General features: G+C 68.8%; 47 protein-coding genes and 2 pseudogenes (2 of these 49 only partly in view). 35 read left to right on the top strand and 14 right to left on the bottom strand.

From position 1 onward, the window contains the following. Together DL991_RS08935 and DL991_RS08940 are read left to right on the top strand one after the other, a co-directional pair. Positions 1-186, top strand: the 3' portion of a protein-coding gene (locus DL991_RS08935) for a beta-galactosidase family protein (protein WP_125782859.1). It extends 1,578 nt beyond the left edge of the window; only the last 186 of its 1,764 coding nucleotides appear in the window; the start codon falls outside the window, past its left edge; it ends in the stop codon at positions 184-186. Positions 187-221: 35 nt separating this feature from the next. Beyond that, positions 222-2,222, top strand: a complete 2,001-nt coding sequence (locus DL991_RS08940) for an RICIN domain-containing protein (RefSeq protein WP_125782861.1) — start codon at positions 222-224, stop codon at positions 2,220-2,222. A 741-nt stretch (positions 2,223-2,963) separates the two neighbouring features. Here DL991_RS08940 and DL991_RS08945 read toward each other — a convergent pair. Next, the gene (locus DL991_RS08945; protein ID WP_125782863.1) at positions 2,964-4,694 is read right to left on the bottom strand and encodes a glycoside hydrolase family 6 protein; all 1,731 of its coding nucleotides are present in this window, start codon (positions 4,692-4,694) and stop codon (positions 2,964-2,966) included. 236 nt (positions 4,695-4,930) lie between these two features. Between DL991_RS08945 and DL991_RS08950 the strand changes: the two genes are divergently transcribed. The 3 genes and pseudogenes from DL991_RS08950 to DL991_RS08960 form a co-directional block, all read left to right on the top strand. Next, the gene (locus DL991_RS08950) at positions 4,931-5,608 is read left to right on the top strand and encodes a response regulator transcription factor (protein ID WP_125782865.1); all 678 of its coding nucleotides are present in this window, start codon (positions 4,931-4,933) and stop codon (positions 5,606-5,608) included. Positions 5,609-5,651: 43 nt separating this feature from the next. Further along, positions 5,652-6,992: an ATP-binding protein gene (locus tag DL991_RS08955; protein WP_233598739.1), complete on the top strand. Its 1,341-nt coding sequence runs from the start codon at positions 5,652-5,654 to the stop codon at positions 6,990-6,992. Positions 6,993-7,049: 57 nt separating this feature from the next. After that, a pseudogene (locus tag DL991_RS08960) lies at positions 7,050-8,063 on the top strand (acyltransferase family protein); the annotation flags it as partial. 126 nt (positions 8,064-8,189) lie between these two features. On the opposite strand, the gene DL991_RS08965 reads toward DL991_RS08960, so the two are convergent. Further along, positions 8,190-9,638, bottom strand: coding sequence for a DHA2 family efflux MFS transporter permease subunit (locus DL991_RS08965; RefSeq protein ID WP_125782869.1), 1,449 nt, complete (start codon positions 9,636-9,638; stop codon positions 8,190-8,192). A gap of 209 nt (positions 9,639-9,847) precedes the next feature. On the opposite strand from DL991_RS08965, the gene DL991_RS08970 reads away from it, so the two are divergent. Next, on the top strand, positions 9,848-10,699 hold the full coding sequence (locus DL991_RS08970) for a maleylpyruvate isomerase N-terminal domain-containing protein (protein ID WP_370305914.1): 852 nt from the start codon (positions 9,848-9,850) through the stop codon (positions 10,697-10,699). Positions 10,700-10,718: 19 nt separating this feature from the next. Here DL991_RS08970 and DL991_RS08975 read toward each other — a convergent pair. Further along, positions 10,719-11,096 (bottom strand): annotated as a pseudogene (locus DL991_RS08975) (winged helix-turn-helix transcriptional regulator); the annotation flags it as partial. Positions 11,097-11,190: 94 nt separating this feature from the next. On the opposite strand from DL991_RS08975, the gene DL991_RS08980 reads away from it, so the two are divergent. After that, on the top strand, positions 11,191-11,598 hold the full coding sequence (locus DL991_RS08980; protein WP_125782871.1) for a RidA family protein: 408 nt from the start codon (positions 11,191-11,193) through the stop codon (positions 11,596-11,598). 3 nt (positions 11,599-11,601) lie between these two features. On the opposite strand, the gene DL991_RS08985 is transcribed toward DL991_RS08980, so the two are convergent. Both DL991_RS08985 and DL991_RS08990 read right to left on the bottom strand, forming a co-directional pair. Beyond that, on the bottom strand, positions 11,602-12,081 hold the full coding sequence (locus tag DL991_RS08985; RefSeq protein WP_125782873.1) for a cupin domain-containing protein: 480 nt from the start codon (positions 12,079-12,081) through the stop codon (positions 11,602-11,604). A 139-nt stretch (positions 12,082-12,220) separates the two neighbouring features. After that, positions 12,221-12,652, bottom strand: coding sequence for a VOC family protein (locus tag DL991_RS08990; protein WP_125782875.1), 432 nt, complete (start codon positions 12,650-12,652; stop codon positions 12,221-12,223). Between the two features lie 104 nt (positions 12,653-12,756). Here DL991_RS08990 and DL991_RS08995 point away from each other — a divergent pair, with 104 nt between their 5' ends. From DL991_RS08995 to DL991_RS09090, 20 genes are all read left to right on the top strand, one after another. Beyond that, the gene (locus DL991_RS08995; protein ID WP_125782877.1) at positions 12,757-13,413 is read left to right on the top strand and encodes a GntR family transcriptional regulator; all 657 of its coding nucleotides are present in this window, start codon (positions 12,757-12,759) and stop codon (positions 13,411-13,413) included. 2 nt (positions 13,414-13,415) lie between these two features. Then, positions 13,416-13,922 (top strand): hypothetical protein, encoded by a 507-nt coding sequence (locus DL991_RS09000; protein WP_233598740.1) that lies wholly within the window; start codon positions 13,416-13,418, stop codon positions 13,920-13,922. Positions 13,923-14,065: 143 nt separating this feature from the next. After that, positions 14,066-15,379, top strand: a complete 1,314-nt coding sequence (locus tag DL991_RS09005; protein ID WP_125782879.1) for a sugar ABC transporter substrate-binding protein — start codon at positions 14,066-14,068, stop codon at positions 15,377-15,379. Next, complete coding sequence (locus tag DL991_RS09010) at positions 15,379-16,335, top strand: carbohydrate ABC transporter permease (RefSeq protein ID WP_125782881.1); 957 nt, start codon at positions 15,379-15,381, stop codon at positions 16,333-16,335. The genes DL991_RS09005 and DL991_RS09010 overlap by 1 nt, the downstream gene beginning before the upstream one ends. Beyond that, on the top strand, positions 16,328-17,167 hold the full coding sequence (locus DL991_RS09015) for a carbohydrate ABC transporter permease (protein WP_125782883.1): 840 nt from the start codon (positions 16,328-16,330) through the stop codon (positions 17,165-17,167). The genes DL991_RS09010 and DL991_RS09015 overlap by 8 nt, the downstream gene beginning before the upstream one ends. A 32-nt stretch (positions 17,168-17,199) precedes the next feature. Beyond that, positions 17,200-18,537 carry a GH1 family beta-glucosidase gene (locus tag DL991_RS09020; protein ID WP_125782885.1) on the top strand — a complete coding sequence of 446 codons (1,338 nt, stop codon included), beginning with the start codon at positions 17,200-17,202 and terminating at the stop codon, positions 18,535-18,537. A gap of 319 nt (positions 18,538-18,856) precedes the next feature. Next, positions 18,857-20,332 (top strand): amidohydrolase family protein, encoded by a 1,476-nt coding sequence (locus DL991_RS09025; protein WP_125782887.1) that lies wholly within the window; start codon positions 18,857-18,859, stop codon positions 20,330-20,332. Next, entirely contained in the window at positions 20,329-21,471 is a 1,143-nt protein-coding gene (locus DL991_RS09030; RefSeq protein ID WP_125782889.1) for a M20 family metallopeptidase, read from the top strand. The genes DL991_RS09025 and DL991_RS09030 overlap by 4 nt, the downstream gene beginning before the upstream one ends. A gap of 31 nt (positions 21,472-21,502) precedes the next feature. After that, positions 21,503-22,387 carry a GNAT family N-acetyltransferase gene (locus tag DL991_RS09035; protein ID WP_125782891.1) on the top strand — a complete coding sequence of 295 codons (885 nt, stop codon included), beginning with the start codon at positions 21,503-21,505 and terminating at the stop codon, positions 22,385-22,387. Beyond that, complete coding sequence (menC, locus tag DL991_RS09040) at positions 22,384-23,490, top strand: o-succinylbenzoate synthase (protein ID WP_125782893.1); 1,107 nt, start codon at positions 22,384-22,386, stop codon at positions 23,488-23,490. Before DL991_RS09035 ends, menC begins: the two co-directional genes overlap by 4 nt. A gap of 76 nt (positions 23,491-23,566) precedes the next feature. Next, complete coding sequence (locus DL991_RS09045) at positions 23,567-25,237, top strand: CdaR family transcriptional regulator (protein WP_125782895.1); 1,671 nt, start codon at positions 23,567-23,569, stop codon at positions 25,235-25,237. Between the two features lie 141 nt (positions 25,238-25,378). Next, positions 25,379-26,647, top strand: a complete 1,269-nt coding sequence (locus tag DL991_RS09050) for an MFS transporter (protein ID WP_125782897.1) — start codon at positions 25,379-25,381, stop codon at positions 26,645-26,647. A 93-nt stretch (positions 26,648-26,740) separates the two neighbouring features. Continuing rightward, complete coding sequence (locus DL991_RS09055) at positions 26,741-27,652, top strand: serine hydrolase (RefSeq protein WP_125782899.1); 912 nt, start codon at positions 26,741-26,743, stop codon at positions 27,650-27,652. 121 nt (positions 27,653-27,773) lie between these two features. Next, positions 27,774-29,162, top strand: coding sequence for a serine hydrolase (locus tag DL991_RS09060; RefSeq protein WP_125782901.1), 1,389 nt, complete (start codon positions 27,774-27,776; stop codon positions 29,160-29,162). Then, positions 29,159-30,046 carry a serine hydrolase gene (locus tag DL991_RS09065; RefSeq protein ID WP_125782903.1) on the top strand — a complete coding sequence of 296 codons (888 nt, stop codon included), beginning with the start codon at positions 29,159-29,161 and terminating at the stop codon, positions 30,044-30,046. The genes DL991_RS09060 and DL991_RS09065 overlap by 4 nt, the downstream gene beginning before the upstream one ends. 24 nt (positions 30,047-30,070) lie before the next feature. Next, the gene (locus tag DL991_RS09070) at positions 30,071-31,669 is read left to right on the top strand and encodes an ABC transporter substrate-binding protein (RefSeq protein ID WP_125782905.1); all 1,599 of its coding nucleotides are present in this window, start codon (positions 30,071-30,073) and stop codon (positions 31,667-31,669) included. Continuing rightward, on the top strand, positions 31,669-32,649 hold the full coding sequence (locus DL991_RS09075) for an ABC transporter permease (RefSeq protein WP_125782907.1): 981 nt from the start codon (positions 31,669-31,671) through the stop codon (positions 32,647-32,649). The genes DL991_RS09070 and DL991_RS09075 overlap by 1 nt, the downstream gene beginning before the upstream one ends. 15 nt (positions 32,650-32,664) lie before the next feature. Continuing rightward, positions 32,665-34,563, top strand: a complete 1,899-nt coding sequence (locus DL991_RS09080) for a dipeptide/oligopeptide/nickel ABC transporter permease/ATP-binding protein (RefSeq protein WP_125783109.1) — start codon at positions 32,665-32,667, stop codon at positions 34,561-34,563. Then, on the top strand, positions 34,560-35,567 hold the full coding sequence (locus DL991_RS09085) for an ABC transporter ATP-binding protein (protein ID WP_125782909.1): 1,008 nt from the start codon (positions 34,560-34,562) through the stop codon (positions 35,565-35,567). The genes DL991_RS09080 and DL991_RS09085 overlap by 4 nt, the downstream gene beginning before the upstream one ends. Next, positions 35,564-38,875 carry a serine hydrolase gene (locus DL991_RS09090; protein ID WP_125782911.1) on the top strand — a complete coding sequence of 1,104 codons (3,312 nt, stop codon included), beginning with the start codon at positions 35,564-35,566 and terminating at the stop codon, positions 38,873-38,875. Before DL991_RS09085 ends, DL991_RS09090 begins: the two co-directional genes overlap by 4 nt. Here DL991_RS09090 and DL991_RS09095 read toward each other — a convergent pair. The 4 genes from DL991_RS09095 to DL991_RS09110 form a co-directional block, all read right to left on the bottom strand. Then, the gene (locus DL991_RS09095; RefSeq protein WP_125782913.1) at positions 38,872-39,066 is read right to left on the bottom strand and encodes a hypothetical protein; all 195 of its coding nucleotides are present in this window, start codon (positions 39,064-39,066) and stop codon (positions 38,872-38,874) included. The two genes, DL991_RS09090 and DL991_RS09095, sit on opposite strands and share 4 nt — an antisense overlap. Before the next feature lie 466 nt (positions 39,067-39,532). Then, on the bottom strand, positions 39,533-40,180 hold the full coding sequence (locus DL991_RS09100) for a response regulator (RefSeq protein WP_125782915.1): 648 nt from the start codon (positions 40,178-40,180) through the stop codon (positions 39,533-39,535). Beyond that, positions 40,168-41,367 carry a sensor histidine kinase gene (locus DL991_RS09105; RefSeq protein WP_125782917.1) on the bottom strand — a complete coding sequence of 400 codons (1,200 nt, stop codon included), beginning with the start codon at positions 41,365-41,367 and terminating at the stop codon, positions 40,168-40,170. The genes DL991_RS09100 and DL991_RS09105 overlap by 13 nt, the downstream gene beginning before the upstream one ends. Before the next feature lie 29 nt (positions 41,368-41,396). Then, positions 41,397-42,110 carry a sulfite exporter TauE/SafE family protein gene (locus DL991_RS09110; protein WP_233598741.1) on the bottom strand — a complete coding sequence of 238 codons (714 nt, stop codon included), beginning with the start codon at positions 42,108-42,110 and terminating at the stop codon, positions 41,397-41,399. 177 nt (positions 42,111-42,287) lie between these two features. On the opposite strand from DL991_RS09110, the gene ald reads away from it, so the two are divergent. The 5 genes from ald (at position 42,288) to DL991_RS09135 (ending at position 48,357) form a co-directional block, all read left to right on the top strand. Then, complete coding sequence (ald, locus tag DL991_RS09115) at positions 42,288-43,403, top strand: alanine dehydrogenase (protein ID WP_125782919.1); 1,116 nt, start codon at positions 42,288-42,290, stop codon at positions 43,401-43,403. Positions 43,404-43,468: 65 nt separating this feature from the next. Beyond that, on the top strand, positions 43,469-44,932 hold the full coding sequence (locus DL991_RS09120) for a PLP-dependent aminotransferase family protein (RefSeq protein WP_125782921.1): 1,464 nt from the start codon (positions 43,469-43,471) through the stop codon (positions 44,930-44,932). 112 nt (positions 44,933-45,044) lie between these two features. Continuing rightward, a complete protein-coding gene (locus DL991_RS09125) occupies positions 45,045-46,709 on the top strand; it encodes an amidohydrolase (RefSeq protein WP_125782923.1) in 1,665 nt (554 codons plus the stop codon). Further along, positions 46,706-46,918: a DUF3311 domain-containing protein gene (locus tag DL991_RS09130; protein ID WP_125782925.1), complete on the top strand. Its 213-nt coding sequence runs from the start codon at positions 46,706-46,708 to the stop codon at positions 46,916-46,918. Before DL991_RS09125 ends, DL991_RS09130 begins: the two co-directional genes overlap by 4 nt. Continuing rightward, positions 46,918-48,357, top strand: a complete 1,440-nt coding sequence (locus tag DL991_RS09135; RefSeq protein WP_125782927.1) for a sodium:solute symporter — start codon at positions 46,918-46,920, stop codon at positions 48,355-48,357. Before DL991_RS09130 ends, DL991_RS09135 begins: the two co-directional genes overlap by 1 nt. A 137-nt stretch (positions 48,358-48,494) precedes the next feature. On the opposite strand, the gene DL991_RS09140 is transcribed toward DL991_RS09135, so the two are convergent. Together DL991_RS09140 and DL991_RS09145 are read right to left on the bottom strand one after the other, a co-directional pair. After that, the gene (locus DL991_RS09140) at positions 48,495-49,718 is read right to left on the bottom strand and encodes a polysaccharide pyruvyl transferase family protein (RefSeq protein ID WP_125782929.1); all 1,224 of its coding nucleotides are present in this window, start codon (positions 49,716-49,718) and stop codon (positions 48,495-48,497) included. Next, positions 49,715-50,230, bottom strand: a complete 516-nt coding sequence (locus tag DL991_RS09145; RefSeq protein ID WP_125782931.1) for an OmpA family protein — start codon at positions 50,228-50,230, stop codon at positions 49,715-49,717. The genes DL991_RS09140 and DL991_RS09145 overlap by 4 nt, the downstream gene beginning before the upstream one ends. 416 nt (positions 50,231-50,646) lie before the next feature. On the opposite strand from DL991_RS09145, the gene DL991_RS43240 reads away from it, so the two are divergent. Beyond that, positions 50,647-50,979, top strand: coding sequence for an antitoxin (locus tag DL991_RS43240; RefSeq protein ID WP_233598742.1), 333 nt, complete (start codon positions 50,647-50,649; stop codon positions 50,977-50,979). Positions 50,980-50,992: 13 nt separating this feature from the next. On the opposite strand, the gene DL991_RS09155 is transcribed toward DL991_RS43240, so the two are convergent. From DL991_RS09155 to DL991_RS09165, 3 genes are read right to left on the bottom strand one after another with little or no spacing between them, the layout of a single operon-like run. Beyond that, a complete protein-coding gene (locus DL991_RS09155) occupies positions 50,993-52,705 on the bottom strand; it encodes a cobalt chelatase (RefSeq protein ID WP_125782933.1) in 1,713 nt (570 codons plus the stop codon). Then, positions 52,702-53,634, bottom strand: a complete 933-nt coding sequence (locus DL991_RS09160; RefSeq protein ID WP_125782935.1) for an AAA family ATPase — start codon at positions 53,632-53,634, stop codon at positions 52,702-52,704. Before DL991_RS09160 ends, DL991_RS09155 begins: the two co-directional genes overlap by 4 nt. A gap of 9 nt (positions 53,635-53,643) precedes the next feature. Beyond that, a complete protein-coding gene (locus DL991_RS09165; RefSeq protein WP_125782937.1) occupies positions 53,644-54,444 on the bottom strand; it encodes an IclR family transcriptional regulator in 801 nt (266 codons plus the stop codon). Positions 54,445-54,587: 143 nt separating this feature from the next. Here DL991_RS09165 and xsc point away from each other — a divergent pair, with 143 nt between their 5' ends. Together xsc and DL991_RS09180 are read left to right on the top strand one after the other, a co-directional pair. After that, entirely contained in the window at positions 54,588-56,396 is a 1,809-nt protein-coding gene (gene xsc / locus DL991_RS09170) for a sulfoacetaldehyde acetyltransferase (protein ID WP_125782939.1), read from the top strand. Positions 56,397-56,781: 385 nt separating this feature from the next. Continuing rightward, positions 56,782-57,671, top strand: partial view of an aspartate aminotransferase family protein gene (locus DL991_RS09180; protein ID WP_125782943.1) — the 5' portion only. It continues 475 nt past the right edge of the window; the window shows 890 of its 1,365 coding nt (coding positions 1-890); its start codon is at positions 56,782-56,784; the stop codon falls past the right edge of the window.

Below are 57,671 nucleotides of genomic sequence, written 5' to 3' on the forward strand. Positions count from 1 at the left end.
CTGGTCTGGATCAACGGGTTCCTGCTCGGCCGGTACTGGCGCCGTGGTCCACAAAGGACGTTGTACGTGCCGCGGCCGGTGGTCCGGTCCGGGACCAACGATCTCGTGGTGCTGGAGCTGGACACGATGCTCGAGACCGAGGCGCGGTTCGTGCCCCGGCCGCTCCTGGGGCACACCGAAGCCTGATCGGCAAACGGATCCGAACGAAGGGCAGTTCACCGATGAGCCGCAGAACCACGTTCCGCCGTCTGTTCACCGTCCTCTGTGTACCTTTGACCGCGGCCGCGCTGACCGTCGCGACGGCCTCGGCCGCCGACGCGGTCACCGTCCGGCCCGACCCCACCTACCGCCATCAGGCCTTCGAGGGCTGGGGCGCCAGCCTCGCGTGGATGGCCGAGGCCACCGGGCGCTATCCGGACCCGATCCGCACGAAACTGGCCGACATGGTGTTCGGCGAGGAGGGGCTGAACTTCACCATCGCCCGGTTCAACATCGGCGGCGGCAACGCGCCGGACGTCCCGCCGTATCTGCGTCCGGGTGGCGCGATCCCCGGCTGGTGGAAGGCGCCCGCGGGGACGACCCGCGTGGACAAGGACTGGTGGACTCCGAGCGATCCCGCGGAGTTCGATCCCGCCGCCGACCCGAGCCAGCGCTGGTGGGTGGACCGGATCAAGAACCGGGTCACGCGCTGGGAGGCGTTCAGCAACTCGCCGCCGTACTTCCACACGGTGTCGGGGTACGTCTCCGGTGGGTTCAACGCCACCGACGAGCAACTGCGGACCGAGAAGACGGGCGACTTCACCGCCTACCTGGCCAAGGTCGCCAAGACGCTCGAACGCGCGCACGGTATCAAGTTCGCGTCGGTCAATCCGCTGAACGAGCCCAACACGAACTACTGGAAGACCACGCTGGGGCCGGACGGGAACCCGACCGGCGGCAGGCAGGAAGGCGCGCACATCGGGCCGTCGGTCCAGTCCCGGCTGATCCCCGAGATGGCCAAGGCACTGGCCGCGACCGGTTCGCGGGCGATCGTCTCCGCTCCCGACGAGACCAATCCGGACATTTTCGCCGCGGACTGGAACGGCTGGTCGCCCGAAGCGCGCGCGGCCGCCGGACGGCTCAACGTGCACACCTACGGCACCGGGAACCGGCCGATCCCGCGGGATCTGGCCAAAGGCGCGGCGAAACCGCTGTGGATGAGCGAGGTCGGCGGGAGCTGGAAGGACGGGCAGGACTTCACGAGTATGGATCCCGGCCTCGGTCTCGCCCGGCAGATCACCGGCGACCTGCGTGAACTGGAGCCGAGCGCGTGGATCGGCTGGCAGCCGATCGAGGACTACAACGCGATGAAGCCGGGCGGCGAGCGGCCGGAGGGGATGAACTGGGGTGAGATCCAGATCCCGTTCGACTGTCCGGCGAACGCGACCCTGGCGAACTGTCCGATCAGGACGAACACGAAGTACCACACGATGCGGAACTTCACCCATTTCATCAAGCCGGGTGACCGCGTGATCGGGATGAACGACCCGTCGAGCACCGCCGCGCTGCGCGGCGAGAACCTGGCGACGGTGGTCCATGTCAACGCGGGGGACACCGAACGGGACGTCACCCTGGACCTGTCCGGCTTCGCCCGGATCCAGCCCGGTGCGAAGGTGACCCCGGTGGTGACCGACGTCGGTGGCGCGCTCCGGAAGGGCGAAGCGGTGAAGGTGTCGGGCCAGAAGGCGACCTTGCGGGTGCCGGCCCGGTCGGTGACCAGCTTCGTGGTCGACGGTGTCGGTTCGGTCGCCTCCGGGACCGGCCTCGGTTCCGGGAAGGCGTTCTCGTTCACCGGCGTGCAGAGCGGGAAGTCGTTGAGCGCCGAGAACGGTTCGCTCGTGCAGCGCACGACGGACGACTCGGCCGCCGCCCAGCGTTGGACGCTGGCCGATCGCACCGGCCGGTACGGCAACCGGGATCAGTTCACGATCTCGAACGCCGGGAGCGGGCAGGTGCTCAGTACGGCCGGTGGTGCGGTGAACCTGGTTCCGGCGGGCACGGACGGACCGGCTTCGCGCTGGACCTTGTCGAGCACCGGTGACGGGACCTGGGCGTTCGTCAACGTCGCAACGGGACGGCTGCTCGACGTGACCGGCGAATCCCGTGAGGACGGTGCGCGGATCGGGAGCTACCAGCCCACCAACGGCCCGAACCAGCGGTGGCAGGCTACGGCGCGTCATTGAGGGGTAAGGCGAAGGTGGCGTGTCCCGGCGCGGGTCCGGACTGGCGAGTGGACGCCGGGACGGTTACCCGGGTGTCCACAAGGGACACTTTACTGAAGTAGAATGTCCAACTTGGGCAGTATGCGCGGTTTTGAGTGAGGGTCGTGAGCGATTAGGACGGTTAGAATCCTCTTTATCGCTCACGACCCCCTTTGAAACCGTACATATAAACACTAATCTGTCACTGGGTCGTCGAGACGTGTCCCGTGTGGACAGTCGTGGTCGCGCCCGGCTCCAGCGGGCAGTCCCTTGCCTGCCGTCGGCCCGCGAGAGTCCGCCGTCCTGCCTTAAGGGTGAGCAAGGGCCTTTACGGCAGTGAGCCGATCACGCCATATTTGCCTTACCCCTCAATAGAAGCTCGTGAGTGGCGATTCGGGTTATTGAGGGGCATGGCATAGGTGGCTGGTTGCGAAAGCCACTTTCGCAACCTTCAACGTTGCGAAAGTGGCTTTCGCAACGTCGGGTGCAGGGGTGAACCCATGGTCGAGATGCGTCGCCCCACGGCCGCGAGCGGATCACGCCTTCTTGCGGTACCCGTAGTTGGTGCTCTGCCGATAAGCGTTTCGACCGTGCTGTTCGAGGTGGCCGTGGAGGATTCGGGACGTTCACTGTCCCGAATCCTCCACGCTTGAGCCCCGCGGCACCCAACCACGCGCCAGTCCAGGCGCGGGCCCGCCGCTCGCGCACCGGCGGTGCCACTACCTACAGCGCCGGATACGCGTTCTTCAGGAGTTCCTGGAACTGTGCAGAGAACCAGTGCCCGGAAAGCGGCGCGTCGGGAAGCGCGCCGGACAGGTTGTTCTGGTTCCGCGGGTTACCGGTGTACGTCGGATCGCACATCCGGTCGAACCCCTTGCCCTCGGTGTTCGGGATCTCCTTGCTGGCACCGTCGGACTCGCCCGGCGGCTTGATCCAGACGTAGGCGTCGATCCCGGCTTCCGGCGCGGCCTTCGGGCGCTCGCCCAGCCCGGCGCCGGACTGGTTGCACCAGTTGCCCAGGTGGATGCGGCGATCGGTCCGGCCGCCGTTCACATAGGCGTCGACGGTGGTGGACGGCCCGGCACCGGTCGGCCGCGCGGTGCCGCCCCAGCCGTTGCGGGAAGTGTCGATGAGCATGCCGACGTCCGCCGAGAACCCGGCTCGGACCGCTTCCTGCCGGAACGCCTGGGCGAAGGAAAGTTCGTCGACGTAGCGGTTCCAGTCGATCCACTTCGATGTCCGTACCGAAGTGCCGCCGACACTGTCGTTCACGGTGAAGTACGGCTCCTTGAGCGCACCGTAGTTCGCGGTGTTCGCGATGAAGCCGTGCACGTTGGCCGTCGTGCTCCCGGAGGTCCGTGCGGCCTCGGCCATGAGCGCGGCGGACGGGCCGAGGTTGTCGTCCCAGCCGAGCCAGCCGTGGTGCCCGGCGTCGATGTAGTTGTAGACGTTGGCGATCGGACCGAGTTTCGCCAGCGCGTAGCCGACGCCCTTGACGTAGTTCCCGTTGGCCTTCATGACGTCGCACTGGGGCGTGACCGTCGGGCGGGGCGTCACGTTGGTGACCAGGTTCGGCAGTGAGTCGATTTCGACCACGTTCACGATCCGCAACGTCGAGTACTTCGGATCGGCGACGATCGTGGCGATCGGGTCGATGTACTCGGTCTGGTAACGCGCGAGTTCGTCCGCCTTGAGTTCGCCGTTCGAAGCGAGCGCGGAACAGTCCCTGCCGGGCAGGTTGTAGATCACCAGCTGGACGACCAACGGTTGCCCGGCGGCCTGCAGAAGTGCTTCGTCGAGGTGAGCGCGCAGGCCGCGGCTGGTGCTCGTGCCCGCGATGGCGGCGATCCGGTCGAGCCAGACGCCGGTCGGCTGGTTCGCGATCCGGGCGCCGCCGGGTTCCGCGGCGGCCTTCGCCGACCAATCCGGGTTCACGTACACCCCGGCGCCGGCATAGGGGTTGTCCACCTTGGGGCCGCCGGGACCCGGAGTGGTGGTCGTGGTGGTGGGCGAGGTCGTGGTGGTGGGGACGGTGGAACCGGTGCAGGTGGTGCCGTTCAAGGTGAAGACCGCGGGTTTCCCGTTGGTGCCGGAGTGGCTTCCGTTGAACCCAGGGGAGGCGGTGGCGCCGGTACCGAGTGAGCCGTTCCACCCCGCGTCCTTGACCGTCACGCGCGTACCTTGCTGGCCGAAGGTCCCGTTCCAGCCCTGTTGCACCCGCTGGTCGCCGGGGAAGTCCCAGCTCAGCGTCCAGCCGCCGCTGATCGGGTCGCCGAGATTGGTCACGGTCACGGTCGCCCCGAAACCGGTGTCCCATTGGTTGGTGATCGTGTAGTCGACCTTGCAGCCCGGCGCCGCTTCGGCACTCGAGCTCAGCACCACCGGCACCGCCACCATCGCGAGTACCGCGCTGATGGCCAGTGGTGCCGAAACACCCTTTCTGCGGAATCTCATACGTCGCCTCCTTGCGACCGGAATCCGAATTATGGGAGCGCTCCCATCGAGGACCGTAAAGGGACGGATCGGTCATGGCAAGGTCGATGAGTCCGGGGTATGGGATCGCTCCCATAAAGCTACGAAAGAACTAAGCCACCTGGTGTAAGGCTCCGCCTGATGGCCGCGAAGCCTTCACTCGGACAGTGGGATCGGGCTTCGGGAGTTCGGGCCCGGCCGTATGGGATCGTGAGCCGATGAGGATCTTGCTCGTGGAAGACGAGCGGCGGCTGGCCGAATCGCTGCGCGCCGGGCTGAGCGCCGAAGGCTACGCCGTGGACGTCGCGCACAACGGCCGCGACGCGCTTTGGTACGCCGCCGAGCATCCCTACGCCGCGATGATCCTCGACATCATGCTGCCCGGACTCAACGGCTACCGCGTCTGCCGGAGGCTTCGCGAACGAGGTGACGACACCCCGATCCTCATGCTGACCGCGAAGGACGGGGAGGACGACGAGATCGAGGCGCTGGACACCGGCGCCGACGACTTCCTCCCGAAGCCGTTCTCGTACGGCGTCCTGCTCTCCCGGCTGCGAGCGCTGATCCGGCGCGGGGGAGCGACCCGGCCGGGCACGCTGCGGCTCGGCGACCTCGAACTCGACCAGGCCAGTCACAGCTGCCGTCGCGGCGCGGCCGAGATCCCGTTGACCACCAAGGAGTTCGCGCTGCTGGCGTATCTGATGAAACGGCAGGGCGAAGTGGTCACCAAGGCGGAACTGCTGGAGAACCTCTGGGATTTCGCGGCGTCGGCGACCGCGAACCTCGTGGAGGTCCACATGAGCGCGCTGCGGCGCAAGATCGATCTGCCGTTCGGGGTGGAGACGATCCGGACGGTGCGCGGCGCCGGCTACCACGTGGTCGGCTCCAGTGCCTAAGGCATGGAGGTCGACCCGCTTCCGGGTCGCGCTGACGTCCTTCGTGACGTCGCTTCTCGCGCTCGGCGTGGTGTCGGCCTGGCTGGTGATCGACGCTCAGAACCGATTGGGCAACGGCGCCGCGCAGGTGGCGAGAGAGCGTGTCGCGGCGATCGTCCAGCTGCTCAACACCGGTGCCGCGCCGTCCGATCTGCCTCTGCTCGTGCGGGATTCGGCCTACGAGGTGATCGACCGGACAGCGAAGCGGGTCATCACCTGCCCTGGCCTGCGGCACGGCGCGTTCGCCCCGGCGGACGGGTACAAGGGCGGCGGCGACTCGGTGTCGGTCCTCCGGCCCGGTGATGTCGATCTGGCGATGCCGGAGTCGATCGGCTGCCAGCGGACGCTGGGCCGCGACGTCGAGATCACCGAGACGCGGGTACACGTCGCGACTGACACGAGCGGTGACAGCAGGTACCGGATCTTCGGCGCCGCCGTCGTCGACGAGTCCGGGCAGGCGGCGCTCGATTCGGTGCGCGTGACGCTGCTGGCCGGTGTCCCGGTGATCGCGCTGCTGATCGGGGCGATCGCGTGGTTCGCGGTACGCCGGTCGCTGCGGCCGGTCGAGGCGATCCGCTCGGAGGTCGCGGAGATCGGCGCGCACGATCTCTCCCGCCGCGTCCCGGCCCCGGACAGTGCCGACGAGATCGCGAAGCTCGCCGAAACGATGAACACGATGCTCGCCCGCCTGGACACAGCGGTCACCCGGCAGAGCCGGTTCACCTCGGACGCGTCGCACGAACTTCGCACCCCGCTGGCGTCCCTGCGGACCCAGCTGGAAGTGCTGCTCGCGCATCCGGACCGGCTGGACTGGCGCGACGCCTGCCGGAACGCGCTCCTCGACGTCACCCGGTTGCAGGACCTCGTCGGCGATCTCGTGCTGCTCGGCAAGCTGGACAACGCGGCCCCGGAACGATTCACCCCGGTGCGACTGTCCGAAGTGGTCGAATCCTGTCTGTCCGGACGGCAGGGTGTCCGCGCCGAGATCGAGGCGGATCCGACGGTCCTCGGCGACCGCGGCAAGCTGGAACGGCTGCTGCGGAACCTCGTGGACAACGCGCAACGCCACACCCGCACCGGCGTCGAGGTGACGGTGTCCACAGTGGACGATGCCGGGGTGCTGGCGGTCACCGACGACGGGCCCGGCATTCCCGCCGCGGATCGCGAGCGGGTGTTCGACCGCTTCGTGCGCCTGGACGACGGACGTGCGCGCGACGACGGTGGCGCGGGCCTCGGGCTGGCGATCGTCGCCGAGATCGCCCGGGCGCACGGCGGCACCGTCGAGGTCGCCGACCACGACGGCGGAGCCCGCCTCGTCGTCCGCTTGCCGTTGGCGCGAAGCTGAAGACGTCTTCAGCTTCCTTAAGGTCCGGTTCAGCGTCCGAGCCCGAACCTTCGGGTCATGTTCGCTTCCTCGCGTCACCCCTGGTGGCGGCCGCTCGGCCACGCCGACTACCTGGCCTCGTCGTGGTTCCCCGGCCTCACCGGCGTGCGCGCGCTCGCCGCCGTGGCCGTCGTGTTCTTCCACTACGGCGGTCCCGTCGTGGACCGCCTCCAGGGCTGGATCGCGGTGCAGTTGTTCTTCGTGCTGTCCGGATTCCTCATCACGACGCTGGCCCTGCGCGAGGAAGACCGTGACGGGCGGATCTCGCTGCGCGGGTTCTTCGTTCGCCGGGTCTTCCGGATCATGCCGGTGTACTTCCTGCTCCTGGCGCTGACCACGCTCGCGGTGGTGCTCGGCGGCACGTATCAAAGCAGCAGGCTCGCCGACGCCATGCCGTACTACCTCCTCTTCGGCAACGAACTCGTCGACTACAACACGCCCTACCCGACGTCGTGGTCGCTGGGGGTGGAGGAGAAGTTCTACCTCGTGTGGCCCGCGCTGCTGGTGCTCACGTCGTTCGCGCGGAGCGTGAAGACGGCGCTGCGCCTGCTGCTGGGCGCGTCGGCAGTCCTCGGTGTGGTGCTGTTCGCGCTTCCGCTGGCGCCGTCACACACCTGGGCGAGCCTTTCGGTGCACTACTGCTCGCTGGTCATCGGCTGTCTGCTGGCGATGACACTCCACCATCCGCGCGGGTTCGCCCTGTTCCGGCCGCTGACCAGGCCGGCCGTCGCCACGGCGATCGGGTGCGGATTCGTCGTCCTGCAGTTCTCCGTCGGCCCGCTGGCGAACGCACTCGGCGGACACTGGCAGTTCGTGGTCCCGGTCTACGCGGCGGGCTCGGCCTTGCTGCTCGTGGCCGTCGTTTCCCCTGGTCCGGTCCGGAAACTGCTTTCGAGCAGGCCGATGACCTACGTCGGCGATCGTTCCTACGCGCTCTACCTCGCCCAGACGGGCGCGGCAGGGGTCACGGGCTGGCTGTTGCCCAGCGGGCTCGCCAAGGCCGCGGCGACCACCGGTGTCGCGTTGCTGTTCGCGTGCGCGCTGCGCCGCTGGGTCGAACAGCCCGCCATCGCCTACGGCCGGAAAGTGGCCGAACGCCGCGCGCCCGCCGTGCCTCCGGTGGAGGCCTCGGCGGGCGCGAAGGGAACGAGTCCGGCGTCAGTGGTGCGCGGCCACCGCGGTGGCCCCGGCGCTCTTCTTGACGAACAGCGAACCGACGAACGCGGCCAGTCCGACACAACCGGCGACCATGAACGTGATGCGGATGCCCCCGGCGTCGGGGCTGGCCGCCCCGGCCGTGGTCGTGCTCGCCGTGGCCACCGCGATGAACATGGCGGTGCCGAGCGCGCCGGCGAGCTGCTGAAGGGTGGCGAGGATCGCGCTGCCGTGTGAATAGAGGTGCTCGGGCAGCGAACCGAGGGATTCGGTCATCAGCGGCGTCATCATGAGGCCGAGCCCGCCCATCAGGAGGACATGGATGGCGATGACCGCGACCAGTGGCGACCCCGGGCCGAGCAGGGCGAACAGCCACAGCGAGACCGCCATCGCGGCGGCGCCAGGGATGACCAGGGGCCGGGGGCCGAAGCGGTCGTACAGCGCGCCGACCGGGCGGCCGAGCAGCCCGAGGGCCAGGCCGCCGGGAAGCACCGCGAGCCCGCTGACGAACGTGCTGGTGTGCAGGACGGTCTGCAGGTACAGCGGCAGCAGGATCGCCGCGGCGCCGAGCAGGCACATGAACAGCAGCGCCGTCAGTACCAGCGCGACGACGAAACTGCGGTGGGTGAACGGGCGCAGGTCCAGCAGCGCGCGATCTTCCTTCTGCAGGCGCAACTGGCGCCAGGTGAACACCACGAGTGCCACGGCGCCGACGGCGATCGGCACCCACGGCGGCACCGGCTGGTGCCCGCCCGCGGACTCACCGGACACCGACAGGCCGTACAGGACACCACCGAAACCGATGGCGGACAGGATCACCGACAGCACGTCCAGCGGCACCTTGCGGGTGTCGCTCTCCAACCTCAGCTGCAGCATGCCGACCACCAGGGCGGCGATCGAGAGCGGCAGCACGATCCAGAACATCCAGCGCCAGCCGAGCGAGGAGAGGACGGCACCGCCGATGGTCGGGCCGATGGCAGGGGCGACCGCGATGACGATCGTGATCGTGCCCATCGTGGCGCCACGTTTCTCCACCGGCACCAGGCGCATCACCGTGGTCATCAGCAGCGGCAGCATCACCGCGGTACCGCAGGCCTGGATGACCCGGCCGGTCAGCAGGAGCGCGAAGCCCGGGGCGAGCGCGCTGACCAGCGTGCCGGTGCTGAACAGGGTCAGCGACGCGAGGTACACCTGGCGCGGGGTGAACCGTTCGAGCAGGAACCCGGTGGTCGGGATGACGACCGCCATGGTGAGCAGGAAGCCGCTCGTCAGCCACTGGACGGTGGTGGTCGGGACCTTGAGGTCGACGGTCAGGTCACGCAGCGCGACGCTCAGGATGGTCTCGTTGAGGATCATCACGAACGCGGACAGGACCAGGACCCCGATCAGGAGCCCGGCTTTCGCCGGTGCCCTTTCCTGGTCGTGGGCGGTTTCGGGCAAGGTCTCGGTCATCAGTGAAGGGCTCCTGGGAGGGCGCAAGTCCGCGTTGGCCGCCTTCGGCGACGGCAACGGCAACAGCGAAGGCGAGGCTGATCTGCCGTCCAGTCTGCCTGGGCCGGTCGGTGCGTGTCACGTCGATTTCCGTAGTGAGTACGGTCACTGCGCCCGAAGACAGCACGAGAGCGGAAGAATTCGCCGTCCCACCAGGATAAAATCGGCTCGTGACCACAGCGATCACGGCGGATCGATGGCAGGCGGTGCGGCGCGCCTACCGGGTGACAGGGGCGCGTTTCGCGGAACTGGTGGCCCGCGTTCCGGATCCGGACGCGATGGTCACCGCGGACTGGACGGCGGCCGACACGGTGGCCCACGTCGCGATGATCGCGAAGATGTACACGTCACTGGCACGCCCGGACAGCACGCCGTTCTTGGACCCCCGCGGCCAGAGCCAGGTCGAAAAGACCACTGTGGACACCGTTTCCGTGCTGAACACTTTGGTGTTACGGGATTTTCCCGAACGCGACATCGGCGTGCTGGTGACGGGACTGCTCGCTGACATCGACGAGGTACTGCGGGTGACCGAGGACGCCGATCCGGCGACCCCGCTGGACTGGCTCGGCGATTCGAAGGTGCCGCTCGCGGGAGTCCTCGCGCACCTGGTCAACGAACTGCACATCCACGGCTGGGACATCGCCAAGGCACTGAAGCTGCCGTGGACGATGCCACCGGGTGACGCGGCGCTGTTCTTCGACCTCTTCATGGTGGGCGTGCTGACCCACGACACCGGTCACCTTCTCGACACCGACGAACCGCCGAGGGAAAGACGGATCGCCGTGGCGTTCCGGTCGGCGTACACGTCCCCGGTCGTACTGGTGCTGCATCGGGGGCGGGTCACGGTGGAGCGGCCCGGAGGGCCGGTCGACGTGCGGATCTCGTTCGACCCGCCGACGCTGAACCTGATGCTGTTCCACCGGGTCGGCAAGGCGCGTGCCGCGCTGACGCGCAAGATCGTCGTCAGCGGTCCGCGACCGTGGCTGTTGCCTGCGTTCCTGCGGGTGGTTCGGTTGCCGTAGGGCCTGTCGGGTCGACAGGCGCGTCGAACCGGCGTCGTGAGTCTTCGATGTGGCCGAGGAACCGGTGGGTCCAGTCGCACATCCCGTCGACCGTCGCGCGCAGGCCGCGCCCGGCCTCGGTGAGGGTGTAGTCGACGCGCGGCGGGACGGTCGGATGCACCACCCGCTCGATCAGGCCGTTGCGCTCCAGCATGCGCAGGTTCTGGGTGAGCATCTTGTGGCTGATGCCCTCGATGTCGTTCCGCAGTTCGGTGAACCGTCGGGTGCGTTCGCCGACCGTCTCGATGATCAGGAGCGCCCACTTGTTGGCGACGTCGGAGAAGATCTCCCGCGCCAGCGAGTCCGCCCGCATCAGGTCCGCGTCGTCCGCTGTGCCGCTGAGCTGCTTGGTCACCATGAGGTTCCCCAGTCACGAAAAAGTGCGTTCTTCCAGGTCGCTGCACACTCTCCTACAGTTCCTGGGTAACCACAAGTGACCAAGAGGAGTACTGATGAGCATCACCCTGGTGAATCCCGCGGGACTGCCGGAGATCCCCGCCTACCGGCAGGTGTCGATCGCGACCGGGTCGAAGCTGGTCTTCATCGCGGGGCAGGTTTCGTGGGACGCCGACGGTGCCGTTGTCGGCGAAGGTGACCTCGCCGCTCAAGTCGAACAGTGCTACCTGAACATCGGTACCGCTCTCGCCGCGGCCGGCGCCACCTTCGACGACGTCGCGAAAATGACCGTCTACGTCGTCGACTGGACGCCGGACAAACTCGCGCTGTTCCTCGAAGGTGTGGACAGGGCCGCCGCCAAACTGGGCGGCACCCCTGTCCCGCCGGGAACACTGATCGGCGTCGCCGCCCTCGACGTGCCCGAGCACCTCGTCGAGGTCGAGGCGACCGCGGTCATCGACTGACGCTCACCGGTCGCGCGCGGCACGCCAGATCGGGCTGTCGACGTAGTGGTTGTCGTACTGCTTCGAGGACGCGGCGATCTCCGAAGGGTCGGCCTCGCCACGCGCGACCCGGTCGAGGAGCCGGTAGTAGTCGAAGCGGGCCATGCCCGGCGTGAAGGTCACCAGAACGTCGGCGTCCGAGCCGTCGGCGGGCCCGAACGCGTGCGGCACCTTGGGCGGAACGGCGAGGAAGTCGCCCTTTTCCAGCGTGTGCAGGGTTTCCTCGACAAGGACCTGGAGTTTTCCTTCGAGCACGAAGAAGAACTCGGTCGCGCGAGTGTGGAAGTGGGCCGGGGTGCCGAAGACGCCGTCCTTCAAGGTCGCACGGTTCGCGGTGAAGCCTCCATCGGTGGTGGCCGAATCGGCCAGCAGCGTGATCTCGCTGCCCGGCGCGTCGCTGACGATCTCGGCGTCGGCGGCCCGGAGGAGAATGGGGTCGAACATGGTGGCGTCTCCTTGGTTTTCCCTGTTCAGCAGGCTCGCTGACAGGAACAGCTTCTCGCGGTGCCGGGCCTTGATCAACGCGGGAAGCCGACCCGATCGATAATATCGAGGTTATCGATCGGGTCGTGCTCGTGACCGCTCAGGCGGCGAAGACCTGCGAATCGTCGGCGAACGCCTTGAATTCCAGGGCGTTGCCCGCCGGGTCCAGCAGGAACATCGTCCACTGTTCCCCGGTCTGGCCCTCGAATCGCACGTAGGGCTCGATGACGAACGAGGTGTTCGCCGCGCGCAACCGGTCCGCCAGTTTCCGGAATTCCGGCACGGTGAGGATCAGGCCGAAGTGGGGGACGGGCACGTCGTGACCGTCGACGGGGTTGTGGATCTGCCGCGGTCGCTCCGGGGCGAGGTGCGTGACGAACTGGTGGCCGTGGAGGTTCCAGTCGATCCAGGTGTCGGAGCTGCGGCCCTGTTCGAGCCCGAGGACATCGCCGTAGAAGGTGCGCGCGGCGGCGAGGTCGTCGACAGGCATGGCGAGATGGAAGCGCGGGATGGGGGAGTCGAGGACGGTCATACCCAGGGGATCCTTTCCGGCGGACGAACACTTGTCGTAATGTTAACATTAGGACAAAGTGCGGCGAGCCGTTACGATCGGCCGTTCCGGTGGGAGGGATGAGGATGAGCGAACCCGGCAGGGTGGTGCCGGCGCGTCGCCGCGGGCTGGCGGACGAGGTGGCCGACAGGGTCCGGGACGCCATCTTCGGCGGCGCCTATCCGCCTGGGGCGCAATTGCGCGAGGTCGAACTTTCGGCGGCGCTCGGCGTCAGCCGCGGTCCGGTGCGCGAAGCGCTGCTCAAACTCGAGCGGGAGGGGCTGGTCCGCAGCGAATGGCATCGCGGCGCGATCGTCACCACGCTGTCCGACGTGGACGTCGCCGAACTCGACAGCCTGCGGTCGGCGCTGGAGCAGTTGGCGGTCCAGCTGGTCGTCGCGAAGGCGTCGGACGCGGACCTGGCCGCGATCGACGAGGTCGTCGAGCGGATGGACCGGGCGCGCGACGAGCACGAGATGGTCCGCTGCGACATCGACTTCCACGACACGGTCTACGCGGCGTCCGGACATCGGCGGCTCATCGAGGCGTGGCAGGCGATCCGGTCGCAGGTGTACCTGTTCCTGCTGACCCGGATCGGCGTGAGCTCCGACGGCTACCTCGCGAGCATCCCTGCCGAGCACCGTCGGCTGGCGTCGGCTCTTCGTGCTCGCGACGGTGAGAAGGCGCTCGAACTGTTCGCCGTCCATCGAGGCGAGGCCTTCGACGTGCTGACGGGGAAGTGACCGTGCTCAACGTTCGCCTGAACGACCTGGCAGTGGAGGCGCTCGGCCCCTTGCCCGTCGCGATAGGGCCCGACCGGTTGGCGCCGGGGCTGCGGGAGATGCTCGCCGGCGGCGTGGTTCTGACCGGTGGAGTGCTCGGTTTCGGGGCTGAACGGCCGCCGGGAACCCAGTCCGACCTGACCGGCTGGGAATGGTCCTTCAACGGTTTCCATCTCGAAGACCATCTGCCGGTCGAGGTGGGACGCCTGCCGGACGGCGAGCCGGTGATCTCCGAGGCGGATCAGGTCCTGATGTTGCGCCACGGCGTCGGGTTCGCGCTCGAAATCGCCAGGACGGCGCCGGTCCCGGTGCGGTGCGTCGTCAGTGCCGGCAGTACGAACGGGACGTTCAGGTTCCACCGGGCCCGGCCGGGAGAGAATGTGCTCAACGAGGATCTCGACGGCTATCGTTTCGAGAAGATGATCACCGTCGATCGCGGCCCCGCGACCCTGGGTGGAACCCCCTGGTGAACGATACGGTGCCGAGGCGGACGAAATGGCGTTCAAGGTCTTGACGGCAAGGTTGGCCAAGGCTTAACTCAAGCCCTGAAATAAGACGTGTCCCGGGTCACAGGCTCCGGACGCGGCTTGGCCACTCACCCCGAGGACCATCGATGCGAATCGGAAAGATCGCTCCCGCGCTCGTCCTGGCGCTGGCGGCCGCCGCCACGACGGCATGCGGCGGCGGCGACACGTCGTCCAGTGCTCCCAAGGAGCTCGTGTACTGGGCGTCCAACCAGGGCACCAGTCTCGACAACGACAAGGCAGTCCTGCGGCCCGAACTCGACAAGTTCGAGAAGGCCTCCGGGATCAAGGTCAAGCTCGAGGTCGTCCCGTGGACGGATCTGCTCAACCGGATCCTCGCCGCCACCACCTCCGGCAAGGGACCGGACGTGCTCAACATCGGCAACACCTGGTCGGCCTCGTTGCAGGCGACCGGGGCGTTCCTGCCGTTCGACGACGCCGCGCTGGAGAAGGTCGGCGGCAAGGCGCGGTTCCTCGGCCCGTCGCTGGCGGCCACCGGGGCGAGCGGTCAACCGCCGGTCGGCGTACCGCTCTACGGCCAGGCGTACGGCCTGTATTACAACAAGAAGCTCTTCGCCGAGGCCGGGATCACCAAGCCGCCCGCCACCTGGGAGGAACTCGTCGAGGACGGCAAGAAGCTCACCAAACCCGACAAGGGGCAGTGGGGGCTCTCGCTCCAGGCGGGTCAGGTCACCGAGAACAGCCACCATGCGGCGATCCTCGGCGCCCAGCAGGGCGCCCAGTTCTTCACCCCGGAGGGCAAACCTCAGTTGGCTTCGGATCCGTCGGTCGCGGCGGTGCGGCAGTTCGTCGACCTGATGCAGAAGGACAAGATCGTCAATCCGGCCAACGCCGAGTACGCCGACACCGCCAAATCCCTCAAGGATCTGTCGGACGGCAAAGCCGCGATGTTCATGAACCAGGCCTCCGCGGGTTCGTTCAAGAACATCGGGATGGACATGGCGAACCTCGGTGTAGCGCCGATCCCGCTGCCCGCCGCCGCGCCGCCGAACGGCCGGAAAGTGACCAGCTTCGTCGCGGGCATCAACATGGCGGTCTTCAAGAACACCAAGAATCCGGACGCCGCGCTGGACTTCGTGAAGTTCATGGTCTCGGCGGAGGAACAGGCGTTGCTCAACAAGACCTACGGTTCGCTGCCGACCGTCCAGGACGCTTACGGCGACGCGGCCTTCCAGACCGAGGACGTCAAGGTCTTCCAGAACGTGCTCGCGAATTCGGCCGAGCCGATGCCACAGGTTCCGCAGGAGTCCCAGTTCGAGACCCTGATCGGCACCGCGATGAAGGCGATGTTCGCCGACGTCGCCGCGGGAAAGCCGGTGGACGGAGCCAAGATCCGGGACCAGCTGAACCAGGCGGACCAGCAGATCGCGGCCGGTAGTTGATGCCGACCGCTCTCGACAACGCCCCGGCCGTGAAGGCGGCCGGGGCGCCCGGACCCCATCGCGTCCGGCGCAAACGGCGCCGGGTCGCGCTGCCGTATCTGCTCCTGCTGCCCGCGATCCTGCTCGAACTGCTCGTCCACGTGATCCCGATGATCGCCGGGCTCGTGATGAGCTTCTTCAAACTGACGCAGTTCTCCATCAGGGACTTCTCGTCCGCCCCGGCGGCGGGACTGGACAACTACAAGTTCGTCCTCGACTTCAACTCCGCGGCGGGGAAGTCGCTGCTCGGTTCGTTCTGGATCAGCGTCCTCTACACCGTCCTCTCGGTCGGGTTCTGCTGGCTCTTCGGCACCTCGGCCGCCGTGCTGATGCAGAAGAACTTCCGCGGACGTGGCTTGCTCCGGACGCTGTTCCTGGTGCCGTACGCGCTGCCGATGTACGCCGCCGTGATCACCTGGTCGTTCATGTTCCAGAAGGACACCGGCCTGGTGAACGACCTGCTGGGCACGGATTCGTTCTGGCTCATCGGGGACAACAGCTTCTGGTCGCTGGTGGTGGTGTCGGTCTGGCGGAACTGGCCGTTCGCCTTCCTGATCGTGATGGCCGGGCTGCAGAACATCCCCGGCGAACTGTACGAAGCGGCGGCCATCGACGGCGCGGGCTGGTGGCGCCAGTTCCAGTCGATCACCCAGCCGATGCTGCGGCCGGTCAACCAGGTGCTCCTGCTGGTGTTGTTCCTGTGGACCTTCAACGACTTCAACACGCCGTATGTCCTTTTCGGAGCGTCCGCACCGAAGGAGGCGTCGCTGATCTCGATCCACATCTACCAGAGTTCCTTCGTGACCTGGAACTTCGGCCTCGGCTCGGCGATGTCGGTGCTGTTGCTGCTGTTCCTGCTGATCGTCAGCACCGTCTACTTGGGACTGACCGCGCGGAGGAGGAACGCCGTTGTCTGAGCCTCGCTGGGTCCCTTGGGCCCGCCGATTCGTCCTCGGCTTCCTCGCCTTGTTCACCCTCGTTCCGTTGTACGCGATGGTTTCGTCGTCGCTGAAACCGCTCGGGGACGTGCAAGGCAAGTGGGAGTGGCTTCCGACGACGTTGACCATCCAGCCGTTCTTCGACATCTGGGAGACCATCCCGCTCGCCGAGTACTTCGTGAACAGCCTGATCATCTCCGGATCGGCGGCGATCCTCTCGGTGGTGATCGCGATCTTCGCGGCCTACGCGTTGAGCCGTTTCCGGTTCCGGGGCAAGAACTTCTTCAAGATGACCGTGCTCTCCACGCAGATGTTCCCCGGCATCCTGTTCTTGCTGCCGCTGTTCCTCATCTTCGTCAACATCGGCAACACCACCGGCATCGTCCTGTACGGCTCGCGCCTCGGACTGATCATCACCTACCTGACCTTCTCGCTGCCGTTCGCCATCTGGATGCTCGCCGGCTACATCGACTCGATCCCCAAAGAGCTCGACGAGGCCGCGATGGTCGACGGCACCGGGCCGCTCGGCGCGCTGATCCGGGTGGTCATCCCCGCGGCGATGCCAGGCATCGTGGCGGTGGGGATCTACTCGTTCATGACGGCTTGGGGCGAGGTCCTGTTCGCGTCGGTGATGACCGACTCGGGCACCCGGACCCTCGCCGTCGGACTCCAGGAGTACTCCACCCAGGTCCAGGTGTACTGGAACCAGGTCATGGCCGCGTCCCTGATCGTCTCCGTCCCGGTCGTCGCCGGATTCCTGCTGCTCCAGCGTTATCTCGTCGCCGGGCTCACCGCCGGTGCCGTGAAATGACCCGCCCGTCGCTCCGTACAGAGAGGTCCGCCTTGAATCTGCACCTGCCCGCCGATTTCCTGTGGGGTGCGGCCACCGCCGCGTACCAGGTCGAGGGCGCCGTCGACGCCGACGGCCGCCTCCCGTCCATCTGGGACGACTTCGTCCGGGTCCCGGGTGCCGTCCTGAACGGCGACACCGCCGACGTCGCGTGCGATCACTACCGGCGCTGGCCGGAGGATCTCGCGATCATGAAGGGACTGGGCCTGGACGCGTATCGCTTCTCGGTCGCTTGGCCTCGGGTGATCCCCACCGGCCGGGGCGAGGTCAACGCGCTCGGCCTCGACCATTACGACCGACTGGTCGACGCGTTGCTGGAAGCCGGGATCCGGCCGTTCGTCACGCTGTTCCACTGGGATCTGCCCTCGGCGTTGCAGTCGGACGGCGGCTGGCCCGAACGCGACACGGCGTACGCCTACGCGGATTACGCGGCGGTCGTGGCGGCTCGGCTGGGTGACCGGGTGAAGGACTGGAACACCGTCAACGAGCCGCTGTGCTCGGCCTGGCTCGGCTACCTCGAAGGCCGGTTCGCCCCCGGGATCAAGGATCTCGAACAGGCGATCCACGCGTCGCACCATCTTCTGCTCGCGCACGGTCTCGGGGTGCAGGCGATCACCGCGAACGCCGCCCTGCCCGCCAACGTAGGCCTGGTGGTCAACCTCAGCGGGATCGAGCCCGCGTCGGATTCCACCGCGGACGTCGAGGCGGCGGCGCGGATGGACGGGCACGTCAACCGCTGGTGGCTCGACCCCTCGAACGGGCGTGGCTACCCGGCGGACATGATCGAGGTCTACGGCGTCGAACCGCCCGTGCTCGGGGACGACCTCGAGGTGATCTCGGCCCCGGTCGGTTTCCACGGGCTGAACTACTACTTCCGCCAGATCGTCGAGGACGACCCGGACGGTCCGGCGCCCCGCGCGCGGCAGGTGCCGGTCGAGGGAGCCGCCACCACCGCGATGGGCTGGGAGATCCACGGGCAGGGCCTCGCGGATCTGATCCACCGGCTCGCCAACGAGTACGGCGCCCGCGCCATCTACGTCACCGAGAGCGGGGCCGCCTTCGACGACAAGGTCGCCGAGGACGGTTCGATCGACGACGCCGACCGCATCGCCTACCTGGAAGAACATCTCGGGGCCGTGGCGGGCGCGGGCGAAGCGGGCGCGCCGGTGAAGGGGTACTTCGCCTGGTCGTTGCTCGACAACTTCGAATGGGACAGCGGGCTGAGCAAACGGTTCGGGCTCGTCCGGGTCGACTACGACACCCAGGTCCGCACGGTCAAGGCGAGCGGCCACCGGTACGCGGAGATCATCGCCGAACACCGGAACCGCTAGCCGGGCCAGTCCTGGCGGACACGCAAAGGCGATCTCGCGTGACCGCTACCGAGCCGAAGGTTGCGTGTCGGTGGCTCGTAAGGTGCGCCCGATGCGGCATTGGAGGCGCTGAGTGTCCCCAATGCCACATTGGGCGCACCCTGGGCCACCGACCGCTCGGTGCCGCCTGGAATACCGTCCGCCTCACAGCGCAGGGATCACTCGTCGGGGTTCGTGCGGGCGGATGGACCGAGGGGGCCGGATTCGTCGCGCGGTACGAACGGACGTCCGCCGAAACCTCCTAGGGTCGCCATGAAGAGGCGATCCTAGGAGGCGAAGCATGCGGACAGTCTTGCGTGGCGGTCGTGTCATCGACCCGGCGACGGGCTTCGACGGCACGGCGGACGTGCTGGTGACGGACGGGGTGGTCACCGCCGTGGGGCAGGGCCTGCCTTCGGAAGCGGGCGACACGGAGATCGACGTCACCGGGCTCGTCGTCGGACCGGGTTTCATCGACCTGCACAGCCACGTGCACACCATCGCGGGCCAGCGGCTCCAGGCGATGGACGGCGTGACGACCGCGCTCGACCTCGAAGCCGGGCTGATGCCGATCGAGCGGGCCTACGCCGAGGCCGCCGCGGCGGGACGTCCGCTGCACTACGGGTTCTCCGCGTCCTGGGGTGCGGCGCGGGCGCAGGTACTGGCCGGGATCGAACCGGACGCGAATATCGACAGCGGGCTGGCGGTGCTCGGAAACCCGGCCTGGCAACGGACTTCGTCACCGAAGGAACTGGCGGCCTGGCTGTCCCTTGTGGACGGTGAGCTGGCCGCGGGCGCGCTCGGCGTCGGCGTGCTCCTCGGTTACGCGCCCGACACCGACCCCGCCGAGTTCCTCGCGCTGGCCCGCCTGGCCAAGGAGGCGGGCGCACCGACGTACACCCACGTCCGTGAACTGGTCGAGGTGAACCCGGCGACGCCCATCGACGGTTCGGCGGAGATCGCGATCGTCGCGGCCGAGACCGGGGCCGCGATGCACCACTGTCACGTGAACAGCACGTCCGGCCACCAGATCGAACGCGTGCTCGCGGCGCTCGAAGCGGGCCGTGCGGCCGGCTCGCGGGTGACCGTCGAGGCCTATCCGTACGGGGCGGGCAGCACCGGGATCGGTGCGGCGTTCCTCTCGCCCGAACGGTTGAAGATGAAGGGTCTGTCCCCGTCCAGCGTGATCATGCTGGAGTCGGGGGAGCGCATCGCCGACGAGGGCCGCCTGCTCCAGGTTCGCGCCGAAGACCCTGGCGCGCCGTGCATCCTCGAGTTCCTCGACGAGAGCAGCGTGCACGACCTCGACCTGCTGCGTCAGGCGCTCGCGTTCCCCGACGCCATCGTCGCCAGCGACGCGCTGCCCGTGTACTGGAAGAACGGAACCAGCGAGAGCACCGAATGGCCGTTGCCGCCCGGTGGCGCGACGCATCCGCGCACGTCCGGGACGTACGCGAAGACGCTGCGTTTGATGGTGCGGGAAAGCAAGGCCTGGACCTGGCTGGAGGCGTTCCGGCGCTGCTCCTATCTGCCGGCGCGCGTGCTCGACGAGGTCGCCCCCGGAGCACTGACCAAGGGCAGGCTCGACGTGGGCGCCGACGCGGACATCGTCGTGATCGACCCGAACACCGTCACCGACGCGGCGACCTACTTCGACTCGACCAGGCCGTCGGTCGGCGTCCGGCACCTGTTCGTCTCGGGGGTCCCGGTCGTCACCGACGGGAACCTGCGCACGGACGCCTTCCCCGGCAAGCCGCTGCGCGGTGAGCCGCGATGAGCGACCTGCTCGCCGACATCGAAACCCTGGTCCGCTGCGAGTCGCCGTCCTCGGATCACGAGGCGGTGGCCCGCAGCGCCGAGGTGGTGGCCGGACTGGGCCGACGGCTACTCGGCGCGGAACCGGAGTGGATCGTCGTGGACGGCGTCACCCATCTGCGCTGGCGTTTCGGCGACGGGCCGACCCGGGTCCTCTTGCTCGGTCATCACGACACGGTGTGGCCGCACGGTTCGCTGGAGACGCATCCGTTTTCCATCCGGGACGGTGTATTGCGCGGCCCCGGATGCTTCGACATGAAGGCGGGCGTGGTGATGGCGCTGCACGCCGCCGCGATCGTGCCCGACCGCGACGGACTGTCCATTCTGGTCACGGGCGACGAGGAGATCGGCTCGCCGTCGTCCCGCGCGCTGATCGAGGAGACCGCGGCGGGTTGCGACGCGGCGTTCGTGCTGGAGGCTTCGGCCGACGGCGGCGCGTTGAAATGCCGCCGCAAAGGCGTTTCCCACTATCGGGTCGAGGTGACGGGCCGGGCCGCGCACGCCGGGCTCGAACCGGAGAAGGGGGTCAACGCGGGAATCGAGATCTCCCACCAGATCCTCGCGGTGGCCGCCCTCGCCGATGCCGGATCGGGGACCAGCGTGACACCCACCGTCGTCTCGGCGGGAACGACCGTCAACACCGTTCCCGCCGCCGCGAGTGTGGCCGTCGACGTCCGCGTGTGGAACGAGGCCGAGCAACTCCGCGTCGACAGGGCCATGCGGGACCTCCGTCCGGTACTGGAGAACGCCGTGGTCGGGGTGACCGGCGGGATCAACCGGCCGCCGCTCGAAGCGGGCTCGTCGGCGGGCTTGTTCGCGCTGGCACGGGAACTGGCGGACGATCTCGGTCTCGGGGAACTGAATTCCGCGTCGGTCGGCGGCGCCTCGGACGGCAATTACACCGCGGGGATGGGCGTCCCCACCTTGGACGGCCTCGGCGCCGTCGGCGGCGGGGCACACGCGGATCACGAACACGTCGTCGTCACGGAGCTGCCGCGGCGCACCGCTTTGCTGGCCGCGCTCGTGGAAAACGTGCTCGCGAAGCGGGGTCCGTCCGGTGCGACGAATCCCGCGGGTGAATCTGGTACGGCACGACGGTGACTCCATCGCCGAGCCGGGAAAGGATCGTCCCGTGACGAATCTTGCGACGAACGCGGAAAGCCTGGTCACCCGGGAGGTGCGCGACGAAGCCGTCGCGGCCGCGCGGGCCGCGGCCGCGGCTTCGGGCGTCGAAATCCGCGAACTCACCGAAATCGCCGATCTGGCCGCGGTGGTCGGTCTCTTCGAGTCGATCTGGCAGACCGCGCCCGGCGCCCGGCCGGTGAGCACGGAGTTGCTGCGGGCGATGTCCTCGGCCGGGAACTACGTCGCGGGCGCTTTCGAACACGGCGAACTGCTGGGGGCCTGTTTCGGTTTCTTCGGGAATCCCGGGAAGGCGAGTCTGCACAGCCACATCGCCGGAGTCGCCAAGGCGGGCGCCGGCCGGGGGATCGGGCACGCGCTCAAACTGCACCAGCGCGGCTGGGCGCTGCTCCAGGACGTCTCGGTGATCACCTGGACCTTCGACCCGCTGGTGCGGCGCAACGCCTACTTCAACCTGGGGAAGCTCGGCGCGCGTCCGATCGGGTACCTGCCCGACTTCTACGGTCCGATGGAGGACAGCATCAACGGTTCGGGCGACACCGACCGGTTGATGGTCGGCTGGGAGCTGGCGAGCCCGGCGGTCCGCGCCGCCACTTTCGGTGAGCCGGTCCTGATCGACGCGGAAGCGCTGGGAGCGACGAAGGCACTGTCGGTCGGCTCCGACGGCGGTCCGAGCATCGGCTCCATCGACGCGCCGACCGTCCTCGTCGCCGTCCCGTCCGATATCGAACGGTTGCGCCGCACCGATCCCGGTCGCGGCAACGCGTGGCGTGTCGCCCTGCGCGAAGTCCTCGGTGGACTGATGGCGGACAACGCCGAGGTCGCCGGTTTCGATCGTGCCGGCTGGTACGTGATCTCGAAGGAGCAGTCGTGAAACTCAGCGGTGTGGAACTACGCCGGGTCCGGATGCCGCTCGTGGCCCCGTTCCGGACGTCGTTCGGAACGCAGGCCGAACGGGAACTGCTGCTCGTCCGCGCGGTGACCCCGGCGGGCGAGGGCTGGGGCGAATGTGTGGCGATGGAGGCGCCGCTTTACTCGTCGGAGTACAACGACGCCGCCGAGCACGTGCTGCGCAATCACTTGATCCCGGCTTTGCTGGCGGCCGAGGACGTGACCGCGTACAAGGTGACGCCCCTGTTGGCGAAGTTCAAGGGCCACCGGATGGCGAAGGGGGCGCTGGAGATGGCGGTCCTCGACGCCGAACTCCGTGCGCACGACCGGTCGTTCGCGGCCGAACTGGGGTCCACTCGCGACTCCGTGGCCTGTGGGGTCTCGGTCGGGATCATGGACTCGATCCCGCAGCTGCTCGACGTCGTCGGCGGCTACCTCGACGAGGGCTACGTCCGGATCAAGCTCAAGATCGAACCCGGCTGGGACGTCGAACCGGTCTGCCGGGTGCGGGAACGCTTCGGTGACGACGTGCTGCTGCAGGTCGACGCGAACACCGCGTACACCCTGGGCGACGCGCCCCTGCTCGCCCGGCTCGACCCGTTCGACCTGCTGCTGATCGAGCAGCCGCTCGAAGAAGAGGACGTGCTCGGCCACGCCGAGCTGGCGAAACGCATCCGGACCCCGATCTGTCTCGACGAGTCGATCGTCTCCGCCAGGGCGGCGGCGGACGCGATCAAGCTCGGCGCCTGCCAGATCGTCAACATCAAACCGGGCCGCGTCGGCGGCTACCTCGAAGCCCGCCGTGTGCACGACGTGTGCGCGGCGCACGGGATCGCGGTGTGGTGCGGCGGGATGATCGAGACCGGCCTCGGGCGGGCGGCCAACGTCGCGCTGGCCTCGCTGCCCGGCTTCACGCTGCCGGGTGACACCTCGGCGTCCGGCCGGTTCTACCGCACCGACATCACCGAGCCGTTCGTGCTCGAGGCCGGGCAGCTGCCGGTGCCGACCGGTCCCGGCCTCGGCGTGACTCCGATTCCTGAGCTGCTGGACGAGGTCACCGTGGAGAAAGCGTGGATCGGTTCGTAGCGTTCTACGAATTCCGGGGTTAGATTTGGTCGGCTCGGACCAATCGGTTCGGCGAGACCGGGTTTAACTTCGGGGGGTGCTGACACCGGTGCCCAGCAAGCCGCATACGAGTTTGGGGCGCGTCCTCGAAGACCTCGGGGACGTGCTCCTGGAGCCGGTCGCGGTCGGCCGGACCACCCGCAGGCACCTCGGCGGGGTGGTCATCCACGATCCGCACGACGAATCCGACATCCCTGGCGGAGCCGTCGTGCTCGGCGTCGGGGTGCGGGAGCAGGACGAGGTCGTCCGCCTTTTGCACGACGTGGGTGCGAGGGGTGCGGCGGCGCTCGTCGTCCGGTCTCCCGTCACCCCGGCGCCGGAACTCCGGCGTGCCGCGGAGTCGTCCGGCGTCGCCCTGCTCGGGCTGGCGCGCGGCGCGTCCTGGGCCCAGCTCGCCGCCATGCTCAGGACCTTGCTCGCCGAAGAGGACGTCGGCGAGGTATCGCCGCAGACGCTCGGCGGAATGCCGTCGGGCGATCTGTTCGCACTGGCCAACGCGATCGCCGCGCTCATCGACGCGCCGGTGACCATCGAGGATCGCAACAACCGGATCCTCGCCTTCTCCGGACGCCAGGACGAGGCGGACCCGTCCCGGGTGGAAACGATCCTCGGCAGGCAGGTGCCGGAGCGGTTCGCCCGCAACCTGGAACGGGACGGCATCTTCGAGAAGCTGTACCGCGACCAGGCGCCCGTGTACGTCGACCCGGAACGCTATGACGCCCACGAGATCGTGATCCCCCGCGTGGCGCTCGCCGTCCGCGCGGGTGACGAGGTGCTCGGGTCGATCTGGGCGGCGGTGCGGGAACCGCTCAGTGACGAGCGGACCCAGGCGCTGATCGACGCCGCGAAGCTCGTCGCGTTGCACATGCTCCGGCTGCGCGCGGGTGCCGACGTCGAACGGCGGCTGCGCGCGGATCTGGTGAGCACGGCACTCGAAGGCGGCGCCGGGGCTCCGGAGGCCATCGCCCGGCTGGGCTTGCTCGGCCAGCCGTCGATCGTGCTCGCCATGGGCCTGCTCGGTTCGCCCGCGCTCGAGGACGATCTCCGTCTGGTCGCGGACCGCCAGCGGGTCGCCGACGCACTGGCCATGCACCTGAGCGCCGTCCAGCCCCGCTCGGCCGTCGCGCTCGTCGGCGACGTCGCCTACGGCATCGTGCCGATGCCCGGCGGCCACTCCGACTGTCAGGAACGTTCGGTGCGGGTCGCCTCGACGTTCCTGGAACGCACCGGACGCCGCGCGGCGGCCGCGATCGGCATCGGGCCGCTCGCGCTCGACGCCTCCGGACTCCACGCCTCCCGTGACGGCGCCGACCGGGCGTTGCGCGTGCTGCTGAGCAACGGTGGAGCCAAACGCGTCGCGACCGCCGACGACGTCCACGTCGACGCGCTCATGCTGGATCTGGCCGACCTCGCCGCGGCCAGGGGAGACGTCGCGACAGGACCTGTCGCGCGCCTGCTCGCCTACGACGCCCAGCACCAGTCACAACTGGTGCACACCCTGCGTTGCTGGCTGGACGCCTTCGGGGACATCGGCGCCGCGTCCGCCTCGGCCTACGTCCATCCGAACACCTTCCGCTACCGGTTACGCCGGCTCGCCGAAGTCGGCGAGATCGACCTCGACGACGCGGGGGAGCGGTTCGCCGCGATGCTGCAACTGCGGCTGCTGCCCCACGACGCGAGGACCGGGCCGCCCGGCATCGAAGACTGACGTTGGTCTGACCGCCCCGAAACGACGGCCGATGTTCGTGTGATCGCACGAACTCCGCCCGCCGGACGCGTTTCAGAATGAGTGATCGGCGCCACGCTCGCGCCGTTCTCCTTCTCTCCCAAAGTTTCCCGCGGAGGCGCCATGACGGCAGTGGTCAACGAGGACACCTGGACAGCGCGGCGGATCAACCGGACGGCGCTCATCACCATGGTGGTGATGGTGTTCGCCTGGGCGGTCGACTACATCGACCGCTTCTCGATCGGGATGGCGCTGCCGATGATCGGCGCCGAATTCGAGCTCAGCAAGACCGAACAGGGCTGGCTCGTCACCGTGTTCGCGCTCGTCTACATGGTCTGCCAGATCCCGGCGGGATTCCTCGCCGACCGGTACGGCTCGCGGGGGCCGATGCTGGTCACGCTGCTGCTCTGGTCGGCGTTCACCGCGATGACCGGGATGGCGGGCACCTTCGGCATGCTGCTCGTCGTCCGCGGCCTTTTCGGTGTGTGCCAAGGGCTTTTCCCGGCGGCCTCGTTCAAGGCGATCGCCGAACGGACCACCCCCGGCAACCGCGCGACGGTGACCGGCGTGATGTTGTCCGCCGGCGGGATCGGCGCCGGGCTGGCGCCGCTGATCGTCGGCCCGCTGCTGATGGCGATCGGCTGGCGGCACACGTTCTTCTGGATGGCGGGGATCGGCGCGATCATCGGGGTGATCGTGTGGACGATGCTGCCCAAGGCACTGCCCGAGGCACTGAGCAGCCTTCCGCGCGACGAGGTGAAAACCCCCGAGGTATCCCGCAAACAGGTGCTGAAGTCGCCGGTGATCTGGAAGTTCACCCTGCTGTTCTGCGTCACCAACATGCTCAACTACGGGATGATCACCTGGGTGCCCAGCTACCTGCTGGAGTCGAGGGGTCTGTCGCTGAGTCAGACCGGGGTTCTGGCCGCGATCCCGATGCTGGTCAGCATCGGGACGACCATCCTCGGCGGCTGGCTGTTCGACCGGTACTTCCACGATCACGGCCGCTGGTACCTCGGTTCGATCGCGCTGGTGACCGTGGTGCTGCTGACCTTGATGGTGAACGCGGACAGCACGGCGGAGTTCACCGTCTACGAGACGCTCGCCCTCGCCGTCTTCGGCATGGCGACGATGGCCGTCTTCGGCCTACCGCTGCGGGTGCTCCCCACCGCGGTCACCGGGATCGGCATGGGAGTGATGAACTTCGGCGGCCAGGTGGCAGGCGCGGTCGCGCCGGTGGCGATGGGCTGGCTCGCCGACACCTTCTCCTACACCGCCGCGTTCGGTTTCCTCATCGGCACCACCTTCCTCACCGCCGTGATGGCGTTCTGGGTGCCGCAGAACCCGGGGCAGTTCTCGTTCGCACCGGCGAGTCCCAGCTCGGCGTCGTGAGTGGCGATTCGGGTTCTAACCCGAATCGCCACTCACGACCACCTGTACCGAACCCCAACGTGGCCCTCTCCCTCCAAAGTAGACAGGAGCCCCATGCCCACCGCGTCCGAAGTCATCGAAACGATCAACGACCGCGCGAAGGAGGTCGGTGTCCGAGTCCGGCTGCACGCGGCCGAAGTCGACGGCACCCGGCGGATCGGCGTCGATGAGCACACCCCCGTCGTGACGGCGTCGGTCTTCAAGGTCCCGATCGCCCTGGAGCTGGCGAGGCAGGCCGCCGAGGGCGGGCTCGACCTCGGTGAGCGGATCGCCGTCCCGCCGGGGCATCCGACTCCGAGCCCGTACGGCCTGGCCACCTTCCGGCACGAGATCACGATGTCGTGGTACGACCTCGCGATCCTGATGATCGGGATCAGCGACAACGTCGCGACCGACCTGATCCTCGACCGGGTCGGGAAGGAATCGACGGAAAAGTCGTTGCGGCGACTCGGTTTCGAGCAGACCACCGTGCCGCAGGACTGCGGGGAGGTGCTCGGCGGTATCGGGGAGGATCTCGGGATCTCCTACGAGGACGACGAAAGGCTGCTGGCGGATCTCCCGATGGAGCGGATCGCCGCGTTGCGCGCCCTGCGCCCGGAGCACACCTGCGCCACGACCGCCGAAGAGATCACCCGGCTGCTCGCGCTGATCTGGCGGGACGAGGCGGCCGCGCCGGTCGCGTGCGCGGACGTCCGGCGCTGGATGGAACTCCAGGTGTGGCCGCACCGGCTGCGGTCCGGGTTCCCGGACGACGGGATCCGCGTCAGCGGCAAGACCGGGACCCTGCCCTCGGTGCGCAACGAGGTCGGCGTGGTCGAGTACCCGGATGGCGGCCGTTACGCGGTAGGGATTTTCACCGAAGCGGTCGACGGGCGGTCGAGGGTGCCGGAGCGGGACGCGTTCATCGGGTTCGCCGCCGCGCAGGCCGTCGAATGGCTCAGGCTTCCCGAGGCCGGGAGCGAATGATTCGTCCGCCCGGATGAATTTTCCCGTCGCTCTCGTCGTTCCGCACGAACCGGTGACGCCTGTCACCGTCCTAGCATTCCGGGAACCGCCGGACCGCCCTTTCCACGGACAAGAGGTGCGCATGTCGAAACTTTCCGAAATCGAGACCTGGCTCGCGGAGAACTTTTCCGCCCTGTTGGAGAAGCATCAGGTGCCCGGCGCGGCCGTCGCGGTCTTCGCGGGCGGAGAGGTGATCGACCACGCGGCAGGTGTGCTGAACAAGAACATCGGGGTCGAGTCCACAGTGGACTCCGTCTTCCAGATCGGATCGATCACCAAGGTGTGGACGACCACCCTGGCGATGCAGCTCGTCGACGAGGGCAGGCTGGATCTCGACAAGCCGGTCCGTGACTACCTTCCCGAGTTCACCCTCGCGGACGACGACGCGGCGTCGCGGATCACCGTACGACAGCTGACCTGCCACACCTCCGGCTTCGAGGGCGACATCTTCACCGACACCGGGCAGGGCGACGACTGCGTCGCCAAGCTCGTGGCCACGCTCTCCGACGTGCCCCAGTTGTTCCCGCCGGGGGAGATGTTCTCCTACAACAACGCCGGGTACTGCGTGCTCGGCAGGATCGTCGAGGTCCTGCGCGGCAAGTCCTACGACGACTGCCTGCGTGACCACCTGTTCGTCCCGCTCGGCTTGACCCACGCCGCGGCCGGACCGTACGACGCGATCCGGTATCGCGCCGCGATCGGCCACGTCCAGCCGTCGCCGGACGAGGAGCCGGTGGCCGCACCCGTCTGGGCACTGACACGGTCGAACGTCCCGGCGGGTTCGCATCTCGCGATGCGCCCGCGCGACCTGCTGACCTTCGTGCGCATGCACCTCAACGAGGGCCGTGCCGACGACGGCACCCAGGTGCTCAAGCCGGAAACCGCGCGCGCCATGTGGGAACGCCAGGTCGAACTGCCCTACCTCGGCCTGATGGGCGGCGCGTGGGGGCTCGGCTGGATGATCTTCGACTGGGACGGCGGCCCCGTGATCGGCCACGACGGCGGCACCATCGGCCAGTCCGCGTTCCTCCGGGTGGTGCCGGGCAGCAATGTCGCGGTGGCGCTGCTGACCAACGGCGGCAAACCGCTGCACCTCTACCGGGACGTCTTCGGGAAGGTGCTGGGCGAGCTGGCGGGCGTCGAGGTCCCGCCGCTGCCGGAGCCCAACGCCGCGGAGGCCCCGGCGGATCCGTCGCGCTATGTGGGCGAGTACTCGTCGCAGGTCGCGGACATCGTCGTGAGCCAGGACGAGGACGGTGGCCTGTGGCTGGAACGGACGCCGAAGGGCGTGTTCGCCGACCTCGGTTCCGGGCCGGAGAAGAACCGGCTGCTGGGCTACCAGGGCGACACCCTGGTCGCCGAGCACGGTGAGCTCGGCCTGCACCTCCCGCACGCCTTCGTCGGCGACGACGGCAACGGACGGGCGCTGTACGTCCACACCGGACGGGCGGACCGGCGGGTGAGCCGGTGACCGGAATCGGCGCCGAGATCGAGGCCGTCTTCGCGAACGCGGGGGCGCGCGGATTCGTGCACGCGCGCGAGGTCGGCGTCCCCGATGGTCCCGAAGTCGGCGTCGGCGCCGACGATCCGGTCGTGCTCGCGTCCGTGTTCAAGATCCCGGTGGCGGTCGCCTTCGCCCGTGAGGTGGCCGCCGGACGGCTCGACGATACCGAGCGGACCCGCGTCACCGCGCGGTACCGGATCGGCGGGATCGGCACCGCCGGCTGTGCGGACGACGTCGAGATGAGCTGGCGCGACCTCGCGCATTTCATGTTGACGATGAGCGACAACGCCGCGACCGACGTCGTCTACCACCGGGTCGGGCAGGAAGCGGTGGACCGGGTCCTGACCGACCTCGGACTCACCAGGACCCGGCTGATCGGCTGCTGCGAGGACCTCTTCGCCTCGGTGATCGCCGACCTCGGCGCGAAACCGGACGACGATCTGGAAGCCGTCTTCGCCGCGGCGACGCCGGAACAGCTCTGGAAGCTTTCGGTGCTCGATCCGGAACGCACCACGGCGTCGACCGCGCGCGAGATCACCACGCTGCTCGACGCCATCTGGACCGACCGCGCGGGCGACCCGGCCGCCTGCGAACGCGTGCGGGCGATCATGGCCCAGCAGATCTGGCCGCATCGGATCTCGTCCGGGTTCCCGGCCGGGGTGACGATCGCGGCGAAAACCGGGACGCTGCCCGCCGTCCGCAACGAAGCGGGTGTGGTGACCGATGTGGACGGTCGCCGGTACGCCGTCGCGGTGTTCACCCGCGCCGAATCCCTCGCCGACCGCCTGCCCGCGGTCGATTCCGCCATCGGCGAGGCCGCCCGCCTCGCCGTCGCCCACCTCCGCGCGTAGAGCGTGACCCAGTAGGAGAACCGCATGAAGAAAGCCCGGCTCACCGCCGCGATCACGAGCGTGGTGGCCTTGACCGTGAGCGCGTGCGGGGGGACGTCGCAATCCGGACAGGACCGGACCGCGAACCAGAAACCGGTCGAAGGAAAGACCTTCACCATGGCGATCGGTACCGACCCTGGAGCTCTGGACCCGGCGATGACCGTGCTCTCGGTCGCGCTGGACATCGGCCGCTATCTCTACGACAGCCTGATCAACCTCGACGAGACCGGAAAACCGATCGCGGGGCTCGCCGAGAAATGGGAGGCCAGCACGACTACCGCCTCCTTCACCCTGCGCGGCGGGATCACCTGTGACGACGGCACGCCGCTGACCGCGAGCGATGTGGCGGCGAACATCGGCTTCATCGGCGACCCCGCGAACAAGTCCCCGATGGCCGGACTCGCGATCGCGCCGGGTACCAAGGCGACCGCGGACGACGCGGCCCGGAAGGTCACCGTCACCAGCGGGGCACCGGACGCGTTCCTGCTGCGCAACGTGGGCGGGCTGCCGATCGTCTGCGGCAAGGGTGTCACCGATCGGCAGGCGCTGGCCAAGGGGAAATACGGCACCGGCATGTACACCATGACCGAAATCGTGCCGAACGACCACTACACCCTCACCCGGCGGAAGGACTACGCGTGGGGACCGGGGGAGTGGCAGCGTGAGCAGCCGGGGCTGCCGGAGAAGGTGGTCTTCCGGGTCATCCAGAACACCACGACGGCCGCGAACCTGCTGCTGTCCGGTGAACTCAACAGCGCCAGGATCACCGGTCAGGACCAGCAGCGTCTCCGCGCCCAGAAGCTGTATCACGGCGAACAGGTCGTGCCGATGGGCGAGATGTTCTTCAACCAGGGGCCCGGTCGCCCGGGAGCCGATCTCGCCGTGCGCCGCGCGCTGGTGCAGGCACTCGACCTGCCCCAGATCGGCAAGGTGCTCACCGGTGGTTCCGGGGCGCCCAGCCAGGGAATGGTCACCACCGAACCCAGGGCGTGCACCGGCGACGCGGTGAGCGGGAAGCTTCCCGCGTTCGACGTCGCCGCCGCCAAGGCGGGTCTCGACGCGGCGGGCTGGAAGCCGGGAGCGGACGGCGTGCGGGTGAAGGACGGCAAGCGGCTCGCGCTGACCGCCATCTACGGCACCCAGGTGGGGCCGACGATGGCGCCCTCCGCCGAACTGATGCAGCAGTCGTGGAAGGCCGCCGGCGCGGAGGTCACGCTCAAGGGCCTCGACAGCCCGGGGACCAGCCAGGTGCTGTTCAACACCGGTGAGTGGGACATCTCGCTCGCGCCGGTGACCCTGTTGCTGCCGAGCCAGGCCGTCCCGTTCGTCTCGGGGCCGAAACCGCCGGCCGGCACGAACTTCGCGCATATCGAGAACGAGCGGTACACGGCACAGGCCGCACAGGCGGCGCGGATGCCGGGTGATTCGGGCTGCGCGACCTGGCTTGCCGCGGAGACGGCGCTCATCGAGCGACTGGACGTCGTGCCCTACGTCAACTCGGTCATCCCGACCTTCGGCAGCAACGCGCGGTTCAAGGTCAGTTTCGGCTCGGTCGAGCCGTCGTCGATCCGGATGTACGGCTGATGGCGGTCGCGGTCGCCCCGTCCGGGTTGCGCGGCAGTCCCTGGCTGTCGTTCGCCATGCGTCGCCTCGGCCGGTTCGTGGTCTCGCTGTGGGTCTTGATCACCACGGCGTTCCTGATGATCCAGCTGATCCCCGGCGACCCGGTCCGGGCGGCGCTCGGGCTGACCGCGCCGGTCGAGCTGGTGAACGCGCGACGGGCGGCACTCGGCCTCGACGATCCGCTGTGGCTGCAGTACGTCCACTACCTCGGCGGAGTGGTCACCGGTGACTTCGGGACGTCGATGACGAGCGGGCAGCCGGTCTCCGAGGTGATCGGCGACCGGCTGCCCGCCACCCTCCAGCTGGCCTTGCCCGCTTTCGCGGTGGTGATCGCGGTGGCGATCCCACTGGGCCTCCTGTTCGCCGTGCTGACCCGCGGCGGACGGCGGCGTGGCAGTGAGCTGGCGTTCACCTCGACGACCGTGCTGCTCGCGGCCATCCCGGAGTTCCTGCTCGCGGTCGCGCTGGTCGCGTTCTTCGCGGTCCGGCTCGGCTGGTTCCCGGTGGCCGGGAGCGACGGGGCGGGTTCGCTCGTGCTCCCGGTGATCGCGCTGGCGCTCGGTCCGGCCTCGGTGCTCTCCCGCATCGTCCGGGTGGAGACGCTTTCCGTGCTGGGCCACGACTTCATCCGCACCGCGCGGGCCAAACGGCTACCCGCGCGGCTGGTCTACCTGCGGCACGCGCTGCCGAACGCGCTGACCGCGACGCTGACCATGGGCGGGCTGATGCTGACCGGGATGGTCGCCGGGACGGTGCTGGTGGAGAACGTGTTCGCCTGGCCCGGTCTCGGTTCCACCATCGCGCAGTCGATCCTGCAGAAGGACTATCCGCTGGTGCAGGGCATCGTGCTCGTCTACGGCATCGGGGTCCTGCTGGTGAATCTGACGGTGGACGTGCTGCTGGCCGTCCTCGATCCGCGTTCGACGATCCGGGAGAACTAAGTGGTCACCATCGGAATGGCGAATCGGCGCGGAGCGAAATGGGCCGCGGCCCTGCGCACCCCGGTGGGCGGGTTCGCGGCGGCCCTGTTGCTGGTGGTGATCGCGCTCGCGGTGCTGGCCCCGATCCTGTGGCACGACAACGCCTTCGCGATCGACACGGACGCGATCGGCCAGGGCCCGTCCGCCGCGCATTGGCTGGGTACCGACGACCTCGGCCGCGACATCCTCTTCCGTGTCCTGGTGGCGACCCGGCTTTCGGTGCTGCTGGCGCTGCTCGCGACGGTGATCGGGGTGGTGACCGGACTCGTCCTCGGCACCCTGCCTTCGCTGCTGCCCCGGCCGGCCGCCCGGCTGGTCACCTCGGCGGTGAACATCGCGGTCGCGTTCCCCGGGCTGCTGCTGGTGTTGTTCTTCTCGGTCATCTTCGGGGTCGGGACCCACGGCGCCGTGCTGGCGGTCGGTTTCGCGCTGGCCCCGGCGTTCGCGCGGTTGGCGCAGACGTTGTCGGCTTCCGTGACGGGCCAGGACTTCGTGTCCGCCGCGCGGATCTCCGGCGTCGGCCGGATCCGGTTGCTGGTGCGGCACATCCTGCCCAACATCGGTGAACCGCTGGTGGTGAACGCGACCATCGGTGCGGGTGCCTGTCTGCTGGCGTTCTCCGGGCTGTCGTTCCTCGGCATCGGTGTGCAGGCACCGGATTACGACTGGGGACGGCTGCTCGGCGAAGGGCTCAACGGGATCTACGTCAACCCGGCGGCCGCGCTCGCGCCCGGCGTCGCGGTGGTGCTGGCCGGGCTCGCCTTCAACCTGGTCGGAGAGACCGTGGCAGGCGTGATCGGCGTCCGGACCGGGCTGCGCAAGCTCGCGCCACGGCCGGCCTCCCCGGCACGGGAGTCCTTCGAACGCGACGACGACGCCGTGCTGGTCGTGGAGAACCTCCAGGTGGCGTTCCCGCGTCCGTCGGGCTGGACCGTTCCGGTGCGCGGGGTGAGCTTCACCGTCCGCGCGGGCGAGGCGATCGGCGTCGTCGGTGAGTCGGGTTCGGGGAAGAGCCTGACCGGCCTGGCGGTGTCACGGCTGGTCGAAGCACCGGCCGTGGTCACCGCGGACCGGCTCGAATTCGCCGGGAAACCCCTGCTGACGACGCCGGAACGGGAGTTGCGTGGCCTGCTCGGTACGTCGCTGGCGATGGTGTTCCAAGATCCGATGACCTCCTTCAACCCGACCAGGCGGATCGGCCGCCAGCTGGCCGAGGTCGCCGAACAACATCAGGGACTTCCACGCGCCAAGGCCTTCGAACGCGCCGTGGACCGGTTGCGCGCGGTGCGGATCCCGGCGGCCGAACGGCGTGCGCGGCAGTATCCGCACGAGTTCTCCGGCGGGATGCGGCAGCGCGCGATGATCGGCATGGGCCTGATGGGCGACCCGAAGCTGATCATCGCCGACGAACCGACCACGGCGCTGGACGTCACCGTGCAGCGGCAACTGCTGCGGCTGCTGGCGCGCACCAGGACCGAACGCGACATGGCGATCATCCTGATCAGCCACGACATCGCGGTCGTTTCGCAGACGTGCGAGCGGATGCTGGTCATGTACGCGGGCCGGGTGGTGGAGGACCTGCCGTCGGCCGGGACGCCGCGGCATCCGTACACGCGGGCTCTGCTGGCCGCGACGGTCGACCTCGAGACCGATCGTGACGCGCCGCTCGCGGTGATCCCCGGCCGTCCGCCGGAACCGGATCGCGTGCCCACCGGCTGCGCCTTCGCCGATCGGTGTCCCGCGGTGACCGACCGGTGCCGTCTCGAAGACCCGGTGCTGGAGCGCGTGGAACCCGGGCACCGCGTCGCGTGCTGGTACCCGGCGCCGCTTTCCCGGCCCGCCAAGGAAACCGTGACCGCCGGAGGTGTGGAATGAGTGATCTCGTCTTCGAGACGGTGAGCGTGCGGTACGGCGGAAGGCGTGGACTCACCGCTGTGGACCGGGTCGGGCTGACCGTCCCTTCCGGACAGGTCGTCGGACTCGTCGGCGAATCGGGTTCGGGGAAATCGACGCTGGCCCGTGCCGCGGTCGGGCTCTCGCCGATCAGCGAGGGACGGGTCCTGCTGGACGGCGTCGACGTCCGGAAGCTGCCCCGGCGACCTCCGCTGCAGATGGTGTTCCAGGATCCGTATTCCTCTTTGGATCCACGGATGAGCATCGGGGAGTCGATCACCGAAGCGATTCCGCGTGGCGTGCTTCCCGGTCGCGCGGCGCGCCGGGAGGAGGTGGCCCGGCTACTGGAGCTGGTCAACCTCGATCCCGAACGCGCGGGCCACTTGCCGGGGCAGCTTTCCGGCGGTCAGCGCCAGCGGGTAGCGCTCGCCCGTGCGCTGGCCGGGCGGCCCGACGTGCTGATCGCCGACGAGATCACCTCCGCGCTCGACGTCTCGGTGCAGGGCGCGGTGCTCAACCTCGTCCGGTCCGTGCAACGGCGGCTGGGCCTGTCGATGCTGTTCATCTCGCACAACCTCGCGGTGATCCGCTATCTCAGCGACATCGTCGCCGTGATGTACCTCGGCCGGATCGTCGAAGTCGGCCCTGCCGAGCAGGTGCTCGGCGATCCGCAGCATCCGTACACGCGCGACCTGCTCGCCGCGGCGCCTTCCGCGCACACGTCGCTGTTCGACACCGGCGCGGACGAGGCGACCGCCGACACCGAGCCCGCCGACCCGCACCATCCGCCGTCCGGATGCCGCTACCACACCCGCTGCCCGGTCGGCCCGCTCGTCCGCGCCGACCGAGAACTCTGCCTCCAGGCGGACCCCGCCGACACGGTGCCCATCAAAAACGTGGCACATCGACGTCACTCGGCGGCCTGCCACTTCAGCGAAAACGAGAGCCGCCGGCTCACGATCCCCCGAGGAGCGACCGCATCATGACCCGACGTCTCGGTCTCGACGACCTGTACGGAATCGCCGTCCCCAGCCAGCCTTCGCTGTCGCCGGACGGCGACCGGATCGTCTACGTCCTGCGCACCGCGAACCGCGACGAGGACCGGAACGAACACACGCTCTGGGAGGTCGGCGCGGCCGACGGCGAAGCGCGGCAGCTCACGCGCGGAACCGCCGACCTGGCGCCGATGTGGGCGCCGGACGGCACGCGGATCGCGTTCCTCCGTGCCGAGGACGGCCCGCCGCAGGTGTGGTTCCTGCCGTCGTCGGGCGGTGAGGCCGAACGGATCACCGAACTGCCGCTCGGGGCGGGTGCCCCGGTCTGGAGCCCCGACGGCGGCAAGATCGCGTTCTCGGCCGCGATCGACCTGGCGGGCGGCGATCCCGCGCCGAACGCCCCGGTGGTGGCGGACCGGCTGGACTTCAAGGCCGACGGCGCCGGGCTGATCAAGACCATCCGCAAGCATCTGCACGTCCTCGACGTCGCCACGCGTGAGGTCCGGCAGGTGACCTTCGGTGATTGGCACGCGGGTGATCCCGCCTGGTCACCCGATGGGACGCAGCTGGCCTTCTCGGCCGGACGGGACGCCGACGCGGACCTGACCTTCCGTTCCGGCGCCTATGTTCTCGACGTGACCACGAAGGCCGCCGAACCGCGACTGATCGGCTCCGGCGAGGGCATGGTGGGAACGGTCGCCTGGACCGCGGACGGGAGCGAGCTCCTGGTGGCGGGCCGGGTCGACACCGAAGTCGGCCACATCGGGTTGCTGCGGGTCCCGCTCGACGGTGGCGATCCTGTGGACCTGGCGTCCACTTTGGACCGGAACGTGATGGTCGGCGGCGCCGGCTATCCGGGCGCGTTGCCGAAGCTGACCGCGGACGGCGGGTCCGTGCTGTTCGGTCTCCGCGACCGCGGCTGCACCCATCTGTACCAAGTGGACACCGATGGCGGAAATCCGCGCGCGGTGTTGGCAGGCACGGACCGCGTCGTGTCCGGAATGGACACCGCGAACGGAAGAATCGTGGTGTCCCTTGCCACGGCCACCTCGTTCGGCGAGATCGCCGTCGTCGATCAGGCCACCGGCGCCGTCGACGTGCGGACGAAGCACGGTGTCTCGGTCGCCGAGGTGGAACTCTTCCGCCACGAGGAGCGGGAATTCACCATCGCGGACGGCACCGTCGTCCATGGCTGGCTGTTGCGTGACCCCGCCAGGCCGGAGGCCGCGCCGCTGTTGCTCGACATCCACGGCGGCCCGCACAACGCCTGGAACGGCGCGGCCGACTGGATCCACCTCTACCACCAGGCGCTCGTCGCGCGAGGCTGGGCGGTGCTGCTGCTCAACCCGCGCGGCAGCGACGGCTACGGCGAGGATTTCTACACGGGCGCCGTCGGCGGCTGGGGTGTCGCCGACGCCGCGGACTTCCTCGAACCGCTGGACCACCTGGTCGCCGAAGGGATCGCCGACGCCGACCGGCTCGCCGTGGCGGGGTACAGCTACGGCGGTTTCATGACCTGCTATCTGACCAGCCGCGACAACCGCTTCGCCGCTGCCGTCTCCGGGGGCGTGGTCAGCGACCTGACCAGTATGGAAGGCACCTCCGACGCCGGGCACTACCTGGCCGTCCGCGAGATCGGCGACCGGTCCCGGGGTTACGCGGAGTTCTCGCCGTTCGCCAAGGTCGACCAGGTGCGGACGCCGACCCTGATCATCCAGGGCGCGGAAGACGAGCGCTGCCCGGTCGGCCAGGCCGAGCAGTGGTTCGGCGCGCTGCGTGCGCGTGGCGTCCCGACCCGGCTGGTGTTGTACCCGGGCGCCTCGCATCTGTTCATCCTCGACGGACCGCCCTCGCACCGCGTCGACTTCAACCGGCGCGTGCTCGAATGGGTCGAGCAGTACGCGGCCCCGGCGGACGGGGTGTCTCGTGTGCCGATCGAGGCGGCGCACTGGCAGCGGCGGCTGGCCGAACTCGCGCGCAAGTACCGCGTTCCCGGTGCGGCGCTGGGCATCACGCGGCTCGGGGACGACGCGGAGACCCACGTGTCCCACGGCGTGCTGAACACGGCGACCGGCGTCGAAGTCACCGAAGACTCGGTGTTCCAGATCGGCTCGGTCTCCAAGGTGTGGACCGCGACCGTGGTGATGCGACTGGTCGACGAAGGACTCCTCGACCTGGACGCGCCGATCTCCGACGTCGTCCCCGAACTGAGGTTGGCCGATCCGGACGTCGCCAAACAGGTGACCATGCGGCATCTGCTGACGCACACCAGCGGGATCGACGGAGACGTCTTCACCGACACCGGGCGCGGCGACGACACCCTCGAGCGCTACGTCGAGATCCTCGACCAGGCCGCGCAGAACCATCCGCTCGGCGAGACTTTCTCGTACTGCAACTCGGGTTTCGTGCTCATGGGCCGGGTGATCGAGAAGCTCACCGGGCAGACCTGGGACGCGGCGATGCGGGAGAAACTGTTCACCCCGCTCGGCCTCACCCACACCGTGACGCTGCCCGAGGAAGCACTGATGTTCCGCGCCGCCGTCGGTCACGTCGCCGGTGAGGACGAGGAACCGCGGCCCGCACCGATTTGGGGCCTGCCGAGGAACATGGGCCCGGCCGGCTTGATCACCGCCACCACCAAGGACGTGCTCGGCTTCGCCCGCCTGCACCTGACGGGCGGCCTGACGCCGTCCGGCGAGCGGATCCTGACCACGGCGTCCGTCGCCGCGATGGCCGAAAAGCAGGCCGACATCCCCGACAAGCACTCGCTCGGCGACTCCTGGGGTCTCGGCTGGATCCGCGACGACTGGAGCGGACGGCGGGTCATCGGCCACGACGGCAACACGATCGGACAGTCCGCGTTCCTGCGGCTGCTGCCCGACCAAGGGCTGGCCGTCACCCTGCTCACCAACGGCGGCAACACCCGCGACCTGTTCCAGGAGCTGTACCGCGAGATCTTCGCCGAACTCGCCGACGTGGCGATGCCGCGGCCGCTGGAGCCGCCCGCGACACCGGTCACCGTCGACGGTTCGAGGCACGTCGGTGTCTACGAACGAGCCGGCGTGACGATGGAGGTACTGTCCGAAGGCGACGGACTCCGGCTCCGGCAGACCGCCACCGGACCGCTCGCCGAACTCATGCCGGAGAAGACGCAGGAGTTCGACCTCGTCCCGGTGACCGACTCGCTCTACGTCTGCCGTGAGCCGGGCGCGCGGACCTGGATGCCGGTCACCTTCTACACGCTGCCGACAGGGGAGCCGTACATGCACCACGGAGTGCGTGCGACACCGAAGGTCTAGCTGCGGCGCCGTGCCACGTAACGGATGACCAGAAGCACGATGCAGACGACCGAGACGCCTCCCGCGATCATGCGGAGGGTCCAGTCCATGCCCGCGAACTGTCCGATCGAGTTGGCGGCGGCGCTGACGAGGAGGACGAGCCAGAGGGAAGCGGTGACCATCGTGCCGCCGGCGTTTTTGGTGTCGTTCATGGGAAAGACGTTATGGAACGGCGGGCCGGGCGAACAGGGGAGTGACCCCCGTCGCGGGGTGGTGCTGGCGCTACCCCGCCACCGGTCCGTGAAGGCCTCCTTGGGGCACCGCATTTGCTTACCCACTACTCGGGGCTCGCGCTCTGAGATCCCCTTGGTCGACGTGTGGCCTTAGGCGTGACACGCGTGATTGGGTGGCGATCACGCGTGATTGGACGCGGAACTCGCGTGATTGGAAGCGGAACTCACGGCGGACCCGGTCACGGGCGAGATCGGCCTCCAATCACGCGAGTTCCGCCTTCAATCACGCGCGACGTCCATCGACCTGGTGGTGACATCACCTCACGACCCACCCACCAACCCGCAGGTCAGACGTAGGTACACAAATGAAGGCCTCCTTGAGGGACCCAGAGTCCCTCAAAGGAGGCCTTCACGGAACAGGCCGCCAGGCACGACACTGTGAAGCTCAGCGCTTCCCGCTCAAGTAGGCGAGCACGGCCAGAACCCGCCGATGCCCGCTGTCCTCCGGCAACCCGAGTTTCGCGAAGATGTTCCGGATGTGCTTGTGCACGGCGCCATCGCTCACCACCAGCAGTTCGGCGATGGTCGTGTTGTTGTAGCCCTCCGCCATCAGCCCGAGCACCTCGCGCTCGCGCGCGGTCAGTCCTTCGAGGGGATCGGTCGCCCGACGGTGCGCCATCAGCTGGGTGATCACCTCGGGATCCATCGCCGTCCCGCCCTTGACGACCCGGTCCAGCGCGTCGAGGAACTTCTCGACCTTCCCGACCCGCTCCTTGAGCAGGTACCCGACCGCGCCTTTGCCGTCGGCCAGGAGTTCCGCCGCGTAGCCGGTTTCGACGTGTGCGGACAGCACGAGCACGGGCAGTCCCGGATGCATCTTCCGCGCCTTGACGGCGGCACGGAGACCTTCGTCGGTGTGGGTCGGCGGCAGCCGGACGTCGGTGATCACCGCGTCGGGACGGTCGTTGGTGACCAGTTCGAGGAACTCGTCCACATCGTCCACCGCCGCGGCGACGTCGATGCCGGACGTGTTCAGCAGCATCACCAGGCCTTCGCGCAGCAGCGCGTCGTCCTCGACGATCACGACCCGCATGGCAACTCCACTTTCAGTACGGTCGGCCCACCGGCGGGGCTGGACAAGTGCAAGGTCCCGTCGAACGCCTCGGCGCGTTTGCGGATCCCGGACAGGCCGGAGCCGCCGGATTCGTCGGCGCCGCCGTGGCCGTCGTCGCGGATTTCGATGAGCAGGGTGTCGGCGGTGCCGTCGAGGGTGATCCAGGCGTGTTCGGCGCCGGAGTGCTTGGTGATGTTGGTCAGCATCTCGGCGACGACGAAGTAGGCGGCCGCCTCCACGGCGGCAGGACGGCGGCTGCTGCTCAGGACGTCCACTGTGCACGGAACGGGGCAGCGATCGGCCAACGCCGTGACGGCGCCATCGAGGCCGCGGTCGGTCAGCAATGGCGGGTAAATGCTCCGTACGACGCTGCGAAGTTCGGCCAGCGCGCCGGTCGCGGTGTCCTGCGCCTTGCCCAGCAACTCCCGCGCCTTCCGGGGGTCCTTCTCGAAGATCGAGTCGGCGATCCCGAGCTGCAGTACCACCGCGGCGATCCTCGCCTGCGTCCCGTCGTGCAGATCGCGTTCCAGCCGCCGGAGTTCGGCGCCGTGCGCCTCCAGCGCGGCGGCACGCGACGCGGCCAGTTCGACGACGCGGTCGGTCAGCACGACACCGGGTGCGGGCGCGAGCAGCTTGCGCGCGATGGACGCCTGCCACCGGGCCAAGCGGGGGTAGAGGAAGACGAGCGCGATCATGCCGACACCGGTGATCAGGCTGAGGGCGGCCATCGGCCACGACGTCACCATGAAGCCGAGTGAACTTTGCACTCCGCCCGGCACCATCGGCCAGATGAACGCGGTGACCACCTGGCGGAGCCCGCCGAGCGGAAAGGCGATGGCGAAGATGCCGATGACGAAACCGGTCGCGGCGTGGAAGGCGAGCCACCCGAGGTCCCGGCGCGAGGCCGGATCGGTCACCGGGTTCCCGGACCGGTACGGCTCGGGGATCGGCTCGTCGAGCAGGCGCGCGGCGCGACGGCGTTCGAAGTTGACCGGGTACCTGATCAGCTTGAGCGCGTGCGGCACCGCCGGGATCCCGACGCCGAACGGGCACATCAGCAGCACGAACAACATGCCGACGAGCACGAACCACGAGACCATCGAAGAAGCCGCGCCGACCGCCAGGTACCGGATCGCGGACCAGCAGGACCGGAGCCGGGTGATCACCCGGACAGTCTCCCATCCGGGCCCGGGGTTCAGAACGCGGCGTGTCCCAGCGTCAGCACGCCACCGGCCGCCGAGAGGACGAGGACCGACCAGCGGACGGACCGGTCGCCGACGCGGCGGCTCAGCGCTCTTCCCAGCAGATCGCCGGCCAGCGCCGAGCCCGCGACCGCGAGGAGCACGCTCACGGGCACCTCCACCCAGCCGAGGCTCGGCAGCGCGACCAGGCCGAGCAGGAAGAAGTAGATCGACAGCGTTCCGCGCGTCTCGTCCGCGCCCCAGCCCGCGCTCGCCCCGTACACCGCCACGGCGGGGCCGGACAGCCCGGCGACGGAGTTCATCGCCGCGCTCAGCACGCCCGCGCCGATCGCACCCGTCCTCCCCGCCAGCCGTGTACTGGTCACGCCACTGGCCAGCACGCCGACGGCGAGGACACAGCAGCCGCCGGCGGCGAGCAGCAGTGGACGTTCGGGAGCGTTGCGCACCAGGAGCGCGACGACCGGCGTGCACACCACCGCGGGCACGGTCAGCCAGGCGACCTGCGCCCATCTGATCGACCGCCGATGCGTGATCGCGACCGCGAGATAGACCGGGAAACCGAGCAACAGGGTGAGCCGGACGGCATCGAGCGGGCCGAGTGTCAGCGCCAGGAACGGCACGCACATCAGGGAAAGGCCCATACCGGAAAGGCGCTGGGCGACGACCCCGGCCGCCGCCGCCAGCGAAGTGATGGCCAGGGTTCCCACCCGGCCATGGTGCGGCCGGTGCGCACGCGGCGGTAGCCGGTGCCTGACGAGGACCTCATAGCCCGAGGCTATGACCACGGACTGGACCCGTCGATCGCGCGGATTCTGGCCCTTCTGGCCGTTCCAGTCGTGCCGCACGCTCAGCGTCACTGCCTTTGGAACAGACGGGAGCGTGAGATGAAGATCGGTGTCCCTCGTGAAGTCAAGAACCACGAGTACCGGGTCGCGGTGACGCCTGCGGGCGTACACGAGTTCACTTCGGCCGGGCATGAGGTGTTCGTCGAACGCGGGGCGGGGGAAGGGTCGTCCCTCCGCGACGAGGACTACGCCGCGGCCGGGGCGAAGGTGCTCGACAGCGCCGACGACGTCTGGGCGGCCGGTGAGCTGGTGCTCAAGGTCAAGGAACCGATCGCCGAGGAATACCACCGGCTGCGGCGCGACCAGCTCCTGTTCACCTACCTGCACCTCGCCGCGAGCGAGCCGTGCACACGGGCGCTGCTGGACGCGGGCACGACGTCGGTGGCGTATGAGACCGTGCAGCTGCCGAACGGCTCGCTGCCCCTGCTGTTCCCGATGAGCGAGGTCGCCGGGCGGCTGGCCCCGCAGGTCGGCGCGCAGACGCTGATGCGCGCCAACGGCGGACGCGGGGTACTCATCGGCGGGGTCTCCGGGGTGGCCCCGGCGCGGGTGGTCGTCCTCGGGGCCGGTGTCGCGGGGATGAACGCGGTCGCCGGCGCGGCCGGGACCTGGGCCGATGTCGTCCTGTTCGACAAGAACGTCGACAAGCTCCGCGCCGCGGACCGCATGTACCAGGGCCGGATCCGCACCGCCGCGGCCAACGCGTACTCGATCGAAGAAGCCGTGCTCGAAGCGGACCTCGTGATCGGCGCGGTACTCGTGCCCGGCGCCAAGGCGCCGAGCCTGGTGTCGAACGAACTCGTGTCCCGCATGAAGCCGGGCAGCGTGCTGGTCGACATCTCCGTCGACCAGGGCGGTTGCTTCGAGGACACGCGGCCGACGACGCACGCGGAGCCGACGTTCCCGGTGCACAACTCGGTGTTCTACTGCGTCGCCAACATGCCCGGCGCCGTTCCGCACACCTCGACGTACGCGCTGACCAACGTCACGCTGCCCTACGCGCTGGAGCTGGCGAACAACGGCCTCGCCGGTGCTGTCGCGCGGTGCCCGGAGCTGCGTGGCGGGGTCAGCACGGTGGACGGGCGGCTGACGTCCGCGCCGGTCGGCGACGCACTCGGGATCGGATCGGTCGCGCTCGACGACGTGCTCGGTTAGGTGGTGTCGGCCGGGATCTGGAGCTAGGTTCAGATCCCGGCCGAGTCGCCGTGAGGGAGGTGCCGTTGCCGCGAACGTTGATCGAAATCGACCGGACGTCCACCGAGCCGCTCTACCGGCAGGTGCGACGCGCGATCGAGCACGGCATCGCGATCGGCACGTTCGACCCGGCCCACCGGCTGCCGAGCTCGCGTGAGCTGGCCGCCGAACTGAGCGTTTCCCGCAACACCATCAACCTCGCGTACCAGGAGCTGGTCGCCGAAGGGTTCGTGGAGAGCCGCGAGCGCAGCGGGCTGTTCATCAACGCGGAGATGCGCCCGCACTGCGCGGTACAGGAGCGGGGCACCAGCCCGGCCATCGACTGGAGCGCGCGGGTGCGCCGGTATCCGGACGCCGGCGTGCCGCACGTCGAGAAACGCGTGGACTGGCACACGTACCCGTACCCGTTCCTCGCCGGGCAGGTGGACGTCACGGCCTTCCCCGCGAGGTCGTGGACCCGCTGCCTGCGTGACGCGCTTTACCGGCCGCATGTGTTCCCGAGCCTGCAGGACAGCGTCGGTTCCGACGACCCGATGCTGGTCGACCTCATCTGCCGTCAGCTGCTCACCGCGCGGGGGATCGAGGCCGATCCGTCCGAGGTGCTGATCACCGTCGGTTCGCAGCAGGGCCTCGACCTGCTCGGCCGGGCGCTGCTCGGGCCGGACAGCGTCGTGGCGATGGAGAACCCGGGCTACCTCGACGCCCGGCACATCTTCCTGCGGACCGGCGCGGGGCTGCGCGGCCTCGACGTCGATCAGAGCGGCGTGCGCCCGCCGGAGACGCTCGACGGCGTCGATCTGCTCTACCTCACCCCGAGCCACCACCACCCGACGAACGCGACGTTGAGCATCGGCCGCCGCCGACGGCTGCTCGATCTCGCCGCTAGTGCGGGCACGGTGGTCGTCGAAGATGACTACGACAGCGAATTCCGGTACCACGGCAGCCCCACACCCGCGCTCAAGGCGCTCGACGGCACCGGGGACGCGATCTATCTCGGCACCTTCTCCAAGTTCCTGTCACCGGGGCTGCGGCTGGGATACCTGGTCGGACCGCGCGAGCTGGTGAAGGAGCTGCGCGAGATCCGGCGATACGTGCTGCGCCATCCACCAGGACACCTTCAGCGAGCGCTCGCGTTGCTCATCGACAGCGGCGAGTACCACCGTTCCCTGCGGCGCTACCGCACGAAGCTGATGCGGAAATGGGAGGCGACCGGTGCCGCGGTCGCCGCGCATCTGCCGTGGGCGCAGACGGCGTATCCGCCGGGCGGGGTCAGCCTCTGGATGACCGGACCGTCCGAACTGGACTGCCGGGCGCTGATGGACCGTGCCGAGCGCGACGGCGTCCTGATCGAGCGCGGTGACATCTTCTTCGTCGGGGAAAGCCCGCCGCGCAACCACTTCCGGATCGGCTTCGCGGCCGTGCCATTGCGCGACATCGATCCTGGTATCCGCCTGCTCGGTGAGGCCTGCCGCGATCTTCTCGGCGGCTGAGTGTCTAACTGGTACCACCGCACCGGAGCGTTCTGGACCTGTTCAGGCGGCCAGACGTGCCGCACTGTCTGGGGATCCTTCGTGAGCCAGGACACGTCGCCAGGAGGTCCGTGTGGTGGAGTTCGTTCGAGAAGATCCCCGGGGTGCCGCCGATTTCGTCGCGCTCGGTGGCACCGTGCTCACCCTCGACCCGGCGGGGAGACGGGTCCGCGCGCTGGCCGCGAGCAGCGGGCGCGTCACCGCGCTGGGTTCCGAACGCGACGTGTCGAGGCTGATCGGGCCGGGAACCACCGTGCTCGATCTGGCCGAGCGCACGGTGATCCCCGGTTTCGTGGAGTCCCACAACCATCCGGCGTTCTTCGGGATGACGCTGGCCGCGCCGGTCGACGCCGGCAGCCCACCCAACGACACCATCGCCGACATCGTCGGCAGGGTCGCCCAGGCGGCCAAGGATCTCGGACCGGGGGAGTGGATCCGCGGTTTCCGGTATGACGACACGCTGCTCGCGGACGGCCGTCACCCGACGCGCGCGGACCTCGACCCCGTCTCCGGCCGCAATCCCGTGGTCCTGACCCACGTTTCGGGGCACTTCTGCACCGCGAACTCGCTCGCCCTGCGCGAAGTCGGGATCACCGCCGAGACACCGGATCCGCCCGGCGGGCTCATCGTGCGCGACGCCAGGGGCGAGCCGACCGGGGTGCTCGTCGAGACGGCGGCCTTCCTGGTCACGTCCCGGCTGCCCGGCCAGAGCGCCGGCGAACTCGCCGAAGCCCTGCTCCTGGCGGACGAGGAATACCTCGCCAACGGCGTGACGTCCGTGCACGACACCGGCATCGGGCTCATCGGCGGCGCCGCCGAGCTCGAGGCGTACGCGCTGCTGCGGCGGGCCGGAAAACTGCGTGTCCGGGTGCGTGGATACCTGTTCGACGGGCTGGTTCCCGGTCTGGACGAAGGCAGGCCGGACGCGCCGGACGACAGCAGCGCGGACGACAAGTTCGCGATGACGGGCGTGAAGATCGTCGCGGACGGGTCGATCCAGGGCAAGACCGGCTGTCTCGCGGAGGGCTACACCTGCGACCCGGACGAGCACGGCATGATGCTGCTCGAACCCGCCGACCTCGGCCACCGGATCGCCGCGCTCGACGCGGTGGGCTGGCAGGTCGCCGTGCACGGCAACGGAGACGCGGCGATCGACGCGATCATCGACGGCTACTCGCGGCTGGGCTCGCCACACGGAACCGGCAGGCGGCACCGGATCGAACACTGCCAGACGGTGCGCGAAGACCAGCTCGACCGGATGGCCGCCCACGACGTCCTCGCGTCGTTCTTCGTCAAACACGTCTACTACTGGGGCGACCGGCATCGTGACGTCTTCCTCGGGCCCGAACGGGCGCGCCGGATCAGCCCACTGGTTTCGGCCCGCTCGCGGGGCATCCACTTCGGACTGCATTCGGACACGCCGGTGACCCCGGTGCCGCCGCTGGAAGGGATCTGGTGCGCCGTCCGCCGGATCACCAGGCAGGGCAAGGTGCTCGGCCCCGAGCAGGCGGTCGACGTCGACGCCGCGTTGCGCGGCTACACGATCGACGCCGCGTACCTGGCGGGTGAGGAGGACATCAAGGGCAGCCTGGAGATCGGGAAGCTCGCCGATCTCGCGGTGCTGTCCGGCGACCCCACCACGATCGACCCCGACCGGATCCGCGAGCTGACCGTGGACGCCACCGTCAGCGGCGGCGAGGTCGTCTGGCGGCGCGAGACGACGGGAGCACGCCGATGATCCGGAGCTGGCCGAGTGTCCTTATAGGACTTTTCGTCCCCGCTTTCGCCCTGCTGGCCGGAATTCTCCTGCTGTCCGGATCGACGGCATCGGTGCTCGGTATCCCGGCGCTGTTCTTCTGGGTGTTCTGCTGCTGCCCGCTGACCACGCTGTGCCTGTGGATCAGCTGGCGTTTCTTCGACCGTGCCCACTACCCGGAGGACGACTGATGCTGATCGCGATCGTGGCGGTGGTGATGGCGGGTTCGATCGGGCTCGCGGTATGGGCCGGGCGGTCCAGTCGTGGCGGTGGGATCTCCGAGTTCCTCGTCGGCGGCCGGTCGTTCCCGGCGTGGCTCGTGTACTTCCTCGCGGTCGGCGAGGTGTACAGCATCGGGACGATGATCGGCTTCCCGAGCGGGATCTACGCGCACGGCGCGAGCTACGGGATCTGGTTCCTCGGCTACATCCTGCTCGCGTACTCACTGGGCTACTTCCTGGCCCCGCTGGTGTGGCGGGCGGCGAAACGGTACGACGCGATGACCGTGCCGGACGTGTTCGGACGGCATTTCGGCAGCAGGCGGCTCGAGCTGATCACCTGCGTCACGATGCTGATCGCGCTGATCCCGTGGGGGCAGTACCAGTTCATCGGTCTCCAGGTGGTGCTCAGCAATCTGGGACTGCGGCTGGATCCCCTGCAGTGCGTGGTGCTGGCGGGCATCGTGGCGTTCGTCTACATCGCCGTCTCCGGGGTGCGGTCACCCGCGTTCGTGTCGATCCTCAAGGACGTGTTCATGCTGGTCGGCGTGGTGCTCGTCGGGGTGGCGGTGGTACTCGCCGCCGGCGGCACCGCCAAGGTCAGCGGACCCGAGGTGCTCAGCGCGGCCCAGACCACCATGGGCGGTCCGGATCTGACGTTCGCGATGACGACAATCCTCTTCCAGAGCATCGTGTTCTACCTCGGATTCGGTGGCGCGTACGTGTTCCCGGCCCGTTCCGAACGCGCGGTGAAGAGCTCGACCGTGTGGATGCCGATGTACATGCTGATCTACCCGTTCCTGGTGCTGGCTGCCTACTACGGCGTGCGCGCACATCCGGATCTGGACAACCCGAACACGGTGTTCATGGTGACCGCCAAGGGTTTGCTGCCCGACTGGCTGCTGGGGCTTGTCGCCGCCGGCGCCGCGCTGTCTGGCGTGCTCGTGCTCGCCGCGACCGCGCTCACCATCGGCGGGATGGTCTGCCGCAACCTCGCGCCGAACATCCCCGCCGCGGCGCAGCGCCGGTGGACCGTCGTCGCGGTGGCGAGTTTCCTGGTGCTGGCGGCGGTACTGACGCTCGTCGCCTCGACGTTGATGCTCACCATCCTGAACCTGACCTACAACCTGCTGGCGCAGGTCGTCCCCGGCTGGCTCGCGATCCTGTTCGTGCGCCGGGTGCGGACGGCCGCGGTCGCGGCGGGGATGGTCACCGGGGTGATCACCGCGATCGTCCTGTACGTCACCGGCGCGACGTTCGGTGGTGTCAACGCGGGTTTGGTTTCGCTCGGGGTGAACCTGGCCGTGGTGCTGATCTGGAGCCTGATGGCGCCGGATCAGGCGCGGACCCCGGTGGCACGGTCGGCCGAAAGCGCTCCGGCCGCCGAGACGGTGCCCTCCCTCAACCGGTGATGCGGCGTCCTGAAGGGTCCTTTTGAGACCTTCAACGTCTCAAAAGGACCCTTCAGGACATGCCACGTTCGCCTTACCCCTCAACAAAGCCACCTTTGCCATTCACGACCCCGGCGAGTGCCCGCCAAGCCCCGCGGCTAGCTCGACCGGGTCCGCCACGAGCGCAGGGTGAGGCGTCGCGGCGCGGGCTGAGCGGGCGCGGCCGCCTGGCGTCCGTACACCGCCTCCGCGACCGACAGTTTCAGGTCGCGGCACCGCCTGAGGACGTGGGGCGGGAACCCGGTCCCGGTCGGCCGGTCCGGTGTCCCGCCCGCCTCGGCGTCGAACGAGGTCCACCCGGAACCGAGGTCGATCAGGCTGCGGTGCTTGGTCGTGTAGTACCCGCGCGACACGCTGACCGCGAGACCGGTCGCTCCGGCGGCCGCGGCGGCGAGGTGCAGGTGGTAGCGGCTGGAGATCCAGGTCTGGCCGGGCGCCGACGGCAGCCCGGTGCGCCAGATGTCGCGGAACGGGTGGAACTCCGCACCGGCGATCTCGTGTTCCAGCAACGCCGGAACGGCACGGTCGATCCGGGGGATTCCTTCGACGATCGCGAGTTGTTCGGGATGGACCTCCCACGCCCGCAACAGACCCAGCACCTGGGCGGCCAGCGTGGACGGCTCGAAAGCGCCGATATCGGACTGGATGCACAGCACGAATTCGCGTGCCTGCGCGGAGGGCGTCGGCACGGGCGGATCGAGGAAGACGTCGTCGCACGTCCGGACGACTCCGGGGAGTAGTTCGGACGAAGGGTCGTCGCGCACGTCGACGACGTCGAAGCGGTCGGTGAGGGACCGGAGAAGGTCCACGGCACCGGGCGGGAACGGGGTCAGCCCCTGTCCGGTCATGGCCGTGCGGGCCCCCGAGCGCCGGGCGGCGGCCGCGGCGCCCGCGATCAGCCCGATATGCCGGGGCCACAGCGCGTTGAGGTAGCCGCCGCCGATCAGGTGGAGCACGTCGGTCCGGCCGAGCAGGTCGATGCCCGCGTCCCAGCGCGGCGCGAGCCCGGGGTCGTCGACCGCCGACTGCACCCAGCCCGCGACCTCCCACGGATCGTCCGACGGCGCCTCACCGCACAGCCGCCACAGGGTGTCCGTGCAACGCAGCCGCGGGTGCAGATCGTTCAGCAGCAGTTGCGCGGGGCCCGGCGAGTGGGTGTCGAGCCAGACGTCGGCCTCCGGATCCGTGCGAGCCAGGTAGCGCAGCCACGTCGCCGCGATCAGTTCGTCGCCGTAGTTGGGGAAACCGCTCGGGCCGATCAGATAGTGGCAAGCGCGGACGGGCGGATCGTTCCGCCCGTCCGCGCTTCCGTCGTGGGTCACTGTGCGACGGTGATCTGCGTGTTCAACGCCTGATCGCCCTGCGCCTTCTCGTTGCCGGTCGCTTCGGTCTTGACGCGATCCTTCGCCACGCCCGCTCCTTCGAGCGCGGCGGTGATCGCTTCCGCGCGCTTCTCGGAGAGAGCCTTGGACTTTTCCGCGTCGGGGTAACCGGCGTGGGTGGCGACGGTGATCTTGACGTCGTTGCCCTGCATGGCCTTGGCGATCTCGCCGAGTGCCGTTTTGCTCTTCTCGGACAGTTCGGCGCTTTCCGTGGTGAAGGTGATCGGTGACTGCTGCTGCGCCTGTTGGATCGCCGCTGTCACCTTCTGGGCCGCCTCCCCGCCCGCTTGCCCCGCGTCCCCGGTGCCCGCGCCCGAGGAAGCCGGGGCTCCGGCGCCGGGCGACGACGCGGCGGCCGCGCTTGAAGCGGTTCCATTCGCGCCAGATGCTCCATTCGCACCGTTCTCGCCCTCCGAGCCGCAAGCGGTCACCAGGCCGGCCACGATCGCCACACCCGTTACCGTCCGGACAATTGTCCTGCGCATGAAGTTCAAACTCCCTTGGCCGTCTCCGCTTTGGCTGACGTGACGGATACGAACACGAAAGGACTAAAAGCGCCAACCGTGATCGAGTGTGACTGACCTCTATCGTGCCGTGGTCATGATGTAGTAAATCGCGTCGACCAGGAGACCCCTTGTCCTGAGGGGCCCGGGGGCCGCATCCGCATGACCGCGATGGGACGGCAAGTCCACCCAAGTGAGCGACAACTGGTGCACGTCCGTGCCCTGGCCGGGGCTGTTTCCCTGACCGGAAAGGGGAACGTGCCGACTCACCCAACCGTCGCGTTCAAGTTGCCGCGCTGGGCGAATGGACTTTGATGGAGGTACGCGCCGGTCATCGGCGCATTCGAACCAGGTGAGGAGTTCTCGTGGGTATCGACTTCGAAGGAATGAAGGACAAGGTGAGCGGGGAGCACGTCGACAAGGCCGCCGATTTCGCGAAATCGCGATTCGGCGAACACTCCGACAAGATCGACTCGGCCGCTGACAAGGCGAAAGGCTTCCTCGGCGATTCCGGCGGCGAGCAGCAGAACGAAGAGCAGCAGCAGGGTGGCGGCTTCGGTAACGATGCCCCCGGCGGCCAGGCGGGTAATGAATACGAAGCCCCCGGCGGCCAGGCGGGCAATGAATACGGCGGCGATGAAGGACAGCGCGCCGAGTTCGGCGGGAACAGCGGTGAAGAGGGTGGCTACGGCCGCTGAACCCACCCACGGATCAGGGACGGGAACCGGCGACGTTCACCCCCGGGGAAAACAGCCCGAGAACGTCCCGGAACGGCGCGTACCCGGACGTCACCGAGGTGTCGAGAACCCGGGACCGGCGATAGAACGGGCTCAGGTCGAGCCCGACGCCGGCCCCGCGGATCTCGACGGTGTTTTCCTGTAGCAGCACCGTTTCCCGTAGATGCTCGTCCAGGTAGTGCGGATCGTTCGCCAGGCTCGTCGCGCTGTCCATGGGGCTGCCGTCGGAGAGGACGAGCAGGATCCGGCGCTCCTCCTCCCGCGCGCGCATCCGGTCGCAGGCCCAGGCCACGGCCTCGCCGTCGATCCCTTCCCGGAACAGATCGGCTTTCAGCAGTGCCGCGAGATCGGGGCGCGCGCGGCGCCACGGGGTTTCGGCGTCCTTGAACACGACGTGAAGTCGTTCGTTGAGCCTGCCGGGATGCTGTGGCCGTCCCGCCCGGATCCACTCCCGCCTCGGCCTGCCGCCGTTCCAGGCGCCGGTGGTGAAGCCGAGGACTTCGCAGGCGGCACCGGCGAGTTCGAGCGAGCGCGCGAAGAGATCGACCAGTGCGGCGACGGGTTCCGCGTGCGCGGTCATCGAGCCCGAGCAGTCGATCAGGAACGTCACGAGCGTGTCCGCCACCGGTTCGACCCGCTCGGTGCGGAAGATGCGGCGCTCGGTGGGTGAGCTGATCAGCTGCGCCAGGGTGCGGCCGTCCAGGTGGCCTTCCTCCTGCCCGCCGTCCCAGCCGTCACGAGTGGGTACGGCGAGCACCGCCTTGAGGTCGCGCGCCAGCCGCCCCGGGCCGACGCCCTGCCTGCCGACTCGACGGTCGAGCCGTTCCCGGAGTTCGGTCAGCAGCCCGGGGCGCACCAGGTCCGACGCGCGCCGTTCGCTGTCGTACGCGGTGGTGAAAACCCGGTACGTCGCACCGGATTCACCCAGCGTACGACTGGTTCCGGCGGTCGCGGACGGGATCTGGTCGCCATGGCTCGCGTCGAAGTCGATCAATAGGCTGAAGCGCGGGTCGGTGGGGTCGCCGTCGTCTTCGGCGCCCCGCTCGGTCGCGGTGAGCAGCCCGCCTGCCGTCCGGGCGATCGCCAGCGCGTGTTCGGCGAACGCCTTCTGATCGGTGCGGTGCCGTCGCAGCCCGGCGAGGTCGTGGCCCAGCCTCGGCGCCAGCGCGAATCGGGTCGCCTCGATCAGCTCCTCGGTCTCCTCGACCACGGGTTCTCCGGCGATCCGCGACCGGCAGATCTGCGCGACGGTGTACAGCAAGAGCCCGCGCGCGGTCTCGGTCAGCCCGGATCGGTGGAATTCGAGGGACCAGCGGAGGTGGCGAAGGCGGACGTTCCGCCGCATGCCCGGCAGCTCCGGGGGCGGGAGCGACTCGACGCGGAACTGTTCCAGCAGCTCGAAAATCCCGCGTTCGGCCGGATCCGGCGGACACAGGCTCCGATGCAGGGCGGCGTCCGAGGTGGTCAGGCGCAACGCCATCCCGTCCGCGATCCCGCGTGAGGACACCAGGTCGTCGTCGGCGGAGTGACGCAGATGCGGCGCGTGCAACGGCAGCGGTTCGCGTCCCCGATGCAGCCGCCGCGCCCGGAAATGCAGCGCCGGGTCGCCGGTGAGTGCCCGGACCGCGGCCGCGCACAGCTCCTCGACCTGGTGGCGGCGCCGGGTTTCCGTCTGCCCGGCCGTCATGCCGAGAGCAGCTGGAGCTCGTCGTCGAAGCAGCGCTGGAAGTACTCCGCCACGAGCGCGCGCTCGGCTTCGTCGCATTTGTTCACGAAGGACAGCCGGAACGCCGTCGCCGGATCGCCGAAGATCTCGATGTTCTCCGCCCAGGTGATCACCGTGCGCGGGGACATCAGCGTGGACAGGTCACCGGCCTGAAAACCCTTGCGGGTCAAGGCGGCCACCGCGACCAGTGACGCCGCCAGCGTTTCCGGGATGCTCGGGACCCTGGCCCGCACGATCGCGATCTCCTCGGCGGCGGGCAGGTAGTTCAGCGACGCGACGATGTTCCAGCGGTCGATCTGCGCGTGGTTCAACCGCTGCGCGCCGTGGTAGAGCCCGTTGAGGTTGCCGAGCCCGACCGTGTTGGCGGTGGCGAACAACCGGAAGGACGGATGTGGCCGCAGGACCCGGTTCTGGTCGGTGAGGGTGAACTTGCCGTCGCGTTCGAGGACCCGCTGGAGCACGAACATGACGTCCGGACGGCCGGCGTCGTACTCGTCGAGCACCAGCGCGACCGGCCGCTGCAGCGCCCACGGGAGGATGCCCTCCTGGAACTCGGTGACCTGCTTGCCCTCGCGCAGCACGACGGCGTCGCGGCCGACGAGGTCGAGGCGGTTGAGGTGACCGTCCAGGTTGACCCGCACACACGGCCAGTTGAGCCGGGCCGCGACCTGTTCGATGTGGGTCGACTTCCCGGTGCCGTGCAGTCCCTGCACCAGCACGCGGCGGTCGCGGGTGAACCCGGCGAGCAGGGCCAGCGTCACGTCCGGGTTGAAGCGGTACGCCTCGTCGATCTCGGGAACGTGCTCGCCGCGTTCGCGGAACGCGCCGACGACGAGATCCGAATCGATGCCGAAGAGGTCGCGCACCGGGAGCCGAAGCTCGGGGACCATGAGAACTCCTTACGACGGAACACTTTCCGGTTCGGACGCGCCCTCGGCGTCGACGCGGCTGATCGCCTCGGCCGCACGCTGCAGCGCCGGGAGCGTCTGGAGCGCCTTGTCCGGGGTCAGCCGCATGACCGGCGCCTGCACCGCGACGCAGAGGTTGGCGCGGCCCGGGACGAGCACCGCGACGCACACCAGGCCGGGCAGGAACTCCTCGTCGTCGAGCGCGAAGCCGTCGCGACGGATGCGGGCGAACTCTGCCTCGAGCGTGTCGAGGTCGGTGATGGTCTTGTTCGTGTACTGCTTGAGCGGCGCGTGCGCGAGGAGTTTCCGCCGCTGCGACGGGCTCATCTGCGCGAGGATCATCTTGCCACTGGCCGAACAGTGGATCGGCACGCGTGAGCCGGGCCGGAGGTAGAACCGCAGCGGTTCCGGCGTCTCCACCCGGTCGAGGTACACGATCTCGTTGCCCGACAACGTGGTCACGTTGCAGCTCTCGCCGAGTTCGTCGACGAGGTGGCGCAGGACGGCGTGCCGGGCGCCGTGGTGGGTCGCGTTGAGGAGCAGGTTCTCCGCGAGCCGTCGCAGCCGGTGGCCGGTGCCGTAATGGCGACCGTCGGCCTGGCGGACCAGCAGACCCGCGCCTTCGAGTTGCTGCAGCATGCGGTGCAGGGTCGGTTTCGGCAGTCCGGTCTCCTCGACGAGGCCCTGCAGGGAGACCAGCTGATCCTTGGCGGCGATCAGCTCGAGCAGGGAGAACAGCCGCATGGTCGGCGTGTCCCCGTTGATCGGATCGGGTTCGCGAAGCAGCTCCATGTTCGGAAAAGTAGCACATGGCGTCTCGGTTTTCAGAATTCGACGTTGACGCTCGTCGATCCTCGACCTATCGTCGGTCTCATCCTGATTTCAGGAACGCCACGTATCGTTTTTTGTAAATCTGCCTGTCGAAGGAGCGGAACATGACGGAACGGAAGACGGGTGACGGCCGCGTGGTCGTCAGCGGCCGGAAGAAGATGACCCCGTCCGAGGCCTTCGTCGAGACGCTCGTGGCCAACGGCGTCACCGACATCTTCGGCATCATGGGTTCCGCGTTCATGGACGCGATGGACATCTTCGCGCCGGCGGGCATCCGGCTGGTACCGGTCGTGCACGAACAGGGCGCCGGGCACATGGCCGACGGCTACGCCAGGGTGAGCGGCAGGCACGGCGTCGTCATCGGGCAGAACGGCCCCGGCATCAGCAACTGCGTCACCGCGATCGCGGCCGCCTACTGGGCGCACAGCCCGGTGGTCATCGTGACGCCGGAGGCGGGCACGATGGGCACCGGTCTCGGCGGCTTCCAAGAGGCCAACCAGCTGCCGATGTTCCAGGAGTTCACCAAGTACCAGGGGCACGTCAACAACCCGAAGCGGATGGCGGAGTACACCGGCCGCTGCTTCGACCGGGCCCACTCCGAGCTCGGTCCGACACAGCTCAACATCCCTCGCGACTTCTTCTACGGCGAGATCGAGGCCGAGATCCCGGAACCCGCCAGGCTCGACCGCGGTCCCGGCGGAGAGCGAAGCCTCGACGAGGCCGCCGCGCTGCTGGCCACGGCGGAGTTCCCGGTGATCATCTCCGGCGGCGGCGTCGTGATGGCCGACGGTGTCGAGGAGTGCAAGGCCCTCGCCGAACGTCTCGGCGCCCCCGTGGTGAACAGCTACCTGCACAACGACTCGTTCCCGGCGAGCCACCCGCAATGGTGCGGGCCGCTGGGCTACCAGGGTTCCAAGGCCGCGATGAAGCTGATCTCGCAGGCGGACGTCGTGATCGCGCTCGGCTCGCGGCTCGGGCCGTTCGGCACGCTGCCGCAGCACGGTATGGACTACTGGCCCAAGGACGCGAAGATCATCCAGATCGACGCGGACCACAAGATGCTCGGCCTGGTCAAGAAGATCACCGTCGGCATCTGCGGCGACGCCAAGGACGCGGCGGTCGCGCTGACCAAGCGCCTGTCGGACCGGACGCTGGCCTGTGACTCCACAAAGGACGCCCGCGCGGCGAAGATCAAGGCGGAGAAGGACGCGTGGGAGGCCGAACTCGACGCCTGGACGCACGAGACCGACCCGTTCAGCCTCGACATGATCGCGGAGCAGGAGACCGAGGAGGGCAACTGGCTGCACCCGCGGGAAGTATTGCGGGAACTGGAGAAGGCGATGCCGCCGCGGGTGATGGTGTCGACCGACATCGGCAACATCAACTCGGTCGCGAACAGCTATCTGCGGTTCGAGGAGCCGCGCAGCTTCTTCGCCCCGATGAGCTTCGGCAACTGCGGGTACGCGCTGCCGACCATCATCGGCGCCAAGGCCGCCGCCCCCGACCGGCCCGCGATCTCCTACGCCGGTGACGGTGCCTGGGGGATGAGCATGGGCGAGGTCATGACCGCGGTCCGCCATGACATCCCGGTCACCGCCGTGGTGTTCCACAACCGGCAATGGGGCGCGGAGAAGAAGAACCAGGTCGACTTCTACAACCGCCGGTTCGTCGCGGGCGAGCTGGAAAGCGAGAGCTTCGCGGGCATCGCGAAGGCGATGGGCGCGGAAGGCATCGTCGTGGAGAAGCTCGACGAGGTGGGCCCCGCCCTGCAGCGCGCCGTCGACGCGCAGATGAACGAGGGCAAGACCACCGTCATCGAGATCATGTGCACCCGCGAACTCGGCGACCCGTTCCGCCGGGACGCGCTGTCCGAGCCCGTGCGCTTCCTGGAGAAGTACAAGGACTACGTGTAGGTCTCGTTCCGCGCGTGAAGGCCCCCTTCCCTCGGCTCAGTCGAGGGAAGGGGGCCTTCACGCGCATTGCGGGGGGAGACGCTGCCGCGGTGTGGCGCGTTGCGAAAGCCACTTTCGCAACCTTCAGCGTTGCGAAAGTGGCTTTCGCAACGCCTGGGACCCGGGGGTGGCCGACGAGGGGGAGAGTGCGGCGCCGCTGCGGCCGCGCGACATCGGTGTCGGCAGGGCGGTCGGCAAGGGGCGAGCGCGGTGCCAGTGCGACATGAGCAACCGTCCCGACAGGTGACCAACTGGACCCATCGAACGCCGCCGCTCTGGTGCTGGGCCGGTGCCAGCAGGGTTGCGAAAGTCAAAGCACAGACTCGTGTCTCGAAGGAGGTCTCCGGTGGACGTCACCCAGCTGCGAGCGCAGGCCCGCAGGCATCTCGGCCCGCACTTCACCCGCAAGGACACCTGGGCCTCGGATTTCCCGGTGTTCGTACGCGGCGAGGGAAGCTACCTGATCGACACCGAGGGACGTCGCCACCTCGACGGTCTCGCCGGGCTCTTCTGCGTCAACATGGGTCACGGGCGGGCCGACATCGCCAAGGCCGCCGCCGACCAGGTCGGCACGCTGGCCTACGCGAGCAACTGGGGTTCGGCGCACACCCCCGCGATCGAGGCGGCCACGCTGCTGGCCGAACTCGCGCCGGGCGACCTCGGGACGACGTTCTTCGTCAACTCCGGCTCGGAGGCGGTCGAAACCGCGTTGAAGTTCGCCCGGCAGTATCACCGTAGCCAGGGGCGGCCCGAGCGGACGAAGATCATCAGCCGTGACATGGCCTACCACGGCACGACCATCGGCGCCCTCTCGGTGACCGGGCTCGCGAAGATCAAAGAGCCGTTCGGCCCGCTCATGCCCGGTGTCCGGCATGTGCCGAACACGTTGGGGCTGCTGGGTGACTGCGGTCCGGCGGCCGAATTGGACTGTGTCACGGCGATCGAGCAGGTCATCCTGGAGGAAGGGCCGGAGACCATCGCGGCGCTGTTCGCCGAGCCGGTGCAGAACGGCCGTGGCGCCCTGGTCCCGCCGAAGGGGTACTGGCCCGCTTTGCGCGCGCTGTGCGACAAGTACGGCATCCTGCTCGTGTCGGACGAGGTCATCTGCTCGTTCGGCAGGCTGGGGCACTGGTTCGGGCACGGTCTCACCGGGGTCGTGCCGGACTTGATCACCTTCGCAAAGGGTTCGACGTCGGGGTACGCGCCGCTCGGCGGGGTGATCGTGCGGGAGAAGCT

This window comes from Amycolatopsis sp. WAC 01375, from assembly GCF_003947325.1.
Lineage (GTDB): Bacteria > Actinomycetota > Actinomycetes > Mycobacteriales > Pseudonocardiaceae > Amycolatopsis.

Coding starts and splice junctions, on each gene's coding strand:
- DL991_RS08940 (WP_125782861.1), top strand. CDS start 222: ATGAGCCGCAGAACCACGTTCCGCCGTCTGTTCACCGTCCTCTGTGTA.
- DL991_RS08945 (WP_125782863.1), bottom strand. CDS start 4,694: ATGAGATTCCGCAGAAAGGGTGTTTCGGCACCACTGGCCATCAGCGCG.
- DL991_RS08950 (WP_125782865.1), top strand. CDS start 4,931: ATGAGGATCTTGCTCGTGGAAGACGAGCGGCGGCTGGCCGAATCGCTG.
- DL991_RS08965 (WP_125782869.1), bottom strand. CDS start 9,638: ATGACCGAGACCTTGCCCGAAACCGCCCACGACCAGGAAAGGGCACCG.
- DL991_RS08980 (WP_125782871.1), top strand. CDS start 11,191: ATGAGCATCACCCTGGTGAATCCCGCGGGACTGCCGGAGATCCCCGCC.
- DL991_RS08985 (WP_125782873.1), bottom strand. CDS start 12,081: ATGTTCGACCCCATTCTCCTCCGGGCCGCCGACGCCGAGATCGTCAGC.
- DL991_RS08990 (WP_125782875.1), bottom strand. CDS start 12,652: ATGACCGTCCTCGACTCCCCCATCCCGCGCTTCCATCTCGCCATGCCT.
- DL991_RS08995 (WP_125782877.1), top strand. CDS start 12,757: ATGAGCGAACCCGGCAGGGTGGTGCCGGCGCGTCGCCGCGGGCTGGCG.
- DL991_RS09005 (WP_125782879.1), top strand. CDS start 14,066: ATGCGAATCGGAAAGATCGCTCCCGCGCTCGTCCTGGCGCTGGCGGCC.
- DL991_RS09010 (WP_125782881.1), top strand. CDS start 15,379: ATGCCGACCGCTCTCGACAACGCCCCGGCCGTGAAGGCGGCCGGGGCG.
- DL991_RS09025 (WP_125782887.1), top strand. CDS start 18,857: ATGCGGACAGTCTTGCGTGGCGGTCGTGTCATCGACCCGGCGACGGGC.
- DL991_RS09030 (WP_125782889.1), top strand. CDS start 20,329: ATGAGCGACCTGCTCGCCGACATCGAAACCCTGGTCCGCTGCGAGTCG.
- DL991_RS09050 (WP_125782897.1), top strand. CDS start 25,379: ATGACGGCAGTGGTCAACGAGGACACCTGGACAGCGCGGCGGATCAAC.
- DL991_RS09055 (WP_125782899.1), top strand. CDS start 26,741: ATGCCCACCGCGTCCGAAGTCATCGAAACGATCAACGACCGCGCGAAG.
- DL991_RS09060 (WP_125782901.1), top strand. CDS start 27,774: ATGTCGAAACTTTCCGAAATCGAGACCTGGCTCGCGGAGAACTTTTCC.
- DL991_RS09070 (WP_125782905.1), top strand. CDS start 30,071: ATGAAGAAAGCCCGGCTCACCGCCGCGATCACGAGCGTGGTGGCCTTG.
- DL991_RS09075 (WP_125782907.1), top strand. CDS start 31,669: ATGGCGGTCGCGGTCGCCCCGTCCGGGTTGCGCGGCAGTCCCTGGCTG.
- DL991_RS09080 (WP_125783109.1), top strand. CDS start 32,665: ATGGCGAATCGGCGCGGAGCGAAATGGGCCGCGGCCCTGCGCACCCCG.
- DL991_RS09085 (WP_125782909.1), top strand. CDS start 34,560: ATGAGTGATCTCGTCTTCGAGACGGTGAGCGTGCGGTACGGCGGAAGG.
- DL991_RS09090 (WP_125782911.1), top strand. CDS start 35,564: ATGACCCGACGTCTCGGTCTCGACGACCTGTACGGAATCGCCGTCCCC.
- DL991_RS09095 (WP_125782913.1), bottom strand. CDS start 39,066: ATGAACGACACCAAAAACGCCGGCGGCACGATGGTCACCGCTTCCCTC.
- DL991_RS09100 (WP_125782915.1), bottom strand. CDS start 40,180: ATGCGGGTCGTGATCGTCGAGGACGACGCGCTGCTGCGCGAAGGCCTG.
- ald (WP_125782919.1), top strand. CDS start 42,288: ATGAAGATCGGTGTCCCTCGTGAAGTCAAGAACCACGAGTACCGGGTC.
- DL991_RS09130 (WP_125782925.1), top strand. CDS start 46,706: ATGATCCGGAGCTGGCCGAGTGTCCTTATAGGACTTTTCGTCCCCGCT.
- DL991_RS09135 (WP_125782927.1), top strand. CDS start 46,918: ATGCTGATCGCGATCGTGGCGGTGGTGATGGCGGGTTCGATCGGGCTC.
- DL991_RS09155 (WP_125782933.1), bottom strand. CDS start 52,705: ATGACGGCCGGGCAGACGGAAACCCGGCGCCGCCACCAGGTCGAGGAG.
- DL991_RS09160 (WP_125782935.1), bottom strand. CDS start 53,634: ATGGTCCCCGAGCTTCGGCTCCCGGTGCGCGACCTCTTCGGCATCGAT.
- DL991_RS09165 (WP_125782937.1), bottom strand. CDS start 54,444: ATGGAGCTGCTTCGCGAACCCGATCCGATCAACGGGGACACGCCGACC.
- xsc (WP_125782939.1), top strand. CDS start 54,588: ATGACGGAACGGAAGACGGGTGACGGCCGCGTGGTCGTCAGCGGCCGG.